Genomic DNA, 56,470 nt, shown 5'->3' with positions numbered 1-56,470 from the left:
TGGAGGACCCAAATGAAAATCGTATTGGCAACGTTGAATGCGAAATACATACATTCCTCGCTGGCGCTGCGCTATCTGCGCGCCTATGCGAGACAGGATTTTCCGGATATCGATCTGTGTGAATACACGATCAAAGATCCGGCACTCTCCGTCGCGGCCGACATCCATCAGCGGCGACCGGATGTGGTCGGCTTTTCCTGTTACATCTGGAACATCGAAGAAACGATCCCGATCATCCAGATCCTACGCAAGACCAACCCGAACGTAAAGATCGTGCTCGGCGGCCCGGAAGTGTCGTACGACTCACGCTACTGGATGGAGCGGCTCCCGGAGGTCGACGTCATCGTCACCGGCGAAGGGGAGAAGACGTTCCATCATGTGTTGAAGGAGATCGAAGGGCAACAGCGGATGGAACTGGTACCGGGGATCTTGTACCGCAATGAAAACGGCGAGGTCCATCAGACGTTCCCGCGGGAAAAGCTCGACTTGAACGAGATCCCGTCGCCGTTTGACGAGGACGACCTGCCGACGCTGGTCAACCGCGTCGTGTATTTTGAGTGCTCGCGGGGCTGTCCGTTCTCTTGTTCGTATTGCCTGTCGTCGATTGAGACCGGGGTGCGCTATTTTGATGTGGAGCGCACCAAACAGGAGTTGAAGCGGCTGATCGACGCCGGGGTCAAGACGGTCAAGTTTGTCGACCGCACGTTCAACATTCACCGCCGATTTGCTCTGCAGATCTTTGATTTCTTGATTCAAAATCACAATGGCACCGTGTTCCAGTTTGAGATCACCGCCGATATCTTGAAGCCGGACGTGGTGCAGTATCTGGCGGAAAACGCGCCGCCGGGGATCTTCCGCTTTGAGATCGGGGTGCAGTCGACGAACGATCTGACCAACTCGATTGTGCAGCGCAAACAAAACTGGGAAAAGCTCACGGCGACGGTGCTCGGGGTGAAGAACAGCGGCAAGATCGATCAGCATCTCGACTTGATCGCCGGTCTCCCGGAAGAGGACTACCAGTCGTTCCGCAAAACGTTCAACGACGTGTTTGCCCTCGGGCCCGAAGAGTTGCAGCTTGGATTCCTGAAAATGCTGCGCGGGGTCGGCGTGCGGCTGGAAGCGGAAAAGTACGGCTATGCGTATATGGAGCATGCGCCGTATGAGATCTTGTACAACGACGTGCTCTCCTTTGACGAAGTGATTCGGATCAAGCGGGTCGAGGACGTGCTGGAGAAGTATTGGAACGCACATCGCTCCGACCGTACGGTGATGTATCTGATCGAGGAGGAGTTCGGCACGCCGTTCGACTTCTTCCAGGAGTTTGGCGACTACTGGGAGGAGCAGGGTTGGAGCCGGATCGGGCATCAGGTGGAAGACCTGTTCAAACGGCTCAAACAGTTCTTGCTCCATCGCGGTGTCAAGCGGATGGACGTGATCGAAGGGCTGATGAAGCTCGACTACCTGAAAGGATTTAAAAACAAGCCGCGCGGCATCTGGTGGGAGCGCTCGCTGGACAAGGCGGAGTCGTCGCGGATCATCAAGCTGCTGACGGTGAGCCCGGAACTGCTCGGGCCGGAGTTCGCCGCGCTCGGGCTCGGGGAGCAGGAGATTCACAAACACTGCATGCTCGAAGTCCTGCCGCACAACTTGGAATCGAGCTGCTTCACGGCGGAGGAAGATCCGCACCTGCTCGTCGCTTACTACGGCAAAGGGCAGAGCGGGCAGACGGAGTATTTCTATGTGCCGCTGGACAAATTGAACGTGGTCACAGTGTGAAAATAAAGGCAGGGGAGCTGAACAGGCATCCCTGCCTTTTTCGTACATACTAAACAGGGGAAAGGGGGGAACACAGTGGGCTCTGGGGTGGTCGGGAATTACCCGCTTGTCGCCGCTCTTGCTGCGATTGTCATAGCCCAACTCGTGAAGATCCCGTTGCATCGCATCTTTTCGGGCACGTGGGATCTGACCCGCTTTGTCGGCACAGGCGGGATGCCGAGCTCGCACTCGGCCGGTGTGACGGCGTTGGCGTCGGCGGTCGGCTGGCAGGAGGGGCTCGGCTCGACGGAGTTTGCGTTGTCGGTGGTGCTGGGGCTCGTGGTGATGTACGATGCGATGGGTATCCGCCGTCATGCCGGCGAGCAGGCGATCGAGATCAACGCGTTGGCTGCGTTGTTTGAACGGCACATCGAGACGGACGATCCGGAGCTGTCCCGCTTCTCCTTGCAGCAACAGCGCAAAAAGTTGAAAGAACTGCTCGGACATCAACCGATTGAGGTGGCGGGCGGCGCGGCGTTTGGGATTTTTATCGGACTGATCCTTCATCTGTTGTATCTGTGAGGTGAAACGCTGATGGTGCGTTTTGAGCCGGATCTGGTGTTTTTTGAACCGGATGCGCTGAACTATCCGGTCGGGGAAGAGCTGTATCGCCGCTACAAAGACTCCGATGTCGAAGTCAAGATGACCACCTCGCACAACCGCGTCACCGGCATCCCCGGCGACACGCCGTTGCAAGCGTACGCCAATGCCAAACGCACACTGGTCGTCGGGTTGAAAAAGACGATGAAACTGGATACGTCCAAGCCGTCGGCCGACTATGCCCTGCCTGCGTCGACGGGTTGTCCAGGGCATTGTCACTACTGTTATCTGCAGACGACGATGGGCAAAAAGCCGTATGTGCGCGTGTATGTGAACATCGACGAGATCCTCGACACGGCGCAGAAGTATATCGACGAACGGGCTCCTGAGCCAACGGTGTTTGAGGCGGCCTGCACGTCCGACCCGATTGCGGTGGAGCATTTGACAGGCAGCATGAAGCGGATGATCGAATTTTTCGGGCAGAGCACACTTGGCAAATTGCGGTTTGTCACGAAATATGACGATGTGGACGGGCTGCTCGATGCCAAGCACAACGGGCGCACCCGGTTTCGCTTTTCGCTGAACTCCCGCTATGTGATCAAACATTTTGAACCGGGTGTGGCCAATTTTGATCAGCGGCTGACGGCGGCCGGAAAGATCGCCCGAGCGGGGTATCCGCTGGGCTTTATCCTCGCACCGTTGGTGATGTATGAGGGCTGGGAGGACGGCTATGCGGAACTGATGGAGAGACTGTCGAAAGAGCTGGTGCCGGAAGCGAAGCGGGATCTGACGTTTGAGCTGATCCAGCATCGGTTTACGGCGGTGGCAAAAAAGACGATCCAGACGCACTATCCGAACACGAAGCTCGATCTGGATGAGAGCAAGCGGAAGTACAAATATGGGAAATACGGACGGGGCAAATGGGTGTACATGCCGGATGACGCGTCGAAGCTCGAGATGTTTATGCGGGAACAGATTGAGATGTATTTCCCGGATGCAAGGATCGAGTATTTCACATAGGAGGTGCCCGGATGAGAGAAGATAAGGACGCGATTCGAAGTGCTTTGCAGGCGGAGTTTGAAGGGGCATCCGACGACTCCCTCGGGTTTAAGCAAGCACGGGAAAGACGCGAGAGAGAACGAGAAGAGCTGAGAAGGGAGCGTGGCGAGAATGACCGACAACAATAACGCGATCCAACAAGGTCTGAACGCAGCGCAAAACGCCGCCCAAGAAGAGGGCATGGCGGGCAAAGTCGAGGAGTTGGCGAACCGTCTGGATGTAGGAGTGGCCGGCGCAGCAGGCGCGACAAACGCCGCAGGTGGCATCGGCGGACAAGCGAGTGCAGAGCGCAGCGCATACGGCACGGCTGAGATCGGCGGCGCAGCGAACGTCGCAGGCGCGGCAGACGCAGGGGCACCGGCCGCCATGCAAGACGGCGTCCGCTACGACTACGATGACTCGTCGAACGTCTAAAGACAACAGGCGCAGCAAGAATGCCGTCTCGATGAAAAAAGACCGTCCCTCGGGACGGTCTTTTCGTATTCGGCTCTTACCGTTCGCGTTCCCGCCATCTGACTTCGAAAAGGTCGGTGCGGCGGTCGCGCAGTTGGGTGACGGAGCCGCCTTTGCGCTGACGACGCAGGATCTCGAGGTCGACGTCGCCAACGGTGACCATCTCGATATTGGCGTCCGCTTCCGAGACGATGCCTTCGCGGGGGAAGGCGTAGTCGGACGGAGCGAAGATCGCCGACTGGGCGTACTGAATGTCCATGTTGACTACGTGCGGCAGGTTGCCGACGGTGCCGGAGATGACGGTGTAGACCTGATTTTCAATCGCCCGTGCATGTGCGCAGGTGCGCACGCGCACGTATCCCTGTCGGTCCTCGGTGCAGAACGGGGTGAAGATGATGTTCGCCCCTCGCTGCGTCACGATGCGGGCGAGTTCCGGGAACTCGATGTCGTAGCAGATCAGGATCGCCACTTTGCCGCAGTCGGTGTCAAACACCTGCAGTTCGTCTCCTTGGTGGATGCCCCACCATTTGCGTTCGTTCGGGGTGATGTGCAGTTTGTATTGCTTGCCGATGGTGCCGTCCCGGCGGAACAGATAGGCGATGTTGTAGATGCTCCCGTCCTCCTCGACGAAGTGCGAGCCGCCGATGATGTTGACGTTGTAGGAGACGGCGAGGTCTTGGAAGAGGCGTATGTACTCCTCGGTATACTCGGTCAGCATCCGCACCGACTGGCTCGGTGTCTTTTCTTTGAGGAAGGAGAGCAACTGCATCGTAAAGATCTCCGGGAACACGGCAAAGTCGGAGCCGTAGTTGGCCGCCACGTCGACGTAGTACTCGACCTGCGTGGCAAAGTCCTCCCAGTCCTCGATCTCGTTCATGCCGTACTGGACGGAGCAGATCCGCACCGGGAACGACGTTTTGAACTGCCGCTTGCTCTGCGGGCGGTAGTCGACGTTGTTCCATTCCATCAAGGTGGCGTATTTGAGCGACGCTTTGTCGTCTTTGAGATAGTCGACGTTGATTCGCTTGACGACAAATCCGTTCATCAGTTGGAAGGTGAGCACCGGGTCGTAGAGGTTGTGGTCGATGACTTGCTCGGTGTACTCGCGCGGCGACATCTCATGGGCGTATTTGTGATAGTTCGGAATGCGGCCGCCGATGATGATGCTTTTGAGATTGAGCCGCTGCGCCAGTTGTTTGCGCGCTTCATAGAGGCGGCGGCCGATCTTCATGCCGCGGTATTCGGGGTGGACCATAATCTCCATGCCGTACAGGTGAAATCCGTCCGGGTCGTGGTTGGTGATGTAGCCTTTATCGGTGATCTCATCCCACGTGTGCTGCTCGCCGTATTCATTGAAGTCGACGATCAACGAGGAGGAGGAGCCGATGATCTCGCCGTCATACTCGACGCAGATCTGGCCTTCCGGGAAATGCTGCAGGTGGCTGCGCAGTTGTCCGATCGTCCACGGGTCCATGTTGGGAAAGCAGAGCTTTTGCAAGGCGATGATCTCTTCAAAGTCGGTTGGTTCGATGTTGCGGATGATCAATTTTTTCTCGAATTTGGATAAATCCAGATTCTCTGACATTCTGTTCATCCTTTCGGAGCTTTTTACAGGGTTCGCATACAGTGTACGATTTGAGTCGGTCGTATATCCTAGTCTGTGAAACAAAAGCCCCCGTCATGAGACGGAGGCCTTGTGTTCGGCGGGACTTTTGTCCTTTTTTTTGTACAGTTGCCAGAGCGAGCGGAACAGGGTGATGTTCATCACGACCACGCCGCCGATGACGAGCAGCGCGCCGGTCACGCCGAGCACGGTCAACTGCTCGTTCAAAACGAGCGCACCGGCCAGCATCGCGATGATCGGCGAGACGTACGTCCAGGTGCTGGGGAACAGCGGATTGGTGACTTTGAGCAGCCAGTAGTAGATGCCCGATGCCAGCACGGAGGCGACGACGGTGAGGTAGAGCAGGCTGAGAGTGCCGGTGGTCGTCCACGCGGTGGCGGACGGCCGTTCCAGCGTCAGAGCGGCGAGGCCGAGCACGAGCGAGGCAAAGAGCATCTGCAGGCCGTTGAAGATCTGCGGCGAGATGCCGGTGGCGAGGAACCGCTTGGAGCGGATGACTCCGTAGGCGAAGGCGATCTCGGAGACGATGATCGACCCTTTGGCGAGGTCGTTGACCCACGTGCCGTCCGATACACCGATGTCCGGGAAGACGATCAGATAGACGCCGCCAAGGGCAATCAGCACGCCGAGCCACTGTCCGCGGTCGATTCGGCTCATCAGGCCGATGAAGATCGGCGCCGTGGCGACGAGCAAGGCGGCCGTGCCGGAGGAGACGTGCTGCTCCGCCCAAAACAGCGCGGCAAACGGAATCGACGTCTGCAGAATGCCGAGCAGCGTGATCTCCAAATAGTCGCTCGCCTTTTTCGGCCACGACAGTTTTTTTACAAAGGTGAGGAAGGAGAGCACGAGCAAAGCTGCGACCAAAAAGCGCAACGTCGCCATCGTGAACGGTGGCAGCCCCTCGTTGAGCCCGACCTTGATCGCGAGGAAGGTCGTGCCGAAGATCAGACACATGAGCAGGTATGCAGGCACCATCATCGGGTTTTCACCGCCTTTTTGTCGGGTATGTATGTACTGATTATACTGCTCGACACAGGATGCATGTCAAAGGGTAATTTACAGGTGGTCGATTTTATTTGAATAAAGAGCTCCTCCGAGCAATAAAAAACTCACCGGTGTGCGTGTGCGTCCGGTGAGTTTTTTCCTACTCGCGCTCGATCTTGTCCATCACGGTGGACAGAGCCATCGCGCGGGAGGTGGTGATGTTGCTGCCGTAGATGATCAGGCGTTCGTCGTCTTTGGGGATGCCGATGGCGTAAAATTCGCCTTTGAGGTTTTCGTAGACCTCGATGGAGTAGTCGCCTTTGGCGTTTTGGTATTCGTATGTTTCTTTCCGGAGCAGGGTGCCGCCTTCCGGGACTTCCGACTCGTGCCATTCTTTCGGCATTTGCATAACGGGGGGTCACTTCCTTTCCCCTTTATTTTACCTTACAATAATGGAAAAGAGGAGGCGGGAGAGTGGACGAGGTGTTGATTTTGCATGTGTTTGGCACCGAGGAACCGTGCGGGTGAGGCGGTTCGTTGCCATCTCCGGCGGAGGTGTATGAGACGCTCCAAAGCGCGGTCAGGAAGCGCTTTGGCGAGCGGGTGCAGGTCGTGTACGTCAATGTGGACGAAGCGGTGCCGCCCGAGGTGGAAGCGATGGCGAGCCGCTTGTTTCTCGAGAACAGTTGGTTGCCGGTGGTGGCGATCGGAGACGAGATCGTGTGCGAAGGCGTGCTGAAACTCGGCGATGTGAAGCGGGCTTTGGCGCGGTATGGTGTGAAAGAGGAGGCGGAAGCGTGATGGACGAAGGGATGCGGATCGTGGCCGACGCGTTGGCCGCGCGCATGGAGGACACCGGGCGGCTGACGTTTGCGGAGTTTATGCAGACGGCGTTGTATCACCCGGATGCGGGGTATTACAACCGGCCGACGATGACGATTGGCGATGGCGGGGACTTTTTTACGTCGCCGATGGTGCATCCGATCTTTGGTGCCTGCGTGGCGCGGCAGATCCATCAGTTTTGGCGGTTGCTCGGCAGCCCGGAGCCGTTTACCGTCTTGGAGATGGGGGCCGGGGTCGGGACGTTGGCTGCGGATCTCTTGAAAACGTCGCAGCAGGACCCGCAGTATTATGAGGCGCTCCGCTATGTGATCGTGGAGCAGGGTCCCCGGTTGCGAAAGAAGCAGTTTGCTCATGCCCGCGAGCAAGGGGTGGATCAAAAGATCGGATGGGTGGATTCGCTGGAGGAAGTGCAAGCTCACCCGAAGTTGGGATCGTTCGTCGGTGTGATCGTGACGAACGAACTGTTTGACGCGTTGCCGGTGCATCGCTTGCAGCGGACGGAAGACGGGTACGGTGAGTTTTACATAGAAGAAGACGGCGAGGGCGGCTACCGGGAAGTGCTCGGGGAGCTGTCCGACCCGGCGCTGCTCGATCTGCTCGATGAAGAGACGAAGGGACATCTCGATCCGGGTGACCGGTTTGAGGTCTGTCCGGCGGCCGGCGAGGTGATCGAAAGCATGGGGCGACTGCTCGAACGCGGCTTTGTGCTGACTGTCGATTACGGCGACACCGCGCCGGACATGCATCTGCGGCATGTGAGAGGAGACGGGGTGCGGGCGTTTTATCGGCAGGCACCCGCCGCTGTGCTGGAGCAGGTCGGAGCGCAGGATCTGACAGCCGATGTGGACTTTTCGCTGTTGATGCGGCGGGGGGAGCAGGCGGGTCTTGCAACGGTCGGCTACACCACACAGATGCATCTGCTCGGCGGCAACGGTCTGTTGCATAAGGTGCAGGAGTTGCAGCAGAGATGGTTTGACCTGAACGCGGATGCACAGATGCAGAAGATGCTCGGTCTGTTTCTGCCGCATGGGCTCGGCGATCTGTTCAAAGTGTTGATCCAAGGCAAGGGGATCGACCCGGAGGCGGTGCGCGGGCGGATCTCGACGCTGACGTTTGAGCCTTGATTTTTTGCAGAAGAGAGGAAGCTGGAGTTTTGAAGACGCTGTTGATCGACATGGATTCGGTGATCTGCGACCTGATGACAGAGTGGCATCGCCGGTACAACGAAGACTACGGAGACGATCTGTCGGTGGAGCGGATCACCTGTTGGCAGACGGAGCGGTATGTGAAGCCGGAGTGCGGCGAGAAGGTGTATGACTATCTTGACCAGCCGGGACTGTTTCGTCATCTGAAAGCGTTGCCGGACGCCATTGAGGTGCTGGAGCGGCTGAGTCGGCGCTATGACATCTTGCTCGTGACGAGCTCCCGGACGCACGCCTACACGGAGAAGGAGCAGTGGGTGGAAGAGCATCTGCCGTTTATCGGGCGGCACAATCTGATCTTCGCTCACCGCAAAGACATGATCTGCGGCGATCTGCTGTTCGACGATGCGCCGCACAATCTGGAGGCGTTTCGGGCGACGGGACGGATCGCGGTGGCGATGGACTATCCGTACAATCGCGAAGTCGACGTGCCGCGGGTCGGTTCGTGGCAGGAGTTTGAGCAGTTTGTGGCGGCGAGAGGAGAGTGAGGAGATGAGCGGGCACAGAGAGACGGATATCGCGATCATCGGCGGCGGACCGGCCGGGCTCTCGGCGGCGATCTGGTGCAAGCGGCTCGGACTGGAACATCTGCTCTTGGAGGCCGGGACGGAACTGGGCGGGCAGTTGTTTGCGATTCACAACCCGGTGATCGACTATCCGGGCCTGCAGGCGGCGAACGGGGTCGAGGTGCAGGCGGCGTTTGCCCGCCATGCGGAGGAACTCGGCTGCCTGTACCGGGTGCGGGCGGAGGTGGTCGGCGTCGATGCCAAGCGGCTGGTGCTGACGATCCGCGAAGACGGTGCAGAGCGCGAAGTGCGCTGCCGGGGATTGATCGCTGCCACCGGGGCATCGGAGCGGCGGCTGCGCGTGCCGGGCGAGCGCGAGATGATCGACCGGGGCGAAGTGTATTCGGCGTCCCGGGATCGCGGGCGATTTGCCGGCAAAAAAGTGGCGGTCGTCGGCGGCGGGGATCGGGCGTTTGAAGGCGCGCTGTTGCTGGCGGAACGGGGCGCGCACGTGGTGTTGATCCACCGCAGCGACCGCTACCGGGCCCGGGAGGAACTGCGCGAGCCGGTGCTCGTGCATCCGCAGATCGAGGTGCTGCCTTTTGCGACGGTGACGGAGATCGTCGGAGATGAACGCGTGGAAGCGGTGGTCGTGGATCAGCGGGGGGAACGGCGACGGCTCGAGGCGGAGGCATTATTTGTCCGCATCGGGGTGGAGCCGAACTCGCTGTTGTTTCGCGGGCAGGTCGGCACGGATGAAGACGGCTATCTGTTGACAGACGCGGTCGGAGCAACCGATGTGTCCGGCGTGTTTGCGGTCGGCGATGTCTGTACGCGGCCGCTGTATACGAGCATCGCGTCGGCGGTCGGGCAGGGGATGACCGCTGCCAAGCACCTGTCGTTGTATCTGGCGCAGAAGGGGGAAGAGCTGTGAGTCATCGCTTTGCCGGGTCCTATCCGGATCAGCAGGTGTGCTTGACGTTTGAGGAGCGCGAGTTTCGCGACGCGGGGTATGTGCTGGTCTTTGCGTTTTGGCAGGGGCGGTTGTTGTTCACCCGGCACAAGACGCGGGGCTGGGAGATCCCCGGCGGCACGCGGGAGCCGGGCGAGTTTCCGGTGCAGACGGCGATTCGCGAGGTGTATGAGGAGACGGGCGGCGAAGTGCAGGCGCTGGAGCCGATCGGGCAGTATGTGATCGAGACGCCGGGGAGCGAGCCGCTGGTGAAGACGATCTATGTGGCGCGGCTTGCGGCGATGCACCCGCTCCCGGACGGATATGAGACGGAGGCGGTGCAACTGCTCCGGCCGGAGGACGTGCCGACACCGGAGAGGGCGAGGAACGGAAGCGAGTTTTCGCCGATCCTCAAGGACGAAGTGTACCGACTGGCGTGGGATGCGGTGCGCGGGCATCGATTCGCGCAGAGCTGAGGAGGCGAAGGCATGATCCTTTGGCAGAAGTTGTTGCAGGCAGAGGCAGAGGACCTGGACACGCCGCTCGTCGCGGTGCATCGCGGCGTGCTGCGGGAAAACATCGACGCGATGGCGGCGTTTGCCCGCGTGCATGGTGTGCGGCTGCGTCCGCACCTTAAAACGCACAAGACGGCAGAGATCGCGCAGATGCAGATCGACGCGGGTGCTGTCGGCCTGACCTGTGCAAAACTCGGCGAGGCCGAAGCGTTTTTGGCAGCCGGATTTCGAGACATCCTGATCGCCTACCCGTTGGTGGGCGCACGCAAGATCGGACGGCTGTTTGCGTTGTTGGCCGCGTATCCGGACGCACATCTGGCGACGCTGACAGACAGCGCGGAGCACGCGGCCGAATGCTCGGCAGCGGCTGTCAGGCATGGTGTGACGTTGCCGCTGTGGATCAAGGTGGACTCCGGGCTCGGTCGCGTCGGGGTGGCACCAGGCCGGGCTGCAGCGGAGTTGACACGGCAGGTGGCGGCGATGCCGGGGCTGCGCGTGCGCGGGCTGATGACGCATGCCGGGCATGCGTACGGCGCGGCAGATGAGCGTGCGGTGCGGGAGATCGGCGAGTGGGAGGCCGAGTGTCTGCTGGCGACGAAGGAGCAGATGGGGGCGGCGGGCGACGGGGAGATCAGCGTCGGTTCCACGCCGACCGTCCGCGTGTCCGGTCAAGTGCCCGGCGTGACGGAGATCCGGCCGGGCAACTATGTGTTTTGCGATGCGACGCAGGTCCGGCTGGGAGCGGCAACGCCGGAGCAGTGCGCCTTGCGCGTGTTGGCCCGCGTCGTGTCAAGGCCCGCTCCCGGTCGGCTGGTGATCGATGCGGGTGCCAAAACGCTGGCTCTTGACCGAGGCGCCCATGGGAGCGATGCGCTGGCGGGCTACGGCGTGGTCGTCCAGCATGCCGATGCGGTGATCGAACGGCTCAGCGAAGAGCATGGCGTGATGCGTGTCGCGGCAGACAGCCCGCTTCGGGTCGGCGATATCGTCGAGATCATCCCCAATCACAGTTGCCCGGTGGCCAATCTCACCGATGAGCTGTATGTGCTGGATGCGTCGGGGTATGTCACGACATGGCCGGTCATCGCCCGTGGCAAGACGAAGTAACAAAAAAGGAGTTGCCGTCGATGAGACGGCAACTCCTTTTTTGTTACTTATAGTCGGTGCGGTTGAAACCATCGGCGATGCTCAGCGAAGTCAGCGCTTTCTCCGCTTTGCCTTCGATGGTGTATTGGATCTTGTTGACCTTGGGCAGGTTGGCGAACATCGTGCGGTTGACCGCTTCGACGAACAGCGTCTCCGTCGCAGCGCCTTGCAGATTGGTGACGGCGCTGTTGAAGTCGATCTTCAGCTCGCCGCCTTCGACGACCGCTCCTTTCACCAAGACCGGTTCTGGAACCGCCCCTTTTTTCTTCAGCAGGTCAAACAGCGCCTGCGCTTTCTTCGCGTCGAGGGGCTCCTCGGCGATTTTTGTCTTTTCCTCCGTCACACCGGTCGCGTCGGCGTTCGGGATGTAAAGTTTCACTTCGATTTGCACAGCCCGGACCTCTTGTTTCGGCTGCGAGCCTTGGCTCGGAGCGGGAGTGGTACCGTTTGATACACCTTCGCCCGTTTCTTTCGTGTTGGTGCCGCAACCGACCGACAGCAAGGTCACGCCGGTGAGCAGGACTGCGAGCATCGTCATTTTTTTCATGATGGATCACCTCTTACCCAGTACGACGCGCCGGATTGAGGTAAGGTTTCAAGTGAGGAATATTAGAATATCCTTATAATAAATACGGTACATTTTCAAACGTGCCGCCCAATACGTCAAACGACGGCATCCCAAGCCAGCGGTCGAGCAAGGTGGCGTACACGGAGCGGAAATCGACCGTGTATTTCAGATCGCCGTAGATGTCGAGGTTGGTCAAACTCGGCATCTGACCGTAGAGGCCGCCTTGCACGGAGTTGCCGAGGATCAGCACGGGTGCTGCGGTACCGTGGTCGGTGCCGGAGGAAGCGTTTTCTTTGGGGCGGCGACCAAACTCCGAATAGATCAACACCGTGACACGGTCGGCGATGCCGCGCTGGGTGAGATCGTTCCAGAAGGCGGTGAGCGAACTGTCCACATCGGTGAGCACTTTGGCGTGGTTGCCTTTTTCATAGGTGTGGTCGTCAAAGTTGCCCGCCTCGGTGAAAAAGGTGCGCGTGCCTGTGCCCGCCCCGATCAACGCGGCGATCAGCGAGAGTTGCTTGCCGATGGGAGACGTCGGGTAGCCGGTGACGGTGCTCGGGACGTTCGATTGGATCACTTTCGACGATTGAACGGCCGTGTTTCCTTTCATCCGCACGGTCGAGAGGGAGCCCGGTTCGGTGGTGCCGGTCGGCAGGTACATGTTTTCAAACGCGACACGGCGGCGGTCCATCTCGCTCTGCACGTTGGCCCGCAGCAGCAGTTGATAGGTGGCGACGTCTTGAAGTTGCGGGACGTCGGTGCGTTTTGAATAGTAGATCTTGGAGGAGGAGCCGATCGACATCCCCGACAGCGGGTGTCGCTCACTGTCGGGCAACAGATCATGGTAGCGACCCAGCCAGCCGGTGGTCATGTCGATCCGGTCGGGGACCGCCGATTGCCAGATGTCTTGCGAGCGGAAATGCGAGCGGTCCGGATTGGCATAGCCGACTCCGTTGATGATCGCCAGTTTGTTTTGATCCCACAGCGACTTGAGCCCGATCAGGCTGGGATGCAGGCCGAACTGGTTGTCCAACGCCAGCACGTCGCCAGGTTGCAAGGCCAACGACGGCCGGTTGTCATAGTACGCGCCGACCGTATACGGGACGACCGTGTTCAGCCCGTCATTGCCGCCTGACAGCTGCAGGACGACCAGCACGTTGTCGGAAGAGGCGGCTTGCGCTTTCTTCTCCCATTCGAGCAGTCCGAGCGGCCCGGAAAGCGCGACAAGGAGCAGAGAGAGCGAGCCGGTTTTGATAAATTCACGCCTTGTCATGTGCATGTGGAGTGCGCTCCTTTACTTGGTTTGCGCTTCTGGGCAGATCAAGAGCAGATGCAGAGTGCCGCGAATGACTTGTTCAGGCGGAGTGGAGGCATCCTGTGCGGCCAGATAGTCGGAGATCTGTTTGCTCGTCGTGCTCGACAGATCGGTGAGCCCGAGTCGCTCCATCATCGGCTGCACGGCGGCCGACGGGAGGGTCAACGTGAGCTGCGGCAGATCGGTCGAGGTAAGGGTGCGCACGAACGATTCCGCATAGTTGTAGCGAGCAAACATCAATCCGGAATTTAACCAAGCGGGTCCATCTGCCCAGCCGGCGACATGCGGCGGGTCAAACGGGAGTTGTCCCATCGAGATCATCGTGTCGATCACGCCGTTCTCGGACGGCCACGGCGCGTTTGGGAACGTGCTGTGCAGCCAGAGAAAATACTCGGCCGGGCTTTTGATCAACACCCGGTAGGCGCGGTCTGCGTAAAACTCTTCATGGACAAACATCGCCCGCAACAGCGTTTTCACATCATAGTCGCTGCTGGCAAATGTCGAGGCAAGCGATTGGATCACACTGGCTGGCGGGTTCTTGTAGGCGAAATATTCCCATAACTTAGTGGTGATAAAAGGGGCGCAGGCAGGTTGCCGCACGATCAAGTTGACCGTGTCGAACATGTTGAACGAAGCCGTTTGACCGAAGATCGTGCGCTGACCGCCGTCATAGGTGGCCAGGTTGTGCACGGCGGTCAGAGTGGTCGTGTCGATCGACCAGCCGGTAAACGCGCGTGCGACTTCTTTGACATCTTTTTCGGTGTAGTTGCCAAGGCCCAGCGTGAACAGTTCCATAAATTCTCGTGCGTAGTTTTCGTTCGGGCTGAGTTTGTAGTTGTAGTTGTTATCGAGCCAGACCATCATGGCCGGGTCGAGAGAGATGTCGAAAGCGAGGGTACGAAACTTGCCCATCGCATGTTTGCGAAAAAGCGTGTTTTGTTTTTGCATGTATTCGGGGATGTAGACTTTGTGGACGGCCGATGTCAGATGGCCGTGCCAGAACAAGACCATTTTTTCCTGAATCGGCTTGCTCACGGTCGCCATAAACTTCAGCCACCACTTGGGCAGAGCCCGACGTCTGACATTGTAATACTGGTCCTCGTTTTCGATAACGGGCGGCGTCGGCGTCACAACTGCGGCGTTCAGCAGTGAATCGACGATTTGCGGGATCGTGCTCGGCAGCAGAGCGTCCACCTGAGCTTTGCTGGCCGTAAACCCCGTACGGCGCAACAGGTGGGCGACTCGATCTTTGTGAAGTAACATTGGGAACCCCTCCAAAGATGGTTAACTAAACCTAATCATATCATTGAATATAATTTTTGTGCAGGGAAAGAGAGGGAAAATATATACAAGCCTAAAAGAAAAAACCCCTGCCAGAAACAGCAGGGGCTTGAAGAGATGCAAATGCTCATTGAAACATAGCTCGCAATCGCGATTGAAGAGCGATTTACGAATATGCTTTGAAACATAGCTCGCAATCGCGGTTGAAACGGGACTTACGCGTATGCTTTGATGAGCTTCGCGAAGTCTTCTTCGGAGAGGGCCAGGTCTTGGTTGACGATCGGCTCTTCTTTGTAACCCGGGATCAGGTCTTCGTACGCCTTGATCTCGTTGTTTTGGTAGATGACACCGGTGACGAGACCTTGGTGAGCCATGACGGTCGACATCGCCTGGATGCGGTTGGAGGTGTCGTACCCTTCAATCGTGTCGAGGTTGGTGATGTTTTCTTTGTACCAGTCATAGGTGTTCACTTTGTTGTACGTGACGCACGGGGAGTAGACGTTGACCAGCGAGAAACCTTTGTGGTTGATCGCAGCTTTGATCACGTCGACCAGTTGCTTGATGTCGGAAGAGAAGCCTTGCGCCACGAAGCCGATGCCGGCAGCCAGAGCGACTTGCGCCGGGGTCAGAGCGTTCTCGATGTTGCCTTCCGGAGTGGACTTCGGGTTTTTGAAACCGTGCGCCGAGGTCGGCGAGGTTTGACCCTTGGTCAGACCGTAGATGTTGTTGTCCATCACGATGTAGGTGATGTCCATGTTGCGGCGAGCCGCATGCATGAAGTGGTGCAGCCCGATGCCGAAGCCGTCGCCGTCGCCGCCGGAAGCGATGACAGTCAGGTCGCGGTTTGCCAGCTTAACGCCTTGAGCGACCGGCAGGGAACGGCCGTGGATGGTGTGGAAGCCGTACGAGTTGATGTAGCCGGAGATACGGCCGGAGCAGCCGATACCGGAGATGACAGCAGTTTCTTCCGGTTCTTTGCCGGTTTCTGCCAGTGCGCGTTGGATCGCTGCTTGGACGGAGAAGTCACCGCAGCCCGGGCACCAGTTCGGACGGACATTGTTACGGAAATCTTTTACGGTTGCCACGTTTAGAACAGCTCCTTCGCGAAGGTGTGGATTTCAGACGGGATATACGGGTTCCCGTCGTATTTCACTTGAGAAATGAACTCGCCTTTGATGCCGTTGAAGCGCATGATGTTCTTCAGCTGGCCGGTTGCGTTGTTCTCGACGACGAGAACCTTTTTCGCGCGGTCTACGAAAGATTGAACCGATTTAATCGGGAACGGGCTCAGTGCCTTGATGTGCAGGTGGCCGACTTTCTTGCCTTCTGCATGCAGGCGTTCCAGCGCTTCGTCGATCAGGCCGGAGGTGGAACCGACGCCGACGATCAGCAGTTCGTAGTCCTCATCACCGGAGAAGGAGAAGGAGTTCGGGAGTTCGACGCCTTCGAGCTTGCCAAGGCGCTTATCCATCATCTTGTTGCGGATGCCGGTGTCCTCGGTCGGACGGCCGACTTCGGTGTGCTCAACGCCGGTGACATGGTGGATGCCGCCTTTGACGCCCGGGAAGACGCGCGGCGAGATGCCGTCTTCGGTGAACTGATAACGCTTGAACAGTTCGCCTTCCGGAGTTGCTGCCGCTTGCTCTGCGGTCGCCACGTTGCCGCGGTCGATCGAGATGCGGGAGTAGTCGAACGGCTCGACAGTTTGGTCGGCCATCGACAGCGCGAGGTCGGTCAGGATGATGGTCGGAACTTGGTATTTGTCCGCGTGGTTGAACGCTTCGACGGTCATGTAGAAGCACTCTTCGGCAGTAGCCGGAGCGACGACGATCTTCGGGATCTCACCGTGGGTGCCCCACAGCGCCGCATACATGTCCGATTGTTCGTGCTTGGTCGGCATGCCGGTCGACGGACCGCCACGCTGGGTGTCGAAGATGACGATCGGGGTCTCGGTGATGCCGGAGAGACCGATCGCTTCCATCATCAGGGACAGGCCCGGGCCGGAGGTCGAGGTGCAGACGCGCGCGCCGCCGAACGATGCGCCGATCGACATGGTAGCCGCAGCGATCTCGTCCTCGGTTTGCAGCACGTGGCCGCCGAACTTCGGCAGGTACTTGATCAGGTATTCCATGATGTCGGAAGCCGGGGTGATCGGGTACGCCGGCATGACGCGGGTGCCCGCAGCGAGTGCGCCCATGCCGCATGCATCGTTACCGGTCAGGTACAGGCGTTCTTTGCCGTCGCCCGGTGCCAGTGCCAGATCGGAGAGATCCAGACCTTGGTCTTTGATGTATTGTGCGCCCGCTTTCAGGGCGTTCATGTTGTTTTGGACGACCTGTTCGCCTTTGCGCAGGAAGCGGTCGTTCAGGACGGACAGGAAGGTTTCCGGCGTCAGGCCGAGAACTTCTGCGGTCGCGCCGACAGCGACCATGTTGCGCATGATCGCGGAGCCGTTTTCTTCTGCGATTTTGCTGAGCGGCACGGAGAAGAAGCGGATCTTTTGGCCTTCCGGTGCCACCGGGTTGAACTTGGAGTCAGCGATCAGGACGCCGTTCTCACGGAGTTCATGAGCGTTGAAGTCGATGGTTTCCTGGTCGAAAGCGATCAGGATGTCGAGGTAGTCTGCGTTCGCCAAGCGTTCCTTGGTCGCGATGCGAATCTTGTAGTTGGTGTGACCGCCCTTGATACGGGACGAGAAATGACGGTACCCGTAGATGAAGTACCCGTGGCGGTTCAGGCTGGTAGCCAGGATCGTACCGGTCGAATCGATACCTTCACCTTGTTGGCCGCCAACTTTCCAGGAAAGTTGCTCTAACATCTGATATTCCACTCCTCATGACACATAAGTGATGACTCTACAAACGAATGCGCTGTCAAAATCACTATTGGCGTCGTATATCGATCAAAGCGGCGCGCAGCAAATTTATCGATGCAACATCCGGCTTGTAAACAAACTCGATGATCTCCTGACGGCGGTTTGTGAAACTTTCCACTTCACGACGACGGCCCGGCGAGACGATGATCACATCCAGTTGGGGGATCACCTCGGCCAGGTCAATTTCTGACTTGAGCGTAAAAGTTTTGATGTCGATGCCGTCAAGACCAGCGTTTTTGAGCGCCAGTAATACTTTGCCCGCAAAATTGTCTGATTTACACACCAAGCCGATTTTTCTGCCTGCCGGAACGCGCGCGATGCGCACGATCGTCTCAAGCTGCGGGTCCAGAGCGATGGCGAGGACGTTTTTTCGAACGCCAAGCAGCTCCTTAACTTCATCATAATGAAAGAATGTCGTAATGACAAGGTCAGCGGCGATCACCAGCGGCATCATTTCCTCGCGATTTTGCTTGAAGTCCTCCAAAACCAGCGGTGTGATGGAAAGGCCGGCGTCGAATTGCAAGCGCTTGGCAAAATAATCGACCTGCTCGCGGTTGCATTCTATGAACAAGACGCGCACTTGGCTCAGGAAATCCAACTTCTCCTGCGCCCGAATGGACGTCAGCTCCACGAACTCTTCCAGCGAGAAGCCCAGTTGCAAGCCTTCTTCCATCGCGACGTCGATGATCTTGAGCAACAAGTCTTTGCGATTTTCGATCCGTACGGCATCATCACGGTCGCAGACGAACGTGCCGCGCCCTTGCACAGAAGAGAGGACGCCTTCCGCCTCCAACTCCTGATATGCTTGGGAGACCGTATTGCGACTGACTTTCAGTTTTTCCGACAGTTCGCGTTCGGTCGGCAGTTTGTCGCCCGCTTTCCAAACTCCACCCTTGATCTCGGCCAGAACAGCTTCCTTCACCTGTATGTAGAGAGGAATCCCGTTTTTCCGCACGATCGGAAAAGGCATGTGCTCACCTCGATTGGACTAATCCATTAGTCAAAGTATGCCCCCATTATACACCCTCACACAATTTACGAAAAGTTCATTTTGCAGTTTGGTTGGAGTGGGGGATAATAGAGATTAAACACAAAATGAGGATGGGATGGTCGCATATGGTACATGCACGTAGCAAGCCTCGCAATCTGGCACATCGGGGTGCGTCCGCTCTGGCTCCGGAAAACACGATGGCCGCGTTTCGACTGGCCGAACAACTGGGGGCGGACGGGTTTGAATTTGATGTGCAGGTGACGCGTGACGGCGTGGCGGTGGTAATTCACGACGAGTGGCTGGACCGCACGACGAACGGGAAAGGCTGGGTGTTTCAGCACACGTTTGAGGAAGTGCGCCGCTTGGATGCCGGGTCGTCGTTTGGCCCGGAGTTTGCCGGCGAGACGATCCCGACGCTTGAAGAGGTGATCGCCGCGTTTGGCGAGCGGATGTTTTTGAACATCGAGCTGAAAAATTCGTACTTCGACATGCCGGGTCTGGAAGAGAAGACGATCGAGCTGGTGCGCCGGTACGGCGTGGAGCAAAACGTGATCGTGTCGTCGTTCCACCACGGCTCGATGCAGCGGTTCCGCCAACTGGCGCCCGACATCCGCACCGGGCTGCTCTATGACTGCTACATCGTCGATGTGGTCGAGTATGCGAAAAAGCTCGGAGCTTCCGCGTTGCATCCCCTGTTTGCGGGGGTCAAGCCGGAGGTTGTGGCTGCGGCAAAAGCGAACGGATTGGAGATCAACGTCTGGACGGTGAACGAGCCGGACCACATGCGGCTCGTGCTGGCGGCCGGTGTCGATTCGGTGATCACCAACCACCCGGATCGACTGCGCGAGATGTTGAAATAAAAAACAAAAGGCTCCCTTTTGCAGGGGGCCTTTTGCGTGAAAGTGACTACTGCGGATAAGGGAATTGGCCCTGATAGTTTTGGAACTGCTGGTAGGCCAAAGCCACCTCGCTCAGTTCCTCTTGCGGGAGCTTGTACCAGCCGTTGTTGAACATCTGTTCGAAGCAGACGCGGTGTGCTTCGTGGGTTTCATTGAGGATCCGAAGCACCGTGTCGTGCAGCTCGCGGTGCGACATCTCATAGCAGGAGATGTTGTAGCCGTGGGTGAGGTATTTTTCGGTGGCGAGCACGTCGTTGAGCCGGTCGCGGTCGTTCATCTCAGGTCCCTTGACTTTCGGCAACAGGCCCGGCTTTTGTTGTGTCATCATGATGTGTTCCTTGGTGTTGGTCGGCAGTTGTTGCATGGGGGCACCTCCGATTCAGATTTCAGATTATTGAACGGACTGCGGGTTGAAGTACTGCAAAAGCGAGTTGTAATGGCGCTCGTGCATCATCCCCACTTGGTTGATGAGCTGAGCGGTCTGCGGATCTTGGCACTCAGCGGCGTAGTGGGCGCATTTTTTCATGGCCAGCAGTTCCCAGGAGAGATGATCTTTGAGGTAATTGAAATCTTTGGTGGATAGCTGTGCATACTGACCTTGGTACTGCTGGCGGATCTGCTGTTTCATCTGTTGTTGCTGGCTTTGCGGCTGCTGGCTTTGTTGCTGATGATGCGGGTGATAGCCATACTGGGTTTCACCCATTTTGTAGGTCATCTGCGCTTGGTAAGGGGATTGCTGCATATGCTCCGGATGCCAGCCCCCGTACCCGGACATCCGATGTTGTTGGTCGTGTTTGTTTTGAGGCATTTCGATCACTCCTTTGTTCAGGTTGGCACTGATGATTTTGGTGCCATTGTATAATGTGCCTTAGACCTCGGAACAAATAAGTGGAAAAAATGTTCGCTTTCACCTTGTTTTTGTAGTAATATAGTATTTTGGAACTCAAGAAGGACCGGTGGTCTCTGATATTTTGTTTGTAAGTCGTGCAAAACGGGGCACATTAGAACCAAGAGGTTCTTCGAAATACAGGAGGAATACAATCGATGGCAACTTTCCAAGAATTAAACGTACGTGAAGACATTTTGAAATCTCTCGAAGAGATGGGCTTTGAGGAAGCGACGCCCATTCAGGCCGAGACGATCCCGCTGGCACAAAGCGGCACCGACGTAATCGGTCAAGCGCAAACGGGTACCGGGAAGACGGCAGCGTTCATCATCCCGACCCTCGGCCGCATCGACCGCGAACGCAACGCAATCCAAGTGCTCGTGCTGGCACCGACCCGCGAACTGGCGATCCAGGTGGCAGACGAGACCGGCAAGCTCGGCAAATACTCGAGAGCGAGCGTGCTCCCGGTCTACGGCGGTCAACCGATCGACCGTCAGATCAAGGCGCTCAAGCGCAACCCGCACATCATCATCGGTACGCCGGGCCGCATGCTCGACCACATCCGCCGCAAGACGATCAAACTGAGCGAAGTCACGACGGTCATCTTGGACGAAGCGGACGAAATGCTCGACATGGGCTTCCTCGAGGACATCGAAGCGATCCTCGCAGAAGTGCCGACCGAGCGTCAAACGCTGCTGTTCTCGGCGACGATGCCCGACCCGATCCGCCGTCTGGCAGAGCGTTTCATGAACAACCCGCAGATCGTCAAGATCCAACCGCAAGGCGTGACCGCTCCGAAGATCGCGCAGATCTACTATGAAGTAGCGGAGAAAAACAAGATCGACGCGGTGACCCGTCTGCTCGACGTGGAATCCCCGGAGCTCGGCGTGATCTTCTGCCGCACCAAAAAAGGCGTCGACGAACTGCAAAAGCTCCTGCAAGCACGCGGTTACCTCGCGAGCGGCCTGCATGGTGACATGACGCAGCGCGAGCGCGACCATGTTATGCACCAGTTCCGTCAAGGCACCATCGACCTGCTGATCGCGACCGACGTGGCGGCGCGCGGTCTCGACGTGGAAGGCGTCACGCACGTCATCAACTACGACATCCCGCAGGACGTGGACTCCTACGTTCACCGCATCGGCCGGACCGGCCGCGCAGGTCGCGAGGGCAAGGCGCTGACCTTGATGACCCCGCGCGAGTTCAAACTGCTGCGCATGATCGAGTCTTCCATCGGCAAGCGCATCCACAAATCGCTGCTGCCGACGCTGGCAGAACTGAAAGCTCGTCAACAATCGCGCATCCTGGAGAAGATCCTGAACAACATGGACGACATCTCCTCTCAATATGAAGAGTGGGCGACCGAACTGCTCAACCAGCACGACTCCGTGCAGGTCGTAGCAGCGGCGCTGAAAGTGATCGGCGACGACATGGTCGGCGAAAACGACCTCACCTCCATCGACAAGAGCCTCGACGAAGTCATCGACTTCTCGAAACGCGCTCGTGAACAAGCAGAGCAACGTCGTCGCGAAGGCGGCGGCAACCGTGGCGGGTATGGCCAGCGTACCGGCGGTGGTGGTTATGGCAACCGTGGCGGCGGCGGTGGGTACGGCAACCGTGGCGGTGGCGGCGGTTACGGCAACCGCAGCGGTGGCGGCGGTTACGGCAACCGCAGCGGTGGCGGCGGCTACGGCAACCGCAGCGGCGCTACCGGCGGCGGCTATGGCGAGCGTCGCGAAGGCGGCAGCTACGGCGAGCGTCGTGAAGGCGGCTACCAAAAGCGTGAAGGCGGCGGTGGCTACGGCGAACGTCGTGCATCCGGCGAACGCGGTGAAAACCGCGAAGGTCGCGAAAACCGCGAAGGCGCAGGCCGTCGTCGCACCCGCTTCTAGGAGCGGCGCATCAAAAAAAGCACATCTTTTCCGGTGACGGAAGAGATGTGCTTTTCTTTTTATGACTCGTCTCTAGGAAATACGTATTTTCCGCTCTACGGCGAACGGGGTCAGATCGACAGACAGTTCCTGACCATTCATCAACTCGGCCATCACCTTGCCGGTGATCGCCGAGAGCAGCACGCCATTTCGGAAATGTCCCGATGCGACGAAGAGGCCGCCGAGTCCCTCGACCTTGCCGAGGAAGGGCAGTCCGTCAGCCGAGCCTGGACGAAGGCCGGCCAGCGGCTCCGCAAAAGGAAGTCCGCCAAGCGACGGCATCAGTTCCACCGCTCGTGAAGAGAGCGACGCCAGCGAGCGCAACACCGGGCGACGGTCAAATCCGGCCTGCTCTTCCGTCGCGCCCACGTAGATCTGACCGTTGCGCTTGGGCAGGATGTAGCAGCCGTGGGTGTAGATCGTGAACGGCGTCGGCGGTCCATAGGCGTCGAGCAGAAACGACTGGCCTTTGACCGGGTAGATCGGCAGGTCCAATTCGAGTTGGTTGGCGAGCAGTCCCGTCCACGCGCCGGTGGCGAGAACCACCTGATCGGCACGAATGTCGCCGTCCAACGTTTTGACGCCGACGACCGACCCGCGCTCCAACAGAAACCCGGTCATCGCCGTGTGCTCCAGATACTGCGTCCCGAGTCGTTTCGCTGAAGCGGCCAGCGCGAGCAGGAACTGCGGATTGCGCACCTGATGGTCGTCGGGGAGGTACAGTGCGCCGTGCCCGGTGGAGACGAGATCGCCCAGTTCCCGGCGCAGGTCTTCGTCTTCAAACCAGATCGCGCGCTGCCCGTGCTCCGTCTGCCACCGTTGCCGTTCCAGCAGGTCAAGGCGATCCGATTCATCGACGGCGACACGAAAAATACCGGGCGTCTGCAACTCCATGTCGATACCGGAGAGCTCGATTAATTCCTCCCGCAAGGCGGGGAACAGAGCGCGGCTTTGCACCCCGAGATCGTACATCGGACCTGGCGCATGCATCTCCACCTGTGCACCGAGCATCCCGGCTCCCGCTCGCGTCGATTGCGAGCCGAGCGTGTGCTTTTCAATCACCAGCGTCTGCCGGCCGCTCTTCGCCAGTTCATAGGCGATCGCGCAACCGATAATGCCGCCGCCGACGATCAAGGTCTCCGTATGGCGTGTGTTTTCGAGCATCGTCACCGACCCCTTTCTAGTCCCTGCCTGGCAATGCGATGCGCGGGCGATGCGGGGACGCGTCCATTTTCTCACGGAGCAGGCGGGTGGCCTGCGCCGGATCGTCGTCCTGCATCACCGCGCCGATCACGGCGATCCCGGCCGCGCCGGTAGCGAGCACTTCGTCGATGTTGTCCACCGTGATCCCGCCGATGGCGAGTACGGGGATGTTGACCGCCTCCACCACTTGGCGCAAAGCGGCGAGACCGCGCGGGGGCAGGCCGGGCTTTGAATGGGTGGCAAAGATGTGGCCGTACGTCACATAGGTGGCACCGAGCCGCTCTTGCTCCTGAGCTTCTTCGACACTGTGTACTGAACAGCCGATCCATTTGGCGTCCGCTCCGCCTGCAAACAACGGACGGGCAACAGGTACCGGCAGACTTTTCGCCGCCAGATGCACCCCGGCCGCATCCAAGGCGAGCGCAACATCGGCGCGGTCATTGATCAACAGGCGCGCGCCTGCTTCGCGAATCACCGGATGAATCGCGTGGCCGATGTTGTAGATATCGAGAGCCGGGGCAGCTTTATAACGCAGTTGAATCACGTCGGCGCCGCTGCTGACCGCCTTGTGTACAATCGAATGGAGGTCATTCACTTGGCGTTGGCCGTCGGTGATGACATGCAGTTGAAATCTCGTTTCGTGGCTCAAAGGTGAAACCCACTTTCTCTGGAAGATCGTCCTGACATAAAAAACGCCACCCCAGACGGAGCGGCGGTTGAATTTTCAAGATTATTGTAGCCCTTCTGCTTCAAATCGTCAACAAAGCCGGGCAGCATGCACAAACCCGTCACTATTGGTACAATAAGAGGGTATCTATGGAAGGAGAGACCTACATGTTCATCACCGATTCGCATCGTCAACAAATTCGCACCTATCTCAACGCGATGGAGCAGCAGTTCGACGTGCTCCAGCGTCTGAAGCCGCACTCGTTTGAGGATTTCGAGCAAAATCCCGTGCTCCAAGCGGCAGGCGAACGTTCCCTGCACATCGCATTGGAGTGCCTGACCGATATCGGCAACATCATCATCGACGCGCTGATCATGCGCGACCCGGCGAGCTATGAGGATATCTTTGACATCCTGACCGAGGAAGGCGTGTTTACGCAGGCGTTCCACGATCATTTTATTGAAACGGTTCGATTCCGCAAAGGGCTGGCTCACGAGTACCTGACCTTGCAGACAGCCACCGTGTATCAGCAGGTGCAAAAACACGCGGACGACTACGAGACCCTGCGCGATTCGATTGCCCGCTACGTCAAACTGGCGTAGTCGGGGAGGAGCGGGCGCTTATGCAAAACGGGATTCACGTCGAGCACCTGAGCAAGCATTTTAAAGTCCACGAGCGGGAGGCCGGAATGGGCGGAGCATGGCGGTCGTTGTTTCGCCGCCAGTTCCGCACGGTGACCGCCGTGGACGAGATCTCGTTTCACATCGAGCCTGGGGAGATCGTCGGTTTTCTCGGGCCGAACGGGGCGGGCAAGACCACGACGATGAAAATGCTCTCCGGGCTGCTCCATCCGACGTCCGGCGAGTTGCTCGTCGGCGGGTACAAACCGTTTCAGCAAAAAGCTGCGTTTAAAAAGCGGATCACCCTCGTCATGGGGCAAAAATCCCAACTGATCTGGGACATCCCGGCGATGGAGACGTTTCTTGTCAATCAGGCGATCTACGAGATCCCGGATGCCCAGTTCAAAGAGACGGTGGGCGAACTGATCGATCTCTTGGAACTGGAACCGCTGCTCAAAAAGCCGGTGCGCAACCTGTCCCTCGGCGAGCGGATGAAATGCGAACTGGCCGCCTCGCTCCTGCATCGCCCGGAGATCATCTTCCTCGATGAGCCGACCATCGGCCTCGACGTCAACATGCAGGAGACGGTGCGCCGTTTTATCAAAGCGTACAACGAGCGGTTCAACGCCACCGTCCTGCTGACCAGCCATTACATGGCCGACGTTACCGCCCTCTGCAAGCGGGTGATCATCATCAACCACGGCAAGATCCTCTTCGACGGCGATCTGGCAGCTCTGGTGCAAAACCTCGCGCCGTACAAAGTTGCGAAACTGACCTTGTCCGCACCGGTTGAAAGGGAGCATCTGCAAACGTACGGCGAGATCCTGCATGTCGAATACCCGGAAGTGTCGGTCAAACTGCCTCGTGCGGACGTATCCGGCGCATCGGCGAAGATCCTCGCCGAACTGCCGGTGCAAGACTTCACCGTCGAAGATCCGCCGATGGAAGATGTGATCGGACTGGCGTTTGCGGGGGAGTCGGCATGAAAACGCTGTGGCGCGTGTACGCTCGAAGCATGAAAGTGCACTGGGCGATCTTGCTGGAATACAGGGGCGACACGCTGTTTTACATGATCGGCTCGTTCATCTACCCGCTGGTCACCCTCGCCGTCTGGCTGGCGATCTCCGCCGGGGGTGAGGTGGGCGGCTACGGGCAGCGCGATTTTATCCTCTATTTTCTCGCCGTCCTCTTTGTCGCACGGCTGAACGGTGCGTGGGACACGTGGGAGATCGAGACGATGATGCGCGAAGGCACGCTGTCCAGCTACCTGCTCCGTCCGTCGGCGTTCATTCATTGGCGGATCGCGGAAAATCTGGTCTACAAACTGCTCTACGGCGTGCTGATGCTCGCCGCGTGGATGATCGCCTGGCCGTTTACCGATGTCGTACATATCTCGCTCGACCCCGGCTTTCTCGCGGTGGTGATCGTCGCCATCCTGCTGGCGAGCGTCATCGCCTACATGTTTCAGTACTGTCTCGCGATGCTCGGCTTCTGGACGACGCGCATGCTCGCCATCGTCAATCTGATGGAAGCGGTCGGCCTGTTCCTCTCCGGTCGGATCGCACCGTACTCCTTCCTCCCGGACTGGGTGCAGGCGACGCAGAGCTTCACGCCGTTTTACTGGCTGCTCGGATTCCCGGTCGACGTGATCACCGGCCGGGTCTCGGGTCCGGCCGTTTGGTCGGGTCTTGGTCTGCAGGTATTCTGGGCGGTGCTGTTCATCGCGCTCTACTTCGTGCTGTGGCATCGTGGCCTGCGCAAATACAGTGCGGTGGGAGGGTGATGAGATGAGACCGTTTTACTACCTGACCTTGCTCTTGCTCTTGTTCAAGCTCTCGATCTCCGAAGAGATGGAATACCGCTCCAACTTTTTCGCCAACATCCTCAACACGCTCTCCTCCGTTCTCTTCGCCCTGCTGACGTTGCAGGTGTTCTTCCTCCAGACGGACGAGATCGGAGGCTGGACGTTTGAGCAGGTGTTGGTGCTCCTCGGGGTGTTCAACGCGCTGGACGGGGTGGTGGAGATGGTGCTTCGTCCGAACATCGGGCGGATCGTACAGCACATCCGCAAAGGGACGTTCGACCTGATCTTGATGAAGCCGGTCGACTCGCAGTTTTATTTGTCATTTCGCCATATCGTCTTTTGGCCGATCACCGACGTGCTGCTCGGATTTGGCCTGATCGGGTATGCGGCCGTGTCGATGGGCATCCAGGTCACTGTGCTGAACGTCGCCCTGTTCCTGCTGATGTTCGGCATGGGGGTGCTCACCCTGTATGCGATCTGGATGATCCTGATGACGATGTCTTTCTGGTTTGTAAAAGTGGAAAATCTGACGTTCCTGTTCTCCTCGCTGTTCGAAACGGCCCGCTTCCCGGTGCAGGTCTACAAAGGCGCGCTGCGATTGCTCCTGACCTTCGTCTTCCCGGTCGCGGTGTTGACCACGTTTCCGGCCGCTGCGTTCACCGGGGCGTTGACGTGGCGCGACGCGCTGATCTCTTTGCTTGTGACGGCGGTGCTCGTCACGGTGGCACGGCTGTTTTGGAAGACGGCGTTACGTTACTACACCAGCGCGAGTTCTTGAGAAAACTTTACCAAGATGCAGTAGCCAAATCCTAATGACCAGTATTATAGTAGGAATATAAGAATTTACATGTAAAAAGCCAAAAAAGATACGAGGGAGCCCGATCAGGACTCCCCCGTACCTTCTTCGAGGATGTATATGTCCACCGCTTGCTTGACACCAAAATGCCGGGCATACTCGTCGTCGTTGTAAAAGACGTCGATGTGCCGGCCTTTGACGGCACCGCCTGTGTCTTCCGCATAGCGCACGCCGATGCCGGGGATGTACACGACGCTGTGCATCGGGATCAACTCCGGGTCGACGGCGATCGTGAGGCCTTCCTTGGCGATCCGGCCGCTGGCCGTGACGCCGTAGCCAGGATCGCCCGGATGTTTGCCGGTCGATTCGAACGCGTTTGTGTAGGCGGTAAGCGTGCAGCCTTGGATTTTGCGCAGGTAGCGAGACGGTTCGCCCGTTTGGCTCAGCACCATCCGCTCGCCGACGTCCGCCAGTTCGTCGCGCGATTTCGGATGTTTGATCGTTTTGACGGGCACTTGCAACTGTTGACCGATCGACAGTTGCGCCGGATCGATCGACGGGTTGTGCTTTACGATGTCCTCGATGCGCGTGTCGTGCTTCGCTGCGATGTCAAACAGGGTGTCGCCAGCCTGCACGCGGTACGAGGTGATCTCGGCGGTGATCGCTTTTGTCGGCTGTGCCTGCGGGGCAGCAGGCGGAGGCAGGGTCACGCTGCGGGAGACGGGCGGTGTCGGAGGCAGCAGACCTTCTTGTGCGACGTTTCCGACCGAGTCAGTGAGATGACCGCTCGTAAGCAGCAGCGTGGCTGCGAACAGCAAGGTCATCCCGATACTTCGCGGTTGCATGATAGTCAGTCACTCCATTTCGAAGTGTGGGTTTACAAACTCCTTTCTAACGTGTCCTATGGCAAGGCAGACTATGCATGAGCCGCACAGGGGCATTCTAAAAAGAAGAGCAGAGGCAACTCAAGGAGGCGTCATTTCTAATGAAGAAACATGATTTTAGCAAGCTCGGATACAACACCCGCATCTTGCATGCCGGCCATCGCGTCGACCCGGTCACCGGTTCGCACACGCAGCCGATCTACCAGACGTCGACGTTCGTCTTTGAAGACGCGGATCAAGGGGCGGCCCGCTTTGGCGGCACCGATCCGGGCTACAAATACAGCCGTCTTGGCAACCCGAACACCGACGCGCTTGCCGAAAAGGTCGCAGCGCTGGAAAATGCGGAGGCGGGCCTGTGCTTTGGCTCCGGCATGGCGGCGATCTCGACGGTGATGTTCAACCTCGTCAAAACGGGCGACCATGTGATCGCTGCCGATGCGCTGTACGGCGCGACGTTCGCTCTCTTTGAAAAGACGCTCAAAGGCCGCTACGGCGTGGAGATCGACTGGGTCGACACCTCCGACGTGGAGGCTGTGCGTGCAGCGATCAAACCGAACACCCGCGTGATCTACCTCGAAACGCCGGCCAACCCGACCTTGAAGATGGCCGACATCGCCGCGATCTCCGCTTTGACGGAAGGCACCGACATGAAAGTCGTCGTCGACAACACCTTCATGTCGCCGTACTTCCAAAAGCCGATCGACCTCGGTGCGCACGTCTCGATCCACTCGGCGACCAAGTACATCGGCGGTCACGGCGACGTCGTCGGCGGCATCGCCGTCGGCTATGCGGACATCATCAAACCGCTGTTTGCCGACCTGAAGGAGATCGGCCCGATCATGGGTCCGTTCGACGCCTTCCTGCTCAACCGCGGCGTCCGCACGCTGGCACTGCGCATGGAGCGTCACAACGACAACGCGATGAAAGTCGCGCAGTATCTGGAAAATCACCCGGAAGTCGTCAAAGTCTACTACCCGGGCCTCGAAAGCCACCCGCAGCACGAACTGGCCAAACGCCAGATGACCGGCTTTGGCGGCACGATGTCGTTTGAAGTCAAGTCGTTCGAAAAAGGCAAGTCGCTGATGAACAACGTCAAACTGATGCATCTCGCCGTCTCGTTGGGCGACGTGCACACCTTGATCCAGCATCCGGCGTCGATGACGCACGCGATCATGCCGAAAGCAGAACGCGAAGCATCCGGCGTCACCGACGGCCTGATCCGCCTGTCGGTGGGCATCGAAGATGTGGAAGACATCATCGCCGACCTCGAGCAAGCGTTGAAAGCGTAACGCAACATTCTGACAGAACCTGGCCACTGCCAGGTTCTTTTTTTGTGCTGTCTCATAGATTCGACACGCTGTTATACCGCCCGGTCGAGAGCTGTTTTGTAACAATCACCAGTTCAAATCGAAAAAAAGGGCGATATTTGTGCATTTGCCCTCTACTTTTTTTCCTCCATCACTGATACAATGTTAGAGAATAAAAGAAACAGATACTCTTGAGGGGTGAACATAGTGATCAAAGACCTTGGCTGGAAAGTAGGCGGCGCACAGGGCGAAGGGATCGACTCCACTGGTGAGATCATCGCACTGTCCCTGTTCCGACTCGGCTATTATGTTTCCACATATCGTCACTTCATGTCGTTGATCAAAGGCGGCCACACGAACTATAAAGTCCGCGTGACGTCCGAACTGACCAACCATCATGGCGACGCGCTGCATATGATGTTCGCGTTTGACCAAGAATCGATCAACCACAACTTCCACGAGCTGGTAAACGGCTCGATTCTCGTGTACGACACCGCGATCAAAAACGCGGAAGCACCGGAAAAAGACGGTGTGAACGTCTGCGCGATCCCGCTGACCGACCTGGCAAAAGAAGCCGGTTCGCCGATCATGAAAAACATGGTCTCCGTCGGCGTCACCGCGGCTGCGATCGGCCTTACGCCGGACGACTTCCGCTCTGTCGTCGTCGACCGCTTCGGCTCCAAAGGCGACGAGATCGTCGAGAGCAACATGGCAGCGATGCGCAAAGGCTACGACTACTACAATGAAAACTTCAACCATCGCCTGGAACTGCCGGATCGTCCGGAAGTGAAGGAAGAGCGCCTGTTCATCTCGGGCAACGAAGCGACTTCCCTCGGCGCACTGGCTGCAGGCTGCCGTCTGCTCGCTCAGTACCCGATCACTCCGGCGACCGAAGTCATGTACCAGCTGATCAAGCAATTCCCGAAGATGGGCGGCGCGTTCATCCAAGCGGAAGACGAGATCGCAGCTGTCATGATGGCGATCGGCGGCAACTATGCGGGCGTTCGCACCATGACCGCGACCTCGGGTCCTGGCTTCTCCCTGATGATGGAAGCACTCGGTCTGTCCGGCATCTCCGAAACCCCGCTCGTCATCATCGACGTGCAGCGTGCGGGCCCTTCGACCGGCCTGCCGACCAAGACCGAGCAGTCGGACGTGTTCGCGATCCTGTACGGCTCGCACGGCGAGATCCCGCGCATCGTCCTCACCCCGCGCAACGTCGAGGAATGCTTCTACTACACGATGGAAGCGTTCAACCTCGCAGAAAAATACCAGTGCCCGGTCATCGTCGCTACCGACCTGTACATGGGCATGAACAAGCAAACCGTGTCGTCGATCGACTTCGACAAGTTCTCGATCAACCGCGGCAAGCTGATCTCCGACGAAGAGCTGGCAGAGCTGGAAAAAGGCGCGTTCAAGCGCTTTGACGTCTCCGTGGAAGACGGCATTTCCTACCGTTCGATCCCGGGTCAAAAGAACGGCCGTTTCGTCGCGATGGGCAACGAGTCTGACGAAGTGGGCGTCGAGATGGAAGAGCCGGTGCTGCGCACCCTGCAAATGGATAAGCGCGCTCGCAAACTGGCGAACTTCAACGACAACGCAGGCTTCGACTATGCAGGCGCTGCAAACGCAGAGCTGCTGCTCGTTGACTTCGGCTCCACCGGCGGTCTCCAGTACGAAGTGTTCAAAGCTCTGGAAGCGGAAGGCGTATCGGTCGGTCACCTGACCATCTCCCGCATCGCGCCGTTCCCGATGGAACTCGCGGGCTACCTGAAGGCAGCCAAAAAGATCCTCGTCTCCGAACTGAACTCCACCGCGATGCTCGCGACCCTGCTCAAGCAGCAAGTGGGCGAACACGCGAAGTACGAGTCCTGCCTCAAATACAGCGGCGATCCGTTCCTCTTTGAAGAGGTGTACGCGAAGGCGAAAGAAGTCGCCGACAGCTTGAAGAAAGAGGTGACCCTCTAATGGCAACGCTTGTTGATTTCCGTGCGGAAAAACCGAACTGGTGCCCGGGTTGCGGCGACTTCACCGTCCTCGCAGCGCTGCAAAAAGCAGCGGTCAACCTCGGCCTTGAGCCGGAAAACATGGTAACCGTCTCCGGCGTCGGTTGCTCCGGCAAGATCTCCCAATACATGGGCGGCTACGGCTTCCACTCCCTGCATGGCCGCTCCCTCCCGGTCGCGACTGCAGTCAAGACGGCGAACAAAGACCTCACCGTCGTGGCAGCAGGCGGCGACGGCGACGGCTACGGCATCGGCATGGGTCACTTCCTCCATGCAGTCCGCCGCAACGTCGACATCACCTACATCGTCATGGACAACCACATCTACGGCCTGACCACCGGTCAAACTTCGCCGACCACCGACAAGGGCATGAAGACCAAAACGTCCCCGACCGGCGCGACCGAAGAACCGGTGCATCCGCTCCAGATGGCGATCATGGCGGGCGCAGGTTTTGTCGCTCAAGGTTTCTCCGGCAACCTGAAGCAACTGACCGAGCTGATCGAGAAGGGCATGCAGCACAAAGGCTTCTCCCTGATCAACGTCTACTCGCCGTGCGTCACCTTCAACAAGGTGAACACGTATGACTTCTACAAGGAACACCTCGTCAACGTGGACGAAGATGCTTCCTACGACCGGACCGACCGTTTCGCCGCGATCAAAAAGATCGAAGAAACGAACGAGAACCTCGTAGGCGTCATCTACGAAAACACCGATCGTCTGGCGTTCCACGAAGCGATCTCCACCTTCCCGGAAGTGCCGATTGCGAAAAACGATCTGCAGATCTCCCGCGAAGACTGGAACAAAGTCGCAGCACAATTCAAATAAGACCTGTCCGTTCGAAAGAGCTGTCCCTGTAAAGGGGCGGCTCTTTTTTCACTACATGAGAATAAATGCAAAACTGATATTTAAAAAGAATTGCCAACACTTTCTAAACCTCTGCAACAGCGATATTTATTGTATCTTTTTCCCAAATGCACTATAATAAAACTCGACTGGAAGGTTGGAATGAGTAGAGTCTAATGGGGGACTTCAAAGAATCATTACACAGCGAAGGGTGAAACAGGAATGTCAGTTCTGCGACAGAGGACAAGTCAGCGCACAAAGAAGCTACTGACAGCCGGGGGGATTGGGGCTGCTATCATGGGCGTCCTATCATCCGGGTTGATACTCATGACGTACAATCAAATGGATAAAAAGCAAGAGGAGATGGAAGCGCGGTACCAACAGATGATCGAGGAACAGCGCACCTTGCTCGAACAGGAGCAAGCCAATCGCCAGAAGGTCTATGTGATCAACCGGGACGTGCCGGCGGGCACGCTGATCTCCGAGGCCGATCTGGTGGCTGTCGACATTCCGGAAACCGGCGTGCCGGCGAACGCCATCTCCGATGAAAAATATCCGGTGGGCAAATACACCAAGATCGAGATCAAACAAAACACACCGCTGACCGCCGCGATGTTCTACGACGAAGGCATCACGCCAAACGATGCACGGATGCAAGAGTTTAAAGTCATCTTCCTGCCGAGCGACCTGGCCAAAGATCAGGTGGTGGACGTGCGGATCAAGTACCCGACCGGCCATGACTTCATCGTGCTCGCCAAAAAGAAAGTCAAGAGCCTGGTCGAAAACACCGTCTCGCTGGAGATGGAAGAAAAAGAGATCCTGATGATGTCAAGTGCCATCGTCGATGCCTACCTGAACAACGGCATGATCTATGCGCTGACCTACGTCGACCCGACGGTTCAGGAAAAACCGGCGGTCAACTATCCGCCGAAACCGGAAGTGCGCGACCTGATCCTTAACGATCCGAACGTGCTGTCTGCTGCCAAGCGGGGGCTCGAAGAGCGGATGCGCACCACCTTGGACGCCGACCTCGCCGAAGTCGACGAGAACGGCAAGGCCAAACAAGTCGGCGGCATCATCGAAGAGCGGGCGTACAACAAGCCGCCGGGCTGGAAGATGTCCACGCCGCCGCCGCAGCCGAGCCAGAACGGTACGCCAAACGGAACCAACGGCAATACGGGAACGTCCGGCTCCGGAACCAACGGGGGCACGTTACCTGCGACCGGCGGCTCCGCGACGCGTCAGCCCGACCAACAAAAGTCGCTCTTTGACCAACACACCAACGACTCGGTCGCACCGTAAGCGAAGGAGGCACATCAGATGAAACGCATCATGTTTATCGGGGCTTGTGACAAAAGCGACCTGTTGCTCTACGTCAGCAAACTGCTGACCCAAGCGGAGCAAAAGGTCCTCCTCGTCGACGCGACCCGCGAACAGTCCTACTCCTACGCGGTGCCGAAGATCGATGCGGAGTACAAGATCACCGAGTTTGAAGGTTTTGACGTCGCGCACGGGCTGTTCCGCTACGATGAGTTGGAGGATTATTTCCACTCCAATCAAGAAAAACTCAACAGCTACGACGCACTGATCATCGACACCGACCGGGCCGAAGACATCGGTCACTGGGCGGAGATCGAACATCACCTGCTCGTCTCCACGTATGACAAGCCGACCATCGAGAAAAACGTGCATCTGGTCCGCTCGCTGTTCGCCACCCGCGACAGTTCGGAACTGCGCATGTTGAAAGTGATCGTGCAAGAAGTGGCCTGCGCGATCACCGAAGAATACATCGAGTCGACGTTGACTGAGTTTCCGATCCAATGGACGGAGCCGTCGTATCCGGTCTATTTTGACGAGACCGACTATGCGGTCAAGATCGACAATCAGTTCAACTACCGACTGAACATCAAGCCGCTCAGCAAAGATTACAAAGTCACGATCATGGAGCTGGCTCAGCTCATCTCCGGGCTGCCGGACGGGGTCGTCAAAAAAGCGCTGAAGCTGGCGGAGAAGAGGAAGTGACATCATGGGACAAGTCGCATTTTGGGGCAGTGCCCACGGTCAGGTCGCCACGACCGCCAATGTGATCGCGTCGGCGACGATCATCGGCCTTGAATACTCGCTGCGAACGCTGGTCGCGCACACGCACTGGTCGCGTTCGACGCTGGAAGCGGCGTTTCTCAAACACGCCGCCCACCGGGAGGAGAGCCTGTTCGATTTCTCCGACACCGGCATCGACGCGCTGGAACGGCTGGCCCGCAGCGGCCGCCTGTCGCCGGAGATCATCCAAGACTACACCAAGCCGATCCTCAAAGATCGCCTCGACCTGCTCAGCGGCACGACCAAGCCGGACGAAGAGATGTTTGCCTCGATCCATGAAGTGATCCCCGGCATCTTCGCGACGGCGAACCGCTTCTACAACCTGTCGCTGATCGACGTCAACTCGGGGCACCAAAACACGCTGACCAAAGCGGTGCTGGGCTCCTCCGATCTGATCGTCGTCAATTTGAACCAAAACATCTCCTTGCTGGAGCGCTTTTTCTCCAAAGAGGACTGGCCGGACGTCTTGAACGAAAAGCCGTTCATCATCGTGCTCGGCCAATACGATGCCGAGTCCAAATACACGGCGACCAACATCGCCCGCCGTTTCCGCTACAAGGGGCCGATCTACACCGTGCCGTATTGCACTGGTTTTATGGACGCCTGCAACGACCGCAACGTGCTGGACTTCTTCCTGCGCAACCGCTACGTCGCCAAAGGGCATGAAAACTACGCCTTCATTCAAGAGGTGAGCAAGCTCGGCAAAGCGATCCTCGAACATCTGAAGATCGACGTCGATGCTGCGCTTGAAGAGGGGATCTTGTAATGATCTCCTACTTCACGCTCAACCTGATCCTGATCGGTCTGGTCGTTGCGCTCGCTCTGGTGTTTCTCTACTTCAAACTGACCGACAAAAAGGCTGCGGCGCTGAAACCGAAAGCGGAAGAGAAGAAATACAACCTCCCCGCGATGACCGACTTTGTTAAAAAGACGCTGAACGAGATCATCAACAGTAACCTCTACGACCTCGGTCTGTCGGAAGAAGAGTTTCGCCGCCGCAAAAACAAGCGCGCCGAGCTGAAAAAAGCGCTGAAAGGCTGCACGAGCGGCGATATCACCGACAAGAACTACGTCAAATACTTCATCTTCGACCTGTTGCACAAATCGTACGGGCTGACCGACGCCAACATCGACCGGATCATCCCCTTCGAAGACCGCAACCGGCTGACGGCACAGGACAAATTTGAGATCCTGCTCCATCATTTCAAAAAGAAGCACAAATACGACGCGCTCAGCGAGATCATCAAAAAATACGACCTCGACCGGCCCAAGCGCGTCATCGAAGGCGGGCAGACCGACTCGTTCATCATCACCGAGGGTGAGATCGACCACATTTACAAAAAAGAAGTCCGCCGCCTGACCTTTGAGGACAAGCTGCACATCATCGTCCAGCGCATCTACCAGTCCTACAAAGGGTTTTCCGTCATCGACGAGATCCGAGATATGAACATCGACGGCGTCTCCGGCGGTGTGTCGGGCATCCCGGCGTCGCACATGTTGAACTTTTCCGAGTTTGAGATGTACGCCGACCAGATGAAGAAAGTGCCGCAGTCGCACGACTCGATCTGGATCTTCTACAAAGGCAAATCGGTTCACATGGCCTTCCTGACATTCGGTACGGAACTGGAGCTGAAGCGGGTCTGCCAAAACATCTACAAATACAACAACCCGGGCCAATTGTCCGAATCGAACGGCTTTAAAGTCAACGAGATGAAAGACGGCTCCCGCGTCGTCGTCGTCCGTCCGAACTTTTCCGAATCGTGGGCGTTTTTCGTCCGCAAATTCGACGTGCCGAACGCATCGTTGGAACAGTTGATCCGCGACCCGAACGCAAAGCTCGCCATCGGCACCATCGAGTATCTGGTCAAAGGCGCGCGCGTCACAGCGGTCACCGGCGCACAGGGCACCGGGAAGACGACGCTGCTGATGGCGATGGTCAAATCGATCAACGCCGCGTTCAACATCCGCGTGCAGGAGATGGCGTTCGAACTGCATCTGCGCAAGATCTACAAAGACCGCAACATCCTGAGCTTCCGGGAGACGGAGACGATCTCCGGGCAAGCGGGTCTCGACGTCCAGAAAAAGACGGACGGCACGGTCAACATCCTCGGCGAGGTCGCGACCGATCCGGTCGCCGCGTGGATGATCCAGATGGCGCAGGTGGCCTCCTTGTTCACTTTGTTCACGCACCATGCGAAGACGTTTAAAGACCTTGTCCTGTCGCTTCGCAACTCGCTGCTCAAAGTCGGCATGTTCAACAACGAGACGATCGCCGAACAGCAGGTCGTCGCCGTCGTCAACTTTGACATTCACCTCAAGCGCGACTATGACGGCCGCCGCTACATCGAGCGGATCACCGAATGCGTGCCGATCGATGAAGAAGTGCCGTACCCGGAGTCGTACAAGCAGGGGGCCAATCTCGATGAGAAACTCCAGATGTTTCTCGAGACGGCGACCGAGTATTTCAAGCGGACGACCGACCGCAAATGGTTTGAATCCCGCAACATCGTCGAGTTCCGCGACGGCGCGTACGTCGCCGTCCACCCGATCTCCGAGCGCAACCGCTTGGAGATGATGGAACACATGTCGGCCGAGGATGTGCAGGCGTTCGAAGCGTTTGTCGCGGCTCATTGGCCGACTCCTGCCGCAGAGCCGGATGAACTGAGCGAGTTTGAAAACTTCCTCCAGGAGCATAGGGGGGAGACGCTTGAACCTTAATACGATCCTGTACTCGGTCCTTGCCGTCTCGTTCCTGCTGTTCCTGCTCACGGTGATCGTCTGGAAAGTCCTCGACCGTCGCAAGCCGCAGACGACGCTCTCGAAAACGTATTACCAAGAGATGATGCAGCCGGACGTCTCACGCTGGCGGCTGCGGATCTACAATTTTTATCAAAAGTCATACGTCTACTTTTCGCGCACCCCGTTTCTGTCCGGCTACATCTGGCGGATTCGCAAGCGGCTGAACTCGATCCATTCCTATGATGAGTTCTCGATGCGCAAAGAGACGATGAAGATCACGCTGTGGACGCTCGGCACGCTGACGATCTCCTTTATCGTGCTGGCGTATATCAACCCGGAGCCGAGCTTTCTGTTTATGGTCGTGATCGCGATGTTCGTCATGCACGGGATGCTGGTCGACACGTTTATCAACCGGGTCGAGGACCGGCTGCTCAAGCGGCTGGCTCACCTGATGACAGACGTGCGCCATCAGTATCACCAGCACGGCATGGTCGAAGAGGCGATCTACGAAGCATCGCAAAACCGCCACTTCGAAGCGTCGGCACACGGGGAGAAGATCTACGACGTGCTGACGGCGAACGACCCGGAGACGGAACTCGAGAACTACTACGAGTCGGCGCCGAACCGCTTTTTGAAAGGGTTTGCCGGCATCTCGTACATGACGAAAGAATACGGCGACAAGATGTTGCAAAACGGCTCGATGTATCTCTCGTCGCTGAGCCGTTTGACCAACGAGATCAACCTCGAAGTGCTGCGTCGGGAAAAGATCAACTACCTGATGCGGGGGCTGACGATGATCGCCGTTGCGCCGATCCTCTTCACCACGCCGGTGGAGAAGTGGGCGAGAAACAATTTCCCGACGATGGACGAGTTTTACAGCGGTGAACTCGGATTTGTCACCAAGATGGTCGTGTTTGCGGTCATCCTGATCTCCTACATTCTCTTGCGCAAGATCCAAGAGAACGACGAAGGCAAATACGCAGCCAAAGCATCGCGCATCCGCTGGGAGCAGAAATTGTACGAGCATGAAAAGTTGGGGTTTGTCAGACACATTGTGGACCGCTTTGTGCCGGGGGAACATACGAAGCATTATTTTCGGCTGACTGTGATGCTCAAGGACACAAACTCGCCGCTCACCTTGGAATGGCTGTATCTGCAGCGTATCCTGTTGAGTCTCGCTGCGTTTTTCATCGCGGTGTCCACATTCTTTTACATGCACCACATCACCAAGCAGAGCGTGTTGTATGAACCGTCGCGCAACGTGCTGATGTTTGGCAAATTGTCACCGGAGGAGGAGCAGAAGGCCCTAGAGATCACAGACAGCGACCGCGCGATCATCGAGAAATTTCAACGGGAAAACCTGCCCCTGACGAAGGAGCAACTGTTGACCGAGGTACGGGCGCAGGCCGGGGACCAACGCCTCACCAAAGAGATGGAAGAGGCGAGCCTGCTCCGCATCACGAAGAAGATGGAGAAGTTGGAAGGCCAGTATTTTAAATGGTGGGAATTGTTGATCGGGGTCGGAGTCGGGCTGGTGGGCTATTACGCGCCGACGTGGGTGTTGTTTTTCCAACTGCGGATGCGGCAGATGGACATGCAGAACGAAGTCGACCAGTATCACACGATCATCGCCATGCTCAGCGAGTATGAACGGATCTCCGTCGAGAACATCCTCGAATGGATGGAGCGGTTTTCGGCCGTGTTCCGCCGTCAGCTGCAGGAATGTCTGCTGAACTACGAGGCCGGCGCGTGGGGCGCGCTGGAGCAACTCAAAGACGAGGTGCCGTTCCTGCCGTTCACGCGCACCATCGAGCGGCTGCAGGTCGCCGTCGAAAAGATCCCGATCCGGCAAGCGTTCGACGATCTGGAAGCGGAGCGGCAGTTCTATCAGGAGCAGCGGAAACAGCATTATGAAAAGGTGATCAACGAGAAATCCTCGTGGGGCAAGATGATCGGTTTCCTGCCGATGTACGCGCTGGTGTTTCTCTATCTGGTCATCCCGCTGATCTGGATGAGCATGACGCAGATGTCGACCTACTTTACACAGATTCAAAACCTATAGACACAGCACAACAAGGCAATGGGAGAATGAAAGGGGAAAAAGAAACATGGGTAACGCTCAAAAAGCACTCGTCATGGCAGCAGGTATCTTCCTCGCCATCGCACTGATCACCATCGCAGTCATTATGTTCATCTCGGCACAAGAAGCAACAAAATCGGCGCAGAATAACTTCTCCAGCATCCAAACGGAACTCTCGGCTACTGTCTTTGCGGGATATGACGAAACGATCGTCTCCGGCAGCCAAGTCGTCAACGCTCTGCGCAAATTTGAGCAACAACCGCAGTTCGGTATCCTAGTGCGCACTGGTCGCAACCCGGGCGGTCAATGGTACATCAACACCGTCTCCACCAGCGGAACGACGAAAGGGACCGTAACAATTGGCAAACCGACTGACTCTTCGCTTGACCCGACAGTCAATACCAGTGCGACTAAAGAATCGAGTACGAACTACGTTAACCCGTCTGGTCGTTTCCATTCGAGCCTGGTGTATGACGCGAGCAACAACGTTCGCGCGATCATCTTCCGTCAGGAAGGCGTAGCGCCGTAATCTATATCCTTGTACTATTCACACTCCCTCCTCTCCCATGCGGAGGGGAGGGATTCTTTCTTTCACGACAGGAGGTGTGATCTATGGGTGAAAACGTACGCAAAGCGATGTTCCTCGCATTCGGTGTCTTCCTTTTCATCGCCGCCGTAACGCTCGGCTTCTACCTCTTCCAAACGGTAACCGCCAGCGTCGACTCCACGGCCGACGCCATCTCCGCGTCCGACCGGACCCAGCAGATGCAACTTCAGGTCCCGGAAGACGAACACGTCGTCTCCGGCTCCGTCGTGCTCCAGAGCGTCCGTCAGATCGCCGACGTCGGCGTGCCGATCACCGTGGATGCCGTCACCTACGATCCCGCAACATTCGATATCTTCAAGCACAGCGTCTCCAACATCAGCACCTACTACGACTACCGGCCACACATCGTCCGCAACAACGACGGCTCCCTCCAATCCATCCGCTACACGAGAATCTACTAGGAGGTGACAGTCCATCATGGATACTATCTCAAAAGCGTTTGCCCTGATCCTCGCCGTGTTGCTGCTCTACATGTTCCCGATCTCCGAGACCTACGAACGCCAAGACGACATCTCCTACATCGTCGCACTGGAAGCGGTCACCTCCTTCGTCGACTCGGCCCGCAACCTCGGCTACGTCTCCCCGAACATGTACACCGACATGGTCCAAGCCTTGGAAAAGACCGGCAACACCTACGACATCGTCATGGAGCATCAGCACAAGCAATTCATCCCGGTCTACCTCCATCAAGGCGATCCCGGCTACACAGAAGAACACAACGCGAGAGTCACCGCCGGCACACGCCTGCCAACCGACACGACACCGATCTTCCTCGACCGCTACGAGGTGCAGTACCAAGCGTTTCCGACCGGGGAGATCACGAAAACATTGTTCCCAGGCTACGAGCCTGCCCTTGGCTCCAAACAACGGACCGTGCTCGATCCCAGCCGCTTTTACAAAATGTCGGTCGGCGACACATTCAAAGTCACCGTCACCAACACCAACCGCACCAACGCCACCGTCGTCCGCGACATCCTGACCGGCGGCAACACGCCAAACGAGCGGATCGTCATCCCGTACGGAGGGATGGTGGAAAATGAAGATTATTAACTACGCCATCATCTTCGTCATGATCGTCTGCCCGTTCCTCGTCCTCAACGACTTTAAAATCAAAGAGCAAAAGTTCACGATGAACAACGAACTGCTCTTCAACGCCGCCATCGAAGCGGCCGTTCAAGACGCGGGCGTCGCCCTGACGATCAACTCCAGCCAGCCCTATGAAGCGGGCTACGACTCGTCCAAAAAATACAGAGCCAACAAAGAAGAGGCCCTCGCCGCCTTCTTAAAAACGCTCTACCTCAACTTCAACGTCGACGACGACCCCATCGGCCAGCAAAACCTGCTTCGCTACATCCCGGCCCTCGCGGTCGTCGACTATGACGGCTACTGGATCTACACCCCGCAGGAGTACCGCACCACGACCGGCGAGCTCCTGTACAAACACGTCTGGCTGCCGAAAAAGCCATACGCCTACAGCGACAACTACGGCAACACGCTCTCGTTTACCCTCGACGATCAAGTCACCGTCTATGACCGCTACTGCAACAAATGGACGACAGGCAAACGGGACGCACTGAGGTCTGATGTCAACACGTTACGCTGTGGCGAAGTCGAAGTGCCGCTGATCGACCATCAGCCAAACGCCACCGAAGGCGACCACTTTGACCAAGTCCGCCGCAGCACCATCGTCAAACTGATCCAAGACGACCTGACCTACTACATCAACTCCTACAACGTCGGCACGCAGCGTCTGGGCATCACCTACACGTTCACCTTGCCGCAAATGAGCGACGACGACTGGACCAACACAGTCGACGACATCGGTTTCCTCGCCTTCATCCAAGGCATTCCGCTGGGCGACGGCTACTACAACAACTACGCCCTCGGAGGCAGCCGCATCGTCAAGGCCCCGCCGATCTACGGCACCACGCTCAACGGCCGGAAATACTACTACAAAGCGAGCTGCGGCTTCAACTACACCACCCAAGAGACATTCACCAGCGAACGAGAGGCGGCCGACAAAGGCTACCACCCGCTGAGCTGTGCGAATCAATAGAAGGCGTTCGGCGTTGACCGGACGCTTTTTTGTTTGTTTATTTATGGACTTATTCTCGGATATTGGCAGGAAATGTCCATTTTATCTAGAAACTTTTACTGACGTGAAATTATTTATTACGGGGGTATGAGGGGTTATGAAAAAGGGTTTGAGTCTGCTCTTAGCAGCAACTGTCGCGCTGGGGTCTGTACCGGCGGTGGCAGAAGCGGGTTATGCTCCGTCTTATGTCAGCGTGGTGGTGAACGGGAAAAAAGTTTGGTTCCCGGATGCACATCCGTTTGTGAATAGCGATTACCGCACGATGGTACCGGTTCGTTTCATCACAGAGAGCCTCGGAGCCAACGTCCAATGGCTTGGTGACACCCAAACGGTCGCGATCCAATACAAAGGTAAGGACATCAAACTACGCGTCGGACAGCCGAAAGCGACCGTAGACGGTACGGATAAAGCTCTCGACACCTCGGTCATCCTGCACAACAACCGCACGTTCGTGCCGTTGCGCTTCGTCACCGAATCGCTGGTAGGCCAAGTCTCTTGGGACGGCACCAACCAACAGGTCACGATCAAGACTGACGCGTTTGACGCGAAGGCACAGTACGATCCGTACGGCCGGAAAATCCGGACCACCAATCTGCCGAAAAACGCGCAGAACTATCCTTACATCCTAGAAGACGTACCAAACGGGTTCTATGAGATGCGCAAAACCGAAGAACCAGATGGCTTAGAAGTGCTTACGACCAAACAGCTCTTCCAAAAACCGGAGTTCAGCAAAGAAAATGTAGATAAGTGGATGGATATGATTCGAAAGCACTACGCTCTGATCCTGAACATGGACTATCGGACGATCGGTTCGAATTGGGCGGATGAAGCGTATCAGTATCGAGCTCATAATATGGATCACCTGTATTTCCTGAAAGACTATGTCAACTGGGTTAAGGAAAACAAGATCATCGTGGAAGGGTACCTGCAGCCGGAGCCATCAATGATCGTCGATACTTCGTTAGGAGACACCTTCAAAGTTCCGGCTCGTGTGAAGTTTCGTTTTGTGAGCTTCAATAAGTACGAGACCTTGCTCTATGATCAATCATTCGACGGAGCAAAAATGGGGCCATTTGAAAAGGGAGTTTGGTACGAAGGGTTTGTCGATGTAGAGATGATGTCAGAAGTGGGCGGCGATTGGGCTCCATATGTGAAAATCAATCCGTTGGCGATGCTGTTCAACAATGCAATGGTCTGGAAATCTGAGTAGGAGGTGCCTGTCTTGCCTCAGACTCTTCGAAAGCTGCTAGTGGCTTTTCTGATCGTCTGTTTAATGATCCCCGTTTTACCAGATTTACGGGCAGCTGATATTAACGGTGCGGTTGTACTCGTTTCAGATGGAACGGTAACGGTCATTACAAAAGCGACAAAAGCGAAAACCAGCATCCGGTACCGAACAATTGGCTGGATGGTTCATAAAGAACGCCGCTGTGACGATTCCTCAAAGTCAAATTGTGCTCCCAATTATGCACCCATCGGTTCCGTACAAGATGCTTCGGTTGACTATGATTGCAACGGAGGCAGTCCCGGCTACCCTGCAGTACCAGCCAAATATGAGGATTTTTGCGGTTCGGGCGATGATAATCTCGTGAATGTATTTACAATTACGAAAGCTGAGGTTGTCAATGTCTTTGCCAAAGCCAAGATACTCGGAACAAAAGATGGAGCCACGTTTTATATGAGCGCCATCTTTGAAACCTACAACGCCGAGACGGGTCAACGTCGTGAAGGTCCGATCTATACGTTGGACGGCATTCGGGCAGCCGAGGGTTGGGGAGGTGCAACGCTAAATGACTTCCCGCAGTACTACGACGTGGAAGTCACATGGCGATCCGCCTCCGACTATCCGGTAGACGTCCTCTACAAACTGGAGACCGGCGGTACCACCTTGAAGTCTCAAAAGGCGGCCCAATGCCCGACCGGTTGCAAGTCAGGTGATGATGCCTCCCATGATTTCCCGGTCAAGTTCACGCAAGGTTCTAAGACCTACGAATTGGTCCGCACCTACAGTGAGCGAAAAGGTGATCCCGGCATCAAAATGAACGACAATACCAACATCCCCGACACAGCCGCCACCGTGAAAACAGCCATCGAGGTCTCCATCGGCGGTGACAACATCGTCGGGATCTATCGAGAAGCCTGGCCGAAGCCGGAGTACGACCCGCTCACTCCGCCTGCTGCAAAGACCAAGTCGGGGCAGGACATGGAGCCTGAGCCAAGGGCGGTCGTGAAAGCAGACAACCGAAATGCCGAGATGTTCAACGTGCTGGATGGCATCCCGACTTCGGAAGACCTTTACGTCAACGCTTTCACCAAGGACTATCTCTACAAATACACGTTCCAACAGATCTCCGACAAAAAGACGTACGAGATCACGTTTAAAAAGACGTTCAACCGCTCGTGGACGGAGAAAGTGCCTTGCGGGGAGACGACGTGCGACAAGCCGATGAGCGACAAGATCGACGTGGAGCAGACGTACCAGATCGACCGACTCTACTCGTACTGGATCATCGACAACCTCGACGTCTATGACGTGGAAAAAGCCAACGTGAAAAACTACGCCCTGCCAAACGGCGAGGTGACGCTGACTCCGAACGGGTACACGCCGGTCGGTTTGAGCGGCATCTGGCACTCGGAGGCCGAGACGGAGCACATCCAAGAGCCGCAGTACACCAAAGTGCAGACTCTGCCCAGCGTATCGCTGACGGGCGGCACCACGCCGCCAGCTGTCACACCGGAGGACTGGACTGACAAGGCGGAGGCGGCGATCAAAAAGATCAAGGTCCGCAACGACAAACTGCCGTTTGTCTACAAGACCACCACCACGGTGATGAACAACGATTGGCATGAGGAAAAGACTCCCGATCCGGGCGACATCGCCAAAGCGAGTCAGGTTGGCGAGAACGTGCTCTACCGAAAAGATCTCACCATCGAGCCGACTCTGCGCAACAAAAAGGACGCGACGAGTTCCGGTACGATCCACTACAAAATGAACGCAGGCGCTGTTCATCCTTCGACCTCCTCTTTCCAAAAGGAGATCCCGGGGATCAACAACGTCACCGTCCACACACCTGTGGTGAACTACTCCGACACGTCGGACGAACCGCAGTTCAACCAAAAGACGGTGCCGAACGCAGCTCGCAAATCGTTTATCCTCGACCGTCCGTTCTATGTCGACATGCCGACAGACGGCATGCACCGGTCGATCCTTGGCTACGGCAACCGTGACTATGCCAAGTACACGAAGCAAAAGCAGGTCCAGTTTGAATTCGACGTATGGGTGGGCGCCGACAAGCGAATGTACGTCGAGGCAGGCAACTGGATCGAGGTGCCGGTGAACCAAGAGCGGATGTGGTTCTTCCTCCCGGTCTGGGTGGACGAGGGCGACTACACCGTCTATTTCCGCCAGATCGCGATCAACTCGCCGATCTCCGGATTTGGCTGGCAGCAGGACGCCAACACGCAGCTCGAAAATTACTACGTCGCGACCGACACCGTCGATGTGGAAGTCATCGGGAGACTGTATGACTTCCACATCACCGACATCGCCGACTACAACTGGCAGTCGGTGTTCCGGCAGTCGGACGGCGTCACGCCGACCGGGCAGTCCTACTGGGTCGGCGGACAGGACATCGACGGCGACGTGCGGGGCAATCCAAACCCGTACCACCTGTCGATCCTCTCCGGGAGCCACCCGAATGCGGGCAAGAAAAACATCTCGGTTAAGACCGGGTACCATTTCAAGTTCGACATGAAGACCAAAGGCAACATGTTTGGCGACGGAGACGGCATCCAGATCACGCCGACGTTCGAATTTGTATATAAAAACGGCACCGGACGTCAGCCGGTCGATCTGTACTACATCCGCAGCCAGGATCGCAAGTACATCAAAATCGGCTCGCCTGAAGATCTGGAAAAACGCTACACGGTCCTCGGCGAACCGCTGCGCAACGTGCCGCGGCAGGAGATGCTGGATACCGCTCCCTTCTATACAGAAGGGTACAACGCGTACTACCAGCAATCGCTCCGCAAGACGGAGATCGGCTGGTGGGACTACCTGCTCCTGACCCGCCACCTGCGCACGTTCATCGGTCCGAAGACCAACATCCCGTACAGCGTCGACCCCGACCGCGCGCTCGTCGCCGAGCAGAAGTGGTACGGCGAGTATGCGCTGCCGGCCGCGCCGTACGTCGTGCCGGCAAACACGAACATCGCCGAGTGGGGACGGCTCAACGGCGGGCTGGATGACAAGTCGAAATTGTGGCTGCGCGACGGCTACATCATCGTCAACTTCAAGATCGAGACGGTCCGCAACCGAGATGTCACCCATCCGCACCTGCAATACATGCGGGCATCGAACGTGTCCAACTGGGACAACCAGTGGCGATTGGAAGGCTTCCAGCACTCCGTCACCGACCCGTACGGAAACGTGTTCCGGTTGTATGACGGTGACGTGATGTTCTACCACGCCGACAAGTCTTCGCGTGACGACTTCGATTCGAATCAAACGCATTAAAACGCGAGAAGGCCTTTTACAACCAGTAAAAACTCCCGGTTTCCCCGGGAGTTTTTGCATCTCTTGATTGTATGAATTTCCTACTTATTCTATAATAAAACGTATCTGGAAACCCAAAGCAATTCAGTTTACACCACGAGGTGAGCCACGGCTATGAAGTTAATCTGCGCCTTCCAGTCCCCTGACCAATACCAGCGTCTGCGGGCGACTTTGCCCCATTCGGTGATCGAGTGGAGCGAAAACCTCGCCTCGGCAGACGACCTGCAACACCTGCTGTCGTCAGGCCGTTATGACCTGATCATCTTGGACCCGACCTTGTGGTGGAGCCAGGAGGCGAGTGAACTCGCCAAGCGGCACAACGTGGAGATCGTGCTGTTCTTTGGCGATCTGCGCGACGTGGGCAACCTGATCGTCCGCCGCATCGCACCGCTTTTGGAAGCCAAGGACGAGCCGGTCGGACCGCTTCGCCCGGTCGATCCTGACGAAGAAGAACGTCGCGGCCCGGTCCGCATTATTGAAAAAGAAAAGATCGTCGAAGTCGAAAAGATCATCGAGAAAGAGCGGATCGTCGAGCGGCAGGTCAAAGTCGCCGTGCCCGTCCACTCCTACGTCTCGATGCAGTCTAAAGTCTGTCTGGTCATGAACCTCACCCCGCGCGCGGGCGCGACGTTTGTCGCGAGCACGCTGGCCTCGGCTATCGCTTCCCGCAGCCTGCACTGCACGCTGGTCGAGCATCCGGCCAACCGTCCGACGCTGTATGACCACCTCAACGTCGCCGACCTGTCGCCAGAGTACAAGCCGCCGTTTCACGTGTTGGGTCACGGCGCATTGAAAAAAGAGTCGGAATTGCTCTATGAAGGCATCGCCATGTATCTCAACCATCCCGGCATGCCAAACGGCGAGATCTCACAGGAAGAGATCCGCGAGCTGATCTACGAACTGCGCCATTCGCCGATTATTTTGTATGATGCGACCTTCCAGCCGGAGTTTATGACGGAGGATGTGTTGCGCGAGTTTGATCATGTGTTTCTCGTCGTCGATCCCGATCCGGTGCTGCTGCAGCGTTTGCTGCCGCCGTCGGAGGGGAGACAGGCGACGGAGGAGTATTATTTCCTGAAAGAACTGATGATGTTGCAAGACGAGGGACACCTCGACCTGCACGTCGTCGTCAACAAGGACACCTCCGGCGTCGACCACAAATTGCTCAATCAATGTCTGCCGGACAAGCCCTTGACGCACATCGGCGCGCAGTCGGTCAAAAATCTGTACAAAGCCGCTTGGGAAGCCCGCTTCCTCGAGATCGACGATGAACTCGACGGCCAGTTGATGCCGATCCTGCGCTTGCTGATCCCGGAAAACTTCCTGCGTGCCAACGAAGAAGAAAAGGTCGGCAAAGGACTGCTCGGTCGGCTGTTCAACAAGAAATAGGAGGTCCTCATGAACGGAATTCAGTATTACAGACCAGCCCGCACCTACCCGGATCCGTTGCCCAAAGGCGAGATCAAGGTCGTCGCGCCGCCGCCGTTGCAGCCGCCGAACAAAGGCATGCTGTTTATGGCGATCGTCATGGCCCTGCTGACCAGCTGCGGGGCGCTCGCCGGTGTCTTCGTCTTTAATAATCCGACGATGGCGATCATGGCCGGCGTCATGGCGGCCGTTTCGATCACCGGTGCGATCATCCAGTCGATCCATCAGAGCCAAAACCGCATGTCGCAGCAACGCTCCGTCAAAAAGAAATACATCCAATACCTCGATCAGCAAAACGACAAACTGGAGCAGGTGGTCGCGCACCAGATGCGGTACTACTCCACGCTGTTCCCGCAGCCGCAGGAGATGGTCTCGCTCGTCGAACAGCGCGAACGGATCTGGGAGCGCAACCGCAGCGACGAAGACTTCCTGACTGTCGCGATGGGGCGCGGCTCGGTGCCGCTGTCCAGCAAGCCGAAGCTCGAAATGGATGAAAACCCGTTTACTGAGTACGACAAAAACCTGATCTACCGCGGTCAGTCGCTCGTACAAAAGTTTGAAAAGGTAAACGGCGCTCCGGTGGAGCTCAACCTGAAAAACATCAACTCGCTGGCGATTCGCGGCAAGCGGCACATGACGCAGGAGATGGTGCGCGCCATCCTCTCGCAGGTCGCCGTGTTCCACGCGCCGGAGGACGTGCAGATGCTCGCTTATTTCTCCAAAGAAGTGGAGAACCAGTGGCAGTGGTTCAAATGGTTGCCGCATGCTCGCCGTCCCCGTTCCAAGAAAGGCTCGTCGAAAGGGAAATCGCTGTGCTACATGGCGAACAACCCGAACGACTTTATCCAGATGTTCAACGAACAGGTGCTGCCGCGCCTGATGCAAGCGAAAAAAGCTCGCGAAGAGAAAAAGCCAAACCCGATGCTCGCCGAAGCGCATCAGTTCCTCATCCTCGACGGGATCGACCTGAACTCGCTGGTCTCCCAGTCGTCGGCGATGGCCGAACTGTTCGAATCGGCTTCGGAGGCGGGCATCACCGTCATCTCCCTGGTCGACGGCCGCTATGGCATCCCGTCCACCTTCAACGCGCGGATTCACATCGGCGAAGAGGGCGAGTTTATGTTTGAAGAAGTGGCGTTCGGCGGCCGCCGTGCCGAAGGGGCGGAAGCGGACCGCATGGATCTCAAGACCAGCGAACGCATTGCCCGCGGCCTCGCACCGCTGATCCAGAGCGAGAAAGCCGAATCGATCTCGCTGGCCGACATGATCAAGATGACCGAAGTGATGGGTTTGAAATCGGCCGACCGCGTCGACCCGGCCACCTCCTGGCAGCCGAAGCCCCGCGAAGCGGTGCTGCGTGCTCCCATCGGCGTGCGCGTCGACGGCCAGCCGGTCATCGTCGACCTCAAAGAGGCAGCCGACGGCGGCATGGGTCCGCACGGCCTGATCATTGGCGCGACCGGCTCCGGTAAATCGGAGACGCTTCGCACGCTCGTCACCGGCCTTGCGATCAACAACGATGCGGAGATGATCAACTTTATCTTCGTCGACTTCAAAGGCGGCGCAGGCTTTGCCGAGCTCGCCACCCTGCCGCACTGCGCGGGGATGATCACCAACCTCGAAGGCGAGTCGGGTATGATTGACCGCTTCTACGACTCGCTGATGGGCGAGATGGAACGCCGTCAAAAGGCGCTCCGTGACGGGGGCAACCTCGACAACATCAAGCAATACCAAGTCAAGCGTCAAAGCTCGCCGTACATGAAGCCGCTGCCGTACCTCGTCTTGATCATCGACGAATTTGGCGAATTGCTGGCAGCGCGTCCCGACTTTATCGACCTGTTCAACAAGATCGGCCGGATCGGCCGTTCCATCGGGATTCACTTGCTGTTTGCGACGCAGCGCTTGGAAGAAGGTCGCTTGAAAGGCCTCGAAGGCCATCTGCGCTATCGGATGTGTCTGCGCACCTTCTCCGAACAGGAGAGCCGCACCGTCATCGGCACTCCGGACGCGTTCTACCTGCCGTCCTATCCGGGCGTCGGCTATTTCAAAGTCGACACGCACATCTACGACCTGTTTAAAACGGCGTCCGTCTCCAGCCCCTACGTGCCGGCCGGAGCGGAAGAAGAGACAGGCCTTGAGATCGCGGAGTTTAACGCGAGCGGTCAGATCGTCGACTTCGGCCACGGCTATGCGGAGGCGGCCGCGACCAAGGAAGCGTCCAGTCAAGCGAAGCGCACCGACATGGAAGTGATGATCGGCCACCTGAACGACTATGTGAAATACGTCGAGCAGGATGTCCATCAAGTCTGGTTGCCGCCTCTGGAGCGCAACATGCCGCTGAGCAAAGTGTTCCAATCGCCGGAATTCCTGCAAACGTTGTTCAACTCCGGCAACTACCCGTACTTCAACGGCTCGGACTGGCCGACCCGACCGGTCGGCAAACTGTTGAAAGTCCCGGTCGGCGTGCTCGACATCCCGATGCAGCAGCGTCAGGAACCGCTGCTCCTCGATTTCCTGGGCAATGAAGGTCACCTGATGGTCGTCGGTGCGCCGCAGACCGGCAAGAGCACGATCCTTCGCACGATCATCGCGTCGTTTATGATGACGCACAAACCGTCCGACGTGCAGTTTTACGCGGTTGACCTCGGCGGCGGTCTGCTGCGCGGCCTCGAAGGTGCACCGCATATCGGCACCGTCTACGGCAAGGGCGACCGGGAGAAATTCCCGATGCTGATCCGCCAAGTCCATGGCCTGATCGAAGAGCGGGAGCGCTATTTCCGGGAAAAGGGCATCGACACGATGGCGACCTATCGCGAGCGACGCGCCAACGGAGAACTGCCGGACGCGGTATACGGCGACGTGTTTTTGATCATCGATGACATCGCGCAGCTCCAGACCGATTTCTTCGAACTGGTCGACGGCGAGGTCACCGAACTGGTCACCGCGGGTCTCAACTACGGCATCCACGTGATCCTGACGGCGAACCGCTGGGCGGACATCCGCATCAAACTGCGCGACAACATCACCGGCCGTCTCGAACTGCGCCTGAACGACCCGTCCGATTCGGACGTCGGCCGCAATCTGGCGTTGTCGCTGCCAAAAGACATCGAAGGCCGCGGCCTGATCCGCGAAGGGTTGCAGTTCCAGGCAGCTCTGCCGCGCATGGAAGGCTACGGCGTCGACAGCGAAGAGCCGCTGCAAAAGGCGATTGACGCGATGGTGCAAGTGACCCGCGACGCGTGGAAAGAGCAACCGGCGCCGCCGATCCGCATCCTGCCGTTCCTGGTGCGCAAAGGCGACGTCCAGCCGCAGCAATTGCAAATGGCGGGCGTGCCGCTGGGCCTTGAGGACTCGCGCCTCGACGTGATCGGCATCGACCTGATCAAAGGCGACCCGCACTTCCTGCTCTACGGCGATTCGGAGTCGGGCAAGACCAATTTCCTGCGCGTGCTCATGAAAGGTCTGATGGAGCGCTACACGCCGGAGCAGGTGCAGTTCATCGTCGTCGACTACCGCCGCACGATGTACGACTTCCTGTATCAACCGGAGCACCAGCCGTACCTGAAGACATACGCGTGGAATTCCAACATGGTCAACGACGCGGTGATGAACCTGCGCTTTGAACTCGACCCGCGCATCTCGTCGGCCGAACTGTCCCCGACGCTCAAAGCGACGTGGGAAGGGCCGCAGTACTTTATGATCTGCGACGACTTTGACATGGTCGCTTCGCAGATGGGCAACCCGATCTCGATGCTACAGGACTACCTGCTGCAGGCGAAGGACATCGGGTTCCACACGATCCTTGCCCGTCGTGTCGGCGGGACGTCCCGTTCGTTCGATCAGTTCGTCTCCCGGATGAAGGAGATGAGCACGCCGGGCATCATCATGAACGGCGATTCGGGCGAAGGTCCGATCCTCGGCAACCAGCGTGCCGAACTGTTGCCGCCTGGACGCGGCTACCTCGTCCGCCGCAACCAGAAGAATCGCATGGTGCAGCTGTTCTTTGACGAACAGCCCCAGACAGAAGAATAGAAAAAAGGCCTTCCCGTGCGGGAGGGCCTTTTTTCTATTTCTTCTTTTTCTTGAACATCGAGGTAAATGAGTTGGAGACCTTGTCGATCACGAGCAGGCGGTTGTCGTTTGGCAGCGACAGTTCCTGTTCGATCTCCGGTTCTGGATCGGTGTAGCGGTCGCTCGGCTGGAGTTGGAGCACCATGCCTTCGAGCACGCCGTAGTTGTACAGCGTGTTGTTCAGATCAAAGCGTTGGCCGCCTTTGATGCCGAACGTCCAACGGTGCGGATCGGACGGGTCGCTTTGACGCGTGAATGCCGGATGCTGAAGCAGATGAGGCAAAAGGGTGTCCAAGGCCACATCGCCCGGAATCTCCACGTCTACAGCCCCGTACAGTCCTTCTATCGTTACCAGCAACGGCGGGGCCGATTGTTCTTTGAGCATCGTCATCGTGAAGTACCTCCAATGGGAAAGATCGGAAACTCAGAAAAAAGAAGGCCTCTGCCATCGGGCAAAGACCTTCTTTGTCGATCGCATGGATGCGATAGATTAACGAGCTTGGAACATGCGGCCGATGTTTTGGTCCGCTTCTTCGAATTGGTTCGCAGCGGTGGTGGTCAGCTGGGACAGGTTGTTCAGTGCTTCGTTCAGCTTGATCGCCGCTTGGTTCCATTGTTGGTAGTACTCATTGTACTGGGTGTGTGCTTGACCTTGCCAGATGCTTTGCAAAGCGTCTACGCGACCTTTGAGGGTAGCGAGGGTGCTGTTGATTTGTTGGGAACCGTTTTGCAGTTGTTGTGCGGTTTCGCGCAGGTCCTGCGGAGTGACTTTAATGTTCATGTGTGTTGCCTCCTTAGCCCATTGGTGTATATTTTTTATGTTTTTATTCGCTAGTAACAAGTTGTGTTAGCTGGCGAACAAAAAGTGATTGAAATCCATCAACCCGTATAATATATTATATTCAATATCATATTTTAGAGTATGCTTATTGTCAATATTTTTCTAAAATGACCTGTGGTTTCCAGTTGATGTGATTGTTCGCTGACTGGAACCGATTGAAATTTGTTTTGGAGGTGATCCATTTTGGGTCAGATCAAAGTCAGCACAGACAAGTTGGAGAGCGCAGGCTCTCAGATGAAGACGGTCATGAGTCAGGTCGACTCCATCCGGGGCAATCTTGCCTCGACAGCAGGAGGCGTCACCTCCGGGTGGCGCGGCAGTTCGGAGGGGAGCTTCAACGACATGTGGCGTCGCTGGAACAACGCGATGAAACATCTCACTGAAGCGATCGAGACCACGTCCAAACAATTGAACAGTGCCAGCGATGTCTATGAAGAAACGGACCGCAAGGCGGTGCAGGTCAAATAGGCGAGGCTCGCTTCGTACAGAAAAAAAGACTTGATTCGGCAGGGAATCAAGTCTTTTTTCTATGCTTTCTGCTAGCGGGTGGCATCGGCGATCACCGCGTCATAGAGACGGCGCGTGATCGGACCTGGCTGGCCGTTGCCGACCGGCTGTCCTTCAATCGTGGTGACCGGCAGGACTTCGATTGTCGTCGAGGAGATAAAGATCTCGTCGCCGCTGCTGAGGAAATCGGGCGTGAACTCTTCCTCGACCACCGGGATGTTCAGCTCGCGGGCGAGGCGGAGCACCGCATGGCGGGTGATGCCGTGCAGAATGCGCTTAGTGGCCGGCGGGGTGTAGAGGGTCCCGTCTTTGACTGCGTAGACGTTGGTGCTCGACCCTTCGGTGATGTAGCCGTCACGGAAGAACACCGCTTCATAGTATCCGTTGTCGACCGCCGCTTGTTTGGCGAGGATGTTCGGGAGCAGGTTGAGCGACTTTATGTAGCAGTTCGCCCAGCGTTCGTCGACCGCCAGCGTGATCGCCACGCCGCGCTCGCGCAGTTCGGCCGGGATGACGCGGGCCGGGCGGAAGGTCATCGTCGTCGAAGCTTCCACGTTCGGGAAGGTGTGCAGGCGGGTGGCGATGCCGCGGGTGGACTGGATATAGACTTCGGCATCCTGACCGGCCAGACCGGCGCGGTGCAGACCGTCGGCGATGATCGCTTCTAATTGGTCAATGCTGTAGTTCAGTTGCAAGCGGATCGCTTTGGCGCTCTTTTCGAGGCGCACCAGATGTTCGCGCATCATGAACGGAGCGCCTTTGTACACTTTGATCAACTCATAGACGCCGTCGCCGAATTGATGTCCGCGTTCGTCGATGGGGATGATCTTCTGATCGAGGGCGATGAACTCGCCGTTGTGAAAACCGAGCGACATAAGAGAAGCCTCCTAAATAGGAAATCGATTTTGAGTACAATTTCTTGATCTGCATGAGGATTCCCTGCATGGGCTGATAAAATGACGAGTGCGGGAGATGGGACGTGGAGCGGGCGTGATGATCTCGGATATTGCCCCGTTTTGTCGGAATGGCATGATTGAGGAGCGGGCAGGGGCATGCTATGATTACTCCTGTCGCCGCGAGAGACGCGGTGATGAAAACGAGAAAATGAAAAATAGTTGTTGACTTCGAGTGAGACGGTGTGTTAATCTAATAACCGTCGCCGAAAGAAACAGCGACTTGTAAGAAATGATTCAATCATGGAGAGATGTCCGAGCTTGGTCGAAGGAGCACGATTGGAAATCGTGTAGGCGGGAAACCGTCTCAGGGGTTCGAATCCCCTTCTCTCCGCCATCATGGCGGTGTAGCTCAGTTGGCTAGAGCATTCGGTTCATACCCGAAGGGTCGGGGGTTCAAGTCCCTCCGCCGCTACCATCATTACTTTACTTGTTGGGGAGTCGCCAAGCGGTAAGGCAACGGACTTTGACTCCGTCATGCGAAGGTTCGATCCCTTCCTCCCCAGCCAGTTTTTTACAACTTCATGCCTGAGTGGCGGAATGGCAGACGCAGTCGACTCAAAATCGACCGGGAGACCGTGGGGGTTCGAGTCCCTTCTCAGGCACCACTTTAATGGGGGTATAGCTCAGTTGGTAGAGCACCTGCCTTGCAAGCAGGGGGTCAGCGGTTCGAATCCGCTTATCTCCACCATTATTCCTCGATAGCTCAGCTGGTAGAGCGCCCGACTGTTAATCGGATGGTCACAGGTTCGAATCCTGTTCGAGGAGCCACGCCCTTTTAGCTCAGTCGGTAGAGCGCATCCATGGTAAGGATGAGGTCATCGGTTCGATTCCGGTAAAGGGCACCATTTGGCTCGTTGGAGAAGCGGCTTAACTCACCGCCCTTTCAAGGCGGCATTCACGGGTTCGAATCCCGTACGAGTCACCATTTTGGAGGTTTAGCTCAGCTGGGAGAGCATCTGCCTTACAAGCAGAGGGTCGGCGGTTCGATCCCGTCAACCTCCACCATTTTCATAACGACCATGTCTCGTAGAGACACACCATCGCGGGGTGGAGCAGTTGGCAGCTCGTCGGGCTCATAACCCGAAGGTCGCAGGTTCAAGTCCTGTCCCCGCAACCACATGGAGCTGTGGTGTAGTGGCCTAACATGCCCGCCTGTCACGCGGGAGACCGCGGGTTCGAATCCCGTCAGCTCCGCCATTTTTCTTTAAATGTATACGGCTCGGTAGCTCAGTTGGTAGAGCAGAGGACTGAAAATCCTCGTGTCGGCGGTTCGATTCCGTCCCGAGCCACCATATCATCAAGCATGCGGAAGTGGCTCAGGGGTAGAGCATCGCCTTGCCAAGGCGAGGGTCGCGGGTTCGAATCCCGTCTTCCGCTCCAAAAGATAAAAAGAGACTCGATCCTTGTGATCGAGTCTCTTTTTCTATATTCTTTTTTCTTGGATCGGAAGGGATCGCGAGATATGAGCAGGATTTCGTATGTGGCCGGAGTTGGGTCAACGGATTGCTCTGTTTTGTTTCGGGAGTGCGTGTTGAGAATGTTGTCTGAATGATCGCTCTGTGTTAACATAATCCTTGTTGATGCGAGTCATTAGCTCAGTTGGTAGAGCAGCTGACTTTTAATCAGCGGGTCGAAGGTTCGAGTCCTTCATGGCTCACCAAAAGGGAGAAGGCGTTGCGTGTGAAGGGTAGCAACGTCGGGACTTTCCTGTCTGTGTCGTCGCGGGGTGGAGCAGTTGGCAGCTCGTCGGGCTCATAACCCGAAGGTCGCAGGTTCAAGTCCTGTCCCCGCAACCACTATTTTCTTGTTGCATTTCAGTTCGCAACGTGATAAATTAGTAGACGTCGCTTCGGCGGCAAACGATTGATCCTTGAAAACTAAACGAGTGTTACGAGATCGATTTTCGAGCCAGCGATTCATTCGCTTGATTTCAAACTTTTATTGAGAGTTTGATCCTGGCTCAGGACGAACGCTGG

51 protein-coding genes and 15 tRNA genes are annotated in these 56,470 nt (G+C 57.2%); 49 read left to right on the top strand and 17 right to left on the bottom strand.

The genetic code is table 11. The annotated features are described in order from the left end of the window. Positions 1-12: 12 nt before the first annotated feature. The 5 genes from OS242_RS19730 to OS242_RS19710 all read left to right on the top strand — a co-directional run bounded on the left by OS242_RS19730 (position 13) and on the right by OS242_RS19710 (position 3,828). Positions 13-1,776 (top strand): B12-binding domain-containing radical SAM protein, encoded by a 1,764-nt coding sequence (locus tag OS242_RS19730; protein ID WP_267153408.1) that lies wholly within the window; start codon positions 13-15, stop codon positions 1,774-1,776. 75 nt (positions 1,777-1,851) lie between these two features. Next, positions 1,852-2,337 carry a divergent PAP2 family protein gene (locus OS242_RS19725; RefSeq protein ID WP_267153407.1) on the top strand — a complete coding sequence of 162 codons (486 nt, stop codon included), beginning with the start codon at positions 1,852-1,854 and terminating at the stop codon, positions 2,335-2,337. Between the two features lie 12 nt (positions 2,338-2,349). Then, positions 2,350-3,375: a spore photoproduct lyase gene (splB, locus tag OS242_RS19720; RefSeq protein ID WP_267153406.1), complete on the top strand. Its 1,026-nt coding sequence runs from the start codon at positions 2,350-2,352 to the stop codon at positions 3,373-3,375. 11 nt (positions 3,376-3,386) lie between these two features. Next, on the top strand, positions 3,387-3,542 hold the full coding sequence (locus OS242_RS19715; RefSeq protein WP_267153405.1) for a hypothetical protein: 156 nt from the start codon (positions 3,387-3,389) through the stop codon (positions 3,540-3,542). Next, on the top strand, positions 3,526-3,828 hold the full coding sequence (locus OS242_RS19710; RefSeq protein ID WP_267153404.1) for a hypothetical protein: 303 nt from the start codon (positions 3,526-3,528) through the stop codon (positions 3,826-3,828). Before OS242_RS19715 ends, OS242_RS19710 begins: the two co-directional genes overlap by 17 nt. A 76-nt stretch (positions 3,829-3,904) precedes the next feature. Here OS242_RS19710 and OS242_RS19705 read toward each other — a convergent pair whose 3' ends face one another. The 3 genes from OS242_RS19705 to OS242_RS19695 all read right to left on the bottom strand — a co-directional run bounded on the left by OS242_RS19705 (position 3,905) and on the right by OS242_RS19695 (position 6,884). Next, positions 3,905-5,452 (bottom strand): GNAT family N-acetyltransferase, encoded by a 1,548-nt coding sequence (locus OS242_RS19705; protein WP_267153403.1) that lies wholly within the window; start codon positions 5,450-5,452, stop codon positions 3,905-3,907. A gap of 93 nt (positions 5,453-5,545) precedes the next feature. After that, complete coding sequence (locus tag OS242_RS19700) at positions 5,546-6,469, bottom strand: DMT family transporter (protein WP_267153402.1); 924 nt, start codon at positions 6,467-6,469, stop codon at positions 5,546-5,548. Between the two features lie 166 nt (positions 6,470-6,635). Next, positions 6,636-6,884 carry a hypothetical protein gene (locus OS242_RS19695; protein ID WP_267153401.1) on the bottom strand — a complete coding sequence of 83 codons (249 nt, stop codon included), beginning with the start codon at positions 6,882-6,884 and terminating at the stop codon, positions 6,636-6,638. 128 nt (positions 6,885-7,012) lie between these two features. Here OS242_RS19695 and OS242_RS19690 point away from each other — a divergent pair, with 128 nt between their 5' ends. From OS242_RS19690 to OS242_RS19665, 6 genes are read left to right on the top strand one after another with little or no spacing between them, the layout of a single operon-like run. Then, positions 7,013-7,276 (top strand): DUF1462 family protein, encoded by a 264-nt coding sequence (locus tag OS242_RS19690; RefSeq protein ID WP_267153400.1) that lies wholly within the window; start codon positions 7,013-7,015, stop codon positions 7,274-7,276. After that, on the top strand, positions 7,276-8,442 hold the full coding sequence (locus OS242_RS19685) for a class I SAM-dependent methyltransferase (RefSeq protein WP_267153399.1): 1,167 nt from the start codon (positions 7,276-7,278) through the stop codon (positions 8,440-8,442). The genes OS242_RS19690 and OS242_RS19685 overlap by 1 nt, the downstream gene beginning before the upstream one ends. A 29-nt stretch (positions 8,443-8,471) precedes the next feature. Then, the gene (locus tag OS242_RS19680) at positions 8,472-9,008 is read left to right on the top strand and encodes a 5' nucleotidase, NT5C type (protein WP_267153398.1); all 537 of its coding nucleotides are present in this window, start codon (positions 8,472-8,474) and stop codon (positions 9,006-9,008) included. Between the two features lie 4 nt (positions 9,009-9,012). Beyond that, the gene (locus OS242_RS19675; RefSeq protein ID WP_267153397.1) at positions 9,013-9,960 is read left to right on the top strand and encodes an NAD(P)/FAD-dependent oxidoreductase; all 948 of its coding nucleotides are present in this window, start codon (positions 9,013-9,015) and stop codon (positions 9,958-9,960) included. Next, the gene (locus tag OS242_RS19670) at positions 9,957-10,454 is read left to right on the top strand and encodes an NUDIX domain-containing protein (protein WP_267153396.1); all 498 of its coding nucleotides are present in this window, start codon (positions 9,957-9,959) and stop codon (positions 10,452-10,454) included. Before OS242_RS19675 ends, OS242_RS19670 begins: the two co-directional genes overlap by 4 nt. Positions 10,455-10,466: 12 nt before the next feature. Beyond that, complete coding sequence (locus OS242_RS19665) at positions 10,467-11,600, top strand: alanine racemase (protein WP_267153395.1); 1,134 nt, start codon at positions 10,467-10,469, stop codon at positions 11,598-11,600. Positions 11,601-11,643: 43 nt separating this feature from the next. Here OS242_RS19665 and OS242_RS19660 read toward each other — a convergent pair whose 3' ends face one another. From OS242_RS19660 to OS242_RS19635, 6 genes are all read right to left on the bottom strand, one after another. Then, positions 11,644-12,186 carry a GerMN domain-containing protein gene (locus tag OS242_RS19660; RefSeq protein WP_267153394.1) on the bottom strand — a complete coding sequence of 181 codons (543 nt, stop codon included), beginning with the start codon at positions 12,184-12,186 and terminating at the stop codon, positions 11,644-11,646. Positions 12,187-12,259: 73 nt separating this feature from the next. After that, positions 12,260-13,486: a DUF1501 domain-containing protein gene (locus OS242_RS19655; RefSeq protein WP_267153393.1), complete on the bottom strand. Its 1,227-nt coding sequence runs from the start codon at positions 13,484-13,486 to the stop codon at positions 12,260-12,262. A gap of 15 nt (positions 13,487-13,501) precedes the next feature. Continuing rightward, positions 13,502-14,785, bottom strand: a complete 1,284-nt coding sequence (locus OS242_RS19650) for a DUF1800 domain-containing protein (protein ID WP_267153392.1) — start codon at positions 14,783-14,785, stop codon at positions 13,502-13,504. A 233-nt stretch (positions 14,786-15,018) separates the two neighbouring features. Beyond that, on the bottom strand, positions 15,019-15,888 hold the full coding sequence (locus OS242_RS19645) for a 2-oxoacid:ferredoxin oxidoreductase subunit beta (RefSeq protein ID WP_267153391.1): 870 nt from the start codon (positions 15,886-15,888) through the stop codon (positions 15,019-15,021). A 2-nt stretch (positions 15,889-15,890) separates the two neighbouring features. After that, positions 15,891-17,621, bottom strand: a complete 1,731-nt coding sequence (locus tag OS242_RS19640) for a 2-oxoacid:acceptor oxidoreductase subunit alpha (protein WP_267153390.1) — start codon at positions 17,619-17,621, stop codon at positions 15,891-15,893. 64 nt (positions 17,622-17,685) lie between these two features. After that, a complete protein-coding gene (locus OS242_RS19635; RefSeq protein WP_267153389.1) occupies positions 17,686-18,648 on the bottom strand; it encodes a GntR family transcriptional regulator in 963 nt (320 codons plus the stop codon). Between the two features lie 146 nt (positions 18,649-18,794). Between OS242_RS19635 and OS242_RS19630 the strand changes: the two genes are divergently transcribed. Continuing rightward, positions 18,795-19,529 carry a glycerophosphodiester phosphodiesterase gene (locus OS242_RS19630; protein WP_267153388.1) on the top strand — a complete coding sequence of 245 codons (735 nt, stop codon included), beginning with the start codon at positions 18,795-18,797 and terminating at the stop codon, positions 19,527-19,529. Between the two features lie 46 nt (positions 19,530-19,575). Here the strand turns inward: OS242_RS19630 and OS242_RS19625 are convergent, their stop codons facing one another. Together OS242_RS19625 and OS242_RS21345 are read right to left on the bottom strand one after the other, a co-directional pair. Continuing rightward, entirely contained in the window at positions 19,576-19,932 is a 357-nt protein-coding gene (locus OS242_RS19625) for a spore coat protein (RefSeq protein WP_267153387.1), read from the bottom strand. A 27-nt stretch (positions 19,933-19,959) separates the two neighbouring features. Then, on the bottom strand, positions 19,960-20,376 hold the full coding sequence (locus OS242_RS21345) for a hypothetical protein (protein ID WP_323372981.1): 417 nt from the start codon (positions 20,374-20,376) through the stop codon (positions 19,960-19,962). Between the two features lie 236 nt (positions 20,377-20,612). Between OS242_RS21345 and OS242_RS19615 the strand changes: the two genes are divergently transcribed. After that, entirely contained in the window at positions 20,613-22,346 is a 1,734-nt protein-coding gene (locus tag OS242_RS19615; RefSeq protein ID WP_267153386.1) for a DEAD/DEAH box helicase, read from the top strand. 72 nt (positions 22,347-22,418) lie between these two features. Here the strand turns inward: OS242_RS19615 and thiO are convergent, their stop codons facing one another. Together thiO and thiE are read right to left on the bottom strand one after the other, a co-directional pair. Further along, on the bottom strand, positions 22,419-23,549 hold the full coding sequence (thiO, locus tag OS242_RS19610) for a glycine oxidase ThiO (protein WP_267153385.1): 1,131 nt from the start codon (positions 23,547-23,549) through the stop codon (positions 22,419-22,421). 16 nt (positions 23,550-23,565) lie between these two features. Further along, entirely contained in the window at positions 23,566-24,237 is a 672-nt protein-coding gene (thiE, locus tag OS242_RS19605; RefSeq protein WP_267153384.1) for a thiamine phosphate synthase, read from the bottom strand. A 185-nt stretch (positions 24,238-24,422) separates the two neighbouring features. Here thiE and hepT point away from each other — a divergent pair, with 185 nt between their 5' ends. Genes hepT through OS242_RS19585 form a run of 4 tightly spaced genes read left to right on the top strand, consistent with a single transcriptional unit; the run spans position 24,423 to position 27,457 of the window. After that, positions 24,423-24,857, top strand: coding sequence for a type VII toxin-antitoxin system HepT family RNase toxin (gene hepT / locus OS242_RS19600; RefSeq protein ID WP_267153383.1), 435 nt, complete (start codon positions 24,423-24,425; stop codon positions 24,855-24,857). A 20-nt stretch (positions 24,858-24,877) separates the two neighbouring features. Then, positions 24,878-25,861: an ABC transporter ATP-binding protein gene (locus tag OS242_RS19595; protein ID WP_267153382.1), complete on the top strand. Its 984-nt coding sequence runs from the start codon at positions 24,878-24,880 to the stop codon at positions 25,859-25,861. After that, positions 25,858-26,658: an ABC transporter permease gene (locus OS242_RS19590; RefSeq protein WP_267153381.1), complete on the top strand. Its 801-nt coding sequence runs from the start codon at positions 25,858-25,860 to the stop codon at positions 26,656-26,658. Before OS242_RS19595 ends, OS242_RS19590 begins: the two co-directional genes overlap by 4 nt. A 4-nt stretch (positions 26,659-26,662) precedes the next feature. Next, entirely contained in the window at positions 26,663-27,457 is a 795-nt protein-coding gene (locus OS242_RS19585) for an ABC transporter permease (RefSeq protein WP_267153380.1), read from the top strand. Positions 27,458-27,561: 104 nt separating this feature from the next. On the opposite strand, the gene OS242_RS19580 is transcribed toward OS242_RS19585, so the two are convergent. Beyond that, positions 27,562-28,320, bottom strand: a complete 759-nt coding sequence (locus tag OS242_RS19580) for a 3D domain-containing protein (protein WP_267153379.1) — start codon at positions 28,318-28,320, stop codon at positions 27,562-27,564. A gap of 140 nt (positions 28,321-28,460) precedes the next feature. Here OS242_RS19580 and OS242_RS19575 point away from each other — a divergent pair, with 140 nt between their 5' ends. From OS242_RS19575 to eccCa, 16 genes are all read left to right on the top strand, one after another. Beyond that, positions 28,461-29,648, top strand: coding sequence for a trans-sulfuration enzyme family protein (locus OS242_RS19575; protein ID WP_267153378.1), 1,188 nt, complete (start codon positions 28,461-28,463; stop codon positions 29,646-29,648). A gap of 225 nt (positions 29,649-29,873) precedes the next feature. Further along, entirely contained in the window at positions 29,874-31,634 is a 1,761-nt protein-coding gene (locus OS242_RS19570) for a 2-oxoacid:acceptor oxidoreductase subunit alpha (RefSeq protein WP_267153377.1), read from the top strand. Further along, positions 31,634-32,497 carry a 2-oxoacid:ferredoxin oxidoreductase subunit beta gene (locus OS242_RS19565; protein ID WP_267153376.1) on the top strand — a complete coding sequence of 288 codons (864 nt, stop codon included), beginning with the start codon at positions 31,634-31,636 and terminating at the stop codon, positions 32,495-32,497. Before OS242_RS19570 ends, OS242_RS19565 begins: the two co-directional genes overlap by 1 nt. Before the next feature lie 345 nt (positions 32,498-32,842). Further along, on the top strand, positions 32,843-33,817 hold the full coding sequence (locus OS242_RS19560; protein WP_267153375.1) for an SAF domain-containing protein: 975 nt from the start codon (positions 32,843-32,845) through the stop codon (positions 33,815-33,817). 18 nt (positions 33,818-33,835) lie between these two features. Beyond that, positions 33,836-34,537 carry a hypothetical protein gene (locus tag OS242_RS19555; protein WP_267153374.1) on the top strand — a complete coding sequence of 234 codons (702 nt, stop codon included), beginning with the start codon at positions 33,836-33,838 and terminating at the stop codon, positions 34,535-34,537. 4 nt (positions 34,538-34,541) lie between these two features. Beyond that, complete coding sequence (locus tag OS242_RS19550) at positions 34,542-35,381, top strand: chromosome partitioning protein ParA (protein WP_267153373.1); 840 nt, start codon at positions 34,542-34,544, stop codon at positions 35,379-35,381. Continuing rightward, positions 35,381-37,333 carry an ATPase, T2SS/T4P/T4SS family gene (locus OS242_RS19545; RefSeq protein WP_267153372.1) on the top strand — a complete coding sequence of 651 codons (1,953 nt, stop codon included), beginning with the start codon at positions 35,381-35,383 and terminating at the stop codon, positions 37,331-37,333. Before OS242_RS19550 ends, OS242_RS19545 begins: the two co-directional genes overlap by 1 nt. Further along, positions 37,323-39,416, top strand: coding sequence for a hypothetical protein (locus OS242_RS19540; protein ID WP_267153371.1), 2,094 nt, complete (start codon positions 37,323-37,325; stop codon positions 39,414-39,416). Before OS242_RS19545 ends, OS242_RS19540 begins: the two co-directional genes overlap by 11 nt. Positions 39,417-39,462: 46 nt before the next feature. Then, positions 39,463-39,963 carry an ABC transporter permease gene (locus OS242_RS19535; RefSeq protein WP_267153370.1) on the top strand — a complete coding sequence of 167 codons (501 nt, stop codon included), beginning with the start codon at positions 39,463-39,465 and terminating at the stop codon, positions 39,961-39,963. Positions 39,964-40,046: 83 nt separating this feature from the next. Beyond that, entirely contained in the window at positions 40,047-40,442 is a 396-nt protein-coding gene (locus tag OS242_RS19530) for a hypothetical protein (protein ID WP_267153369.1), read from the top strand. A 16-nt stretch (positions 40,443-40,458) separates the two neighbouring features. Continuing rightward, on the top strand, positions 40,459-41,091 hold the full coding sequence (locus OS242_RS19525) for a hypothetical protein (RefSeq protein ID WP_267153368.1): 633 nt from the start codon (positions 40,459-40,461) through the stop codon (positions 41,089-41,091). Beyond that, on the top strand, positions 41,078-42,097 hold the full coding sequence (locus OS242_RS19520; RefSeq protein ID WP_267153367.1) for a hypothetical protein: 1,020 nt from the start codon (positions 41,078-41,080) through the stop codon (positions 42,095-42,097). Before OS242_RS19525 ends, OS242_RS19520 begins: the two co-directional genes overlap by 14 nt. A 136-nt stretch (positions 42,098-42,233) precedes the next feature. Then, positions 42,234-43,346, top strand: a complete 1,113-nt coding sequence (locus OS242_RS19515; protein WP_267153366.1) for a copper amine oxidase N-terminal domain-containing protein — start codon at positions 42,234-42,236, stop codon at positions 43,344-43,346. Positions 43,347-43,814: 468 nt separating this feature from the next. Then, positions 43,815-46,652, top strand: a complete 2,838-nt coding sequence (locus OS242_RS19510) for a DUF5704 domain-containing protein (RefSeq protein ID WP_267153365.1) — start codon at positions 43,815-43,817, stop codon at positions 46,650-46,652. A 153-nt stretch (positions 46,653-46,805) separates the two neighbouring features. Further along, positions 46,806-48,080 carry a hypothetical protein gene (locus OS242_RS19505; protein ID WP_267153364.1) on the top strand — a complete coding sequence of 425 codons (1,275 nt, stop codon included), beginning with the start codon at positions 46,806-46,808 and terminating at the stop codon, positions 48,078-48,080. Positions 48,081-48,089: 9 nt separating this feature from the next. Then, positions 48,090-52,151 carry a type VII secretion protein EccCa gene (gene eccCa / locus OS242_RS19500; RefSeq protein ID WP_267153363.1) on the top strand — a complete coding sequence of 1,354 codons (4,062 nt, stop codon included), beginning with the start codon at positions 48,090-48,092 and terminating at the stop codon, positions 52,149-52,151. Positions 52,152-52,185: 34 nt separating this feature from the next. Here eccCa and OS242_RS19495 read toward each other — a convergent pair whose 3' ends face one another. Together OS242_RS19495 and OS242_RS19490 are read right to left on the bottom strand one after the other, a co-directional pair. Beyond that, positions 52,186-52,581, bottom strand: coding sequence for an EsaB/YukD family protein (locus OS242_RS19495; RefSeq protein ID WP_267153362.1), 396 nt, complete (start codon positions 52,579-52,581; stop codon positions 52,186-52,188). A 99-nt stretch (positions 52,582-52,680) separates the two neighbouring features. Further along, a complete protein-coding gene (locus tag OS242_RS19490; protein WP_267153361.1) occupies positions 52,681-52,971 on the bottom strand; it encodes a WXG100 family type VII secretion target in 291 nt (96 codons plus the stop codon). 243 nt (positions 52,972-53,214) lie between these two features. Between OS242_RS19490 and OS242_RS19485 the strand changes: the two genes are divergently transcribed. Next, positions 53,215-53,499 (top strand): WXG100 family type VII secretion target, encoded by a 285-nt coding sequence (locus tag OS242_RS19485; protein ID WP_267153360.1) that lies wholly within the window; start codon positions 53,215-53,217, stop codon positions 53,497-53,499. Between the two features lie 71 nt (positions 53,500-53,570). Here the strand turns inward: OS242_RS19485 and dat are convergent, their stop codons facing one another. Next, positions 53,571-54,413, bottom strand: coding sequence for a D-amino-acid transaminase (gene dat / locus OS242_RS19480; protein ID WP_267153359.1), 843 nt, complete (start codon positions 54,411-54,413; stop codon positions 53,571-53,573). Between the two features lie 323 nt (positions 54,414-54,736). Here dat and OS242_RS19475 point away from each other — a divergent pair. The 15 genes from OS242_RS19475 (at position 54,737) to OS242_RS19405 (ending at position 56,290) form a co-directional block, all read left to right on the top strand. Continuing rightward, positions 54,737-54,828: transfer RNA gene (locus tag OS242_RS19475), tRNA-Ser, on the top strand. Between the two features lie 4 nt (positions 54,829-54,832). Next, positions 54,833-54,909: transfer RNA gene (locus tag OS242_RS19470), tRNA-Met, on the top strand. Positions 54,910-54,925: 16 nt separating this feature from the next. After that, a tRNA-Gln gene (locus OS242_RS19465) sits at positions 54,926-55,000 on the top strand. A 17-nt stretch (positions 55,001-55,017) separates the two neighbouring features. Then, positions 55,018-55,099, top strand: a tRNA-Leu gene (locus tag OS242_RS19460). A 7-nt stretch (positions 55,100-55,106) separates the two neighbouring features. Next, positions 55,107-55,182, top strand: a tRNA-Ala gene (locus OS242_RS19455). Between the two features lie 4 nt (positions 55,183-55,186). Beyond that, positions 55,187-55,262, top strand: a tRNA-Asn gene (locus OS242_RS19450). Between the two features lies 1 nt (position 55,263). Beyond that, positions 55,264-55,339, top strand: a tRNA-Thr gene (locus tag OS242_RS19445). Between the two features lie 3 nt (positions 55,340-55,342). Next, positions 55,343-55,419, top strand: a tRNA-Glu gene (locus OS242_RS19440). 4 nt (positions 55,420-55,423) lie between these two features. Next, a tRNA-Val gene (locus OS242_RS19435) sits at positions 55,424-55,499 on the top strand. A gap of 36 nt (positions 55,500-55,535) precedes the next feature. Continuing rightward, positions 55,536-55,611 (top strand) — tRNA-Met (locus tag OS242_RS19430). Between the two features lie 3 nt (positions 55,612-55,614). Continuing rightward, positions 55,615-55,691, top strand: a tRNA-Asp gene (locus tag OS242_RS19425). 19 nt (positions 55,692-55,710) lie between these two features. Further along, positions 55,711-55,786, top strand: a tRNA-Phe gene (locus tag OS242_RS19420). A 13-nt stretch (positions 55,787-55,799) separates the two neighbouring features. Further along, positions 55,800-55,874 (top strand) — tRNA-Gly (locus OS242_RS19415). 204 nt (positions 55,875-56,078) lie between these two features. Then, positions 56,079-56,154, top strand: a tRNA-Lys gene (locus OS242_RS19410). Positions 56,155-56,214: 60 nt separating this feature from the next. Beyond that, a tRNA-Met gene (locus OS242_RS19405) sits at positions 56,215-56,290 on the top strand. The last annotated feature ends 180 nt before the right edge of the window (positions 56,291-56,470 follow it).

Source organism: Tumebacillus lacus, assembly GCF_026410385.1.
Classification (GTDB): Bacteria; Bacillota; Bacilli; order Tumebacillales; family Tumebacillaceae; genus Tumebacillus; species Tumebacillus lacus.
Note: the sequence above shows the minus strand (reverse complement) of the source record. Positions and strands in the feature narration are given on the sequence as shown.

What these genes read in the sequence shown, in the direction of transcription:
- OS242_RS19730 (WP_267153408.1), top strand. Translation starts at nt 13, where the DNA reads ATGAAAATCGTATTGGCAACGTTGAATGCGAAATACATACATTCCTCG.
- splB (WP_267153406.1), top strand. Translation starts at nt 2,350, where the DNA reads ATGGTGCGTTTTGAGCCGGATCTGGTGTTTTTTGAACCGGATGCGCTG.
- OS242_RS19715 (WP_267153405.1), top strand. Translation starts at nt 3,387, where the DNA reads ATGAGAGAAGATAAGGACGCGATTCGAAGTGCTTTGCAGGCGGAGTTT.
- OS242_RS19710 (WP_267153404.1), top strand. Translation starts at nt 3,526, where the DNA reads ATGACCGACAACAATAACGCGATCCAACAAGGTCTGAACGCAGCGCAA.
- OS242_RS19705 (WP_267153403.1), bottom strand. Translation starts at nt 5,452, where the DNA reads ATGTCAGAGAATCTGGATTTATCCAAATTCGAGAAAAAATTGATCATC.
- OS242_RS19700 (WP_267153402.1), bottom strand. Translation starts at nt 6,469, where the DNA reads ATGATGGTGCCTGCATACCTGCTCATGTGTCTGATCTTCGGCACGACC.
- OS242_RS19695 (WP_267153401.1), bottom strand. Translation starts at nt 6,884, where the DNA reads ATGCAAATGCCGAAAGAATGGCACGAGTCGGAAGTCCCGGAAGGCGGC.
- OS242_RS19685 (WP_267153399.1), top strand. Translation starts at nt 7,276, where the DNA reads ATGGACGAAGGGATGCGGATCGTGGCCGACGCGTTGGCCGCGCGCATG.
- OS242_RS19675 (WP_267153397.1), top strand. Translation starts at nt 9,013, where the DNA reads ATGAGCGGGCACAGAGAGACGGATATCGCGATCATCGGCGGCGGACCG.
- OS242_RS19665 (WP_267153395.1), top strand. Translation starts at nt 10,467, where the DNA reads ATGATCCTTTGGCAGAAGTTGTTGCAGGCAGAGGCAGAGGACCTGGAC.
- OS242_RS19660 (WP_267153394.1), bottom strand. Translation starts at nt 12,186, where the DNA reads ATGAAAAAAATGACGATGCTCGCAGTCCTGCTCACCGGCGTGACCTTG.
- OS242_RS19655 (WP_267153393.1), bottom strand. Translation starts at nt 13,486, where the DNA reads ATGCACATGACAAGGCGTGAATTTATCAAAACCGGCTCGCTCTCTCTG.
- OS242_RS19650 (WP_267153392.1), bottom strand. Translation starts at nt 14,785, where the DNA reads ATGTTACTTCACAAAGATCGAGTCGCCCACCTGTTGCGCCGTACGGGG.
- OS242_RS19640 (WP_267153390.1), bottom strand. Translation starts at nt 17,621, where the DNA reads ATGTTAGAGCAACTTTCCTGGAAAGTTGGCGGCCAACAAGGTGAAGGT.
- OS242_RS19635 (WP_267153389.1), bottom strand. Translation starts at nt 18,648, where the DNA reads ATGCCTTTTCCGATCGTGCGGAAAAACGGGATTCCTCTCTACATACAG.
- OS242_RS19630 (WP_267153388.1), top strand. Translation starts at nt 18,795, where the DNA reads ATGGTACATGCACGTAGCAAGCCTCGCAATCTGGCACATCGGGGTGCG.
- OS242_RS19625 (WP_267153387.1), bottom strand. Translation starts at nt 19,932, where the DNA reads ATGCAACAACTGCCGACCAACACCAAGGAACACATCATGATGACACAA.
- OS242_RS21345 (WP_323372981.1), bottom strand. Translation starts at nt 20,376, where the DNA reads ATGCCTCAAAACAAACACGACCAACAACATCGGATGTCCGGGTACGGG.
- OS242_RS19615 (WP_267153386.1), top strand. Translation starts at nt 20,613, where the DNA reads ATGGCAACTTTCCAAGAATTAAACGTACGTGAAGACATTTTGAAATCT.
- thiO (WP_267153385.1), bottom strand. Translation starts at nt 23,549, where the DNA reads ATGCTCGAAAACACACGCCATACGGAGACCTTGATCGTCGGCGGCGGC.
- hepT (WP_267153383.1), top strand. Translation starts at nt 24,423, where the DNA reads ATGTTCATCACCGATTCGCATCGTCAACAAATTCGCACCTATCTCAAC.
- OS242_RS19595 (WP_267153382.1), top strand. Translation starts at nt 24,878, where the DNA reads ATGCAAAACGGGATTCACGTCGAGCACCTGAGCAAGCATTTTAAAGTC.
- OS242_RS19590 (WP_267153381.1), top strand. Translation starts at nt 25,858, where the DNA reads ATGAAAACGCTGTGGCGCGTGTACGCTCGAAGCATGAAAGTGCACTGG.
- OS242_RS19585 (WP_267153380.1), top strand. Translation starts at nt 26,663, where the DNA reads ATGAGACCGTTTTACTACCTGACCTTGCTCTTGCTCTTGTTCAAGCTC.
- OS242_RS19580 (WP_267153379.1), bottom strand. Translation starts at nt 28,320, where the DNA reads ATGCAACCGCGAAGTATCGGGATGACCTTGCTGTTCGCAGCCACGCTG.
- OS242_RS19575 (WP_267153378.1), top strand. Translation starts at nt 28,461, where the DNA reads ATGAAGAAACATGATTTTAGCAAGCTCGGATACAACACCCGCATCTTG.
- OS242_RS19565 (WP_267153376.1), top strand. Translation starts at nt 31,634, where the DNA reads ATGGCAACGCTTGTTGATTTCCGTGCGGAAAAACCGAACTGGTGCCCG.
- OS242_RS19560 (WP_267153375.1), top strand. Translation starts at nt 32,843, where the DNA reads ATGACGTACAATCAAATGGATAAAAAGCAAGAGGAGATGGAAGCGCGG.
- OS242_RS19555 (WP_267153374.1), top strand. Translation starts at nt 33,836, where the DNA reads ATGAAACGCATCATGTTTATCGGGGCTTGTGACAAAAGCGACCTGTTG.
- OS242_RS19550 (WP_267153373.1), top strand. Translation starts at nt 34,542, where the DNA reads ATGGGACAAGTCGCATTTTGGGGCAGTGCCCACGGTCAGGTCGCCACG.
- OS242_RS19545 (WP_267153372.1), top strand. Translation starts at nt 35,381, where the DNA reads ATGATCTCCTACTTCACGCTCAACCTGATCCTGATCGGTCTGGTCGTT.
- OS242_RS19535 (WP_267153370.1), top strand. Translation starts at nt 39,463, where the DNA reads ATGGGTAACGCTCAAAAAGCACTCGTCATGGCAGCAGGTATCTTCCTC.
- OS242_RS19530 (WP_267153369.1), top strand. Translation starts at nt 40,047, where the DNA reads ATGGGTGAAAACGTACGCAAAGCGATGTTCCTCGCATTCGGTGTCTTC.
- OS242_RS19525 (WP_267153368.1), top strand. Translation starts at nt 40,459, where the DNA reads ATGGATACTATCTCAAAAGCGTTTGCCCTGATCCTCGCCGTGTTGCTG.
- OS242_RS19520 (WP_267153367.1), top strand. Translation starts at nt 41,078, where the DNA reads ATGAAGATTATTAACTACGCCATCATCTTCGTCATGATCGTCTGCCCG.
- OS242_RS19515 (WP_267153366.1), top strand. Translation starts at nt 42,234, where the DNA reads ATGAAAAAGGGTTTGAGTCTGCTCTTAGCAGCAACTGTCGCGCTGGGG.
- OS242_RS19510 (WP_267153365.1), top strand. Translation starts at nt 43,815, where the DNA reads ATGAGCGCCATCTTTGAAACCTACAACGCCGAGACGGGTCAACGTCGT.
- OS242_RS19505 (WP_267153364.1), top strand. Translation starts at nt 46,806, where the DNA reads ATGAAGTTAATCTGCGCCTTCCAGTCCCCTGACCAATACCAGCGTCTG.
- eccCa (WP_267153363.1), top strand. Translation starts at nt 48,090, where the DNA reads ATGAACGGAATTCAGTATTACAGACCAGCCCGCACCTACCCGGATCCG.
- OS242_RS19495 (WP_267153362.1), bottom strand. Translation starts at nt 52,581, where the DNA reads ATGACGATGCTCAAAGAACAATCGGCCCCGCCGTTGCTGGTAACGATA.
- OS242_RS19490 (WP_267153361.1), bottom strand. Translation starts at nt 52,971, where the DNA reads ATGAACATTAAAGTCACTCCGCAGGACCTGCGCGAAACCGCACAACAA.
- dat (WP_267153359.1), bottom strand. Translation starts at nt 54,413, where the DNA reads ATGTCGCTCGGTTTTCACAACGGCGAGTTCATCGCCCTCGATCAGAAG.